General features: G+C 67.2%; 56 protein-coding genes, 1 tRNA gene and 1 pseudogene (1 of these 58 only partly in view). 19 read left to right on the top strand and 39 right to left on the bottom strand.

The window, feature by feature from the left end; genetic code table 11:
- The 4 genes from CJZ82_RS04845 to CJZ82_RS04830 all read left to right on the top strand — a co-directional run.
- A protein-coding gene (locus tag CJZ82_RS04845) for a J domain-containing protein (protein WP_094554675.1) crosses the window boundary here: on the top strand, positions 1–567 show its 3' portion. The gene continues 177 nt to the left of window position 1, outside the view; the window shows 567 of its 744 coding nt (coding positions 178–744); its start codon lies beyond the left edge, outside the window; the stop codon is at positions 565–567.
- A gap of 101 nt (positions 568–668) precedes the next feature.
- Entirely contained in the window at positions 669–2,210 is a 1,542-nt protein-coding gene (locus tag CJZ82_RS04840; protein WP_094554674.1) for an alpha-amylase family protein, read from the top strand.
- A 247-nt stretch (positions 2,211–2,457) separates the two neighbouring features.
- Positions 2,458–3,537 (top strand): calcium/proton exchanger, encoded by a 1,080-nt coding sequence (gene cax / locus CJZ82_RS04835; RefSeq protein WP_094554673.1) that lies wholly within the window; start codon positions 2,458–2,460, stop codon positions 3,535–3,537.
- A 5-nt stretch (positions 3,538–3,542) separates the two neighbouring features.
- Positions 3,543–4,709, top strand: a complete 1,167-nt coding sequence (locus tag CJZ82_RS04830; protein ID WP_094554672.1) for a pentapeptide repeat-containing protein — start codon at positions 3,543–3,545, stop codon at positions 4,707–4,709.
- 89 nt (positions 4,710–4,798) lie between these two features.
- Here the strand turns inward: CJZ82_RS04830 and CJZ82_RS04825 are convergent.
- The 4 genes from CJZ82_RS04825 to ftsH form a co-directional block, all read right to left on the bottom strand.
- Positions 4,799–4,871: transfer RNA gene (locus tag CJZ82_RS04825), tRNA-Ala, on the bottom strand.
- 103 nt (positions 4,872–4,974) lie between these two features.
- Entirely contained in the window at positions 4,975–5,631 is a 657-nt protein-coding gene (gene lexA / locus CJZ82_RS04820; protein WP_094554671.1) for a transcriptional repressor LexA, read from the bottom strand.
- Positions 5,632–5,713: 82 nt separating this feature from the next.
- Positions 5,714–6,685, bottom strand: a complete 972-nt coding sequence (gene argF, locus CJZ82_RS04815) for an ornithine carbamoyltransferase (RefSeq protein WP_094554670.1) — start codon at positions 6,683–6,685, stop codon at positions 5,714–5,716.
- Positions 6,686–6,742: 57 nt separating this feature from the next.
- Entirely contained in the window at positions 6,743–8,629 is a 1,887-nt protein-coding gene (gene ftsH, locus CJZ82_RS04810; RefSeq protein ID WP_094554669.1) for an ATP-dependent zinc metalloprotease FtsH, read from the bottom strand.
- Between the two features lie 278 nt (positions 8,630–8,907).
- Between ftsH and CJZ82_RS04805 the strand changes: the two genes are divergently transcribed.
- A complete protein-coding gene (locus CJZ82_RS04805) occupies positions 8,908–9,693 on the top strand; it encodes a potassium channel family protein (protein ID WP_094554668.1) in 786 nt (261 codons plus the stop codon).
- A 55-nt stretch (positions 9,694–9,748) separates the two neighbouring features.
- Positions 9,749–9,994: a Nif11-like leader peptide family RiPP precursor gene (locus CJZ82_RS04800; protein WP_094554667.1), complete on the top strand. Its 246-nt coding sequence runs from the start codon at positions 9,749–9,751 to the stop codon at positions 9,992–9,994.
- A gap of 29 nt (positions 9,995–10,023) precedes the next feature.
- Here CJZ82_RS04800 and CJZ82_RS04795 read toward each other — a convergent pair whose 3' ends face one another.
- Together CJZ82_RS04795 and CJZ82_RS04790 are read right to left on the bottom strand one after the other, a co-directional pair.
- Positions 10,024–10,308: a hypothetical protein gene (locus CJZ82_RS04795; protein ID WP_094554666.1), complete on the bottom strand. Its 285-nt coding sequence runs from the start codon at positions 10,306–10,308 to the stop codon at positions 10,024–10,026.
- A 7-nt stretch (positions 10,309–10,315) separates the two neighbouring features.
- The gene (locus CJZ82_RS04790; protein WP_094554665.1) at positions 10,316–10,942 is read right to left on the bottom strand and encodes a rhomboid family intramembrane serine protease; all 627 of its coding nucleotides are present in this window, start codon (positions 10,940–10,942) and stop codon (positions 10,316–10,318) included.
- A gap of 15 nt (positions 10,943–10,957) precedes the next feature.
- Between CJZ82_RS04790 and CJZ82_RS04785 the strand changes: the two genes are divergently transcribed.
- The gene (locus tag CJZ82_RS04785; RefSeq protein ID WP_094554664.1) at positions 10,958–11,455 is read left to right on the top strand and encodes a DUF427 domain-containing protein; all 498 of its coding nucleotides are present in this window, start codon (positions 10,958–10,960) and stop codon (positions 11,453–11,455) included.
- Positions 11,456–11,465: 10 nt separating this feature from the next.
- Here CJZ82_RS04785 and CJZ82_RS04780 read toward each other — a convergent pair whose 3' ends face one another.
- Positions 11,466–11,654, bottom strand: coding sequence for a hypothetical protein (locus CJZ82_RS04780; protein ID WP_094554663.1), 189 nt, complete (start codon positions 11,652–11,654; stop codon positions 11,466–11,468).
- Between the two features lie 133 nt (positions 11,655–11,787).
- Positions 11,788–12,747 carry a fatty acid desaturase gene (locus CJZ82_RS04775; protein WP_233130057.1) on the bottom strand — a complete coding sequence of 320 codons (960 nt, stop codon included), beginning with the start codon at positions 12,745–12,747 and terminating at the stop codon, positions 11,788–11,790.
- 351 nt (positions 12,748–13,098) lie between these two features.
- Here CJZ82_RS04775 and CJZ82_RS04770 point away from each other — a divergent pair, with 351 nt between their 5' ends.
- Entirely contained in the window at positions 13,099–14,142 is a 1,044-nt protein-coding gene (locus CJZ82_RS04770) for an AI-2E family transporter (protein WP_094554661.1), read from the top strand.
- Between the two features lie 45 nt (positions 14,143–14,187).
- Positions 14,188–14,811: a DUF3598 family protein gene (locus CJZ82_RS04765; protein ID WP_094554660.1), complete on the top strand. Its 624-nt coding sequence runs from the start codon at positions 14,188–14,190 to the stop codon at positions 14,809–14,811.
- Positions 14,812–14,819: 8 nt separating this feature from the next.
- Here CJZ82_RS04765 and CJZ82_RS04760 read toward each other — a convergent pair whose 3' ends face one another.
- The 7 genes from CJZ82_RS04760 to CJZ82_RS04730 form a co-directional block, all read right to left on the bottom strand.
- On the bottom strand, positions 14,820–15,098 hold the full coding sequence (locus tag CJZ82_RS04760; protein WP_094554659.1) for a DUF427 domain-containing protein: 279 nt from the start codon (positions 15,096–15,098) through the stop codon (positions 14,820–14,822).
- A gap of 71 nt (positions 15,099–15,169) precedes the next feature.
- Positions 15,170–16,693, bottom strand: coding sequence for a peptide ligase PGM1-related protein (locus CJZ82_RS04755; RefSeq protein ID WP_094554658.1), 1,524 nt, complete (start codon positions 16,691–16,693; stop codon positions 15,170–15,172).
- 7 nt (positions 16,694–16,700) lie between these two features.
- The gene (locus CJZ82_RS04750; protein ID WP_094554657.1) at positions 16,701–17,666 is read right to left on the bottom strand and encodes a mechanosensitive ion channel family protein; all 966 of its coding nucleotides are present in this window, start codon (positions 17,664–17,666) and stop codon (positions 16,701–16,703) included.
- A 32-nt stretch (positions 17,667–17,698) separates the two neighbouring features.
- Positions 17,699–18,763, bottom strand: coding sequence for a bifunctional diaminohydroxyphosphoribosylaminopyrimidine deaminase/5-amino-6-(5-phosphoribosylamino)uracil reductase RibD (gene ribD, locus CJZ82_RS04745; RefSeq protein ID WP_094554814.1), 1,065 nt, complete (start codon positions 18,761–18,763; stop codon positions 17,699–17,701).
- Between the two features lie 26 nt (positions 18,764–18,789).
- On the bottom strand, positions 18,790–19,296 hold the full coding sequence (locus CJZ82_RS04740) for a DUF3122 domain-containing protein (protein WP_094554656.1): 507 nt from the start codon (positions 19,294–19,296) through the stop codon (positions 18,790–18,792).
- Complete coding sequence (locus tag CJZ82_RS04735; RefSeq protein ID WP_094554813.1) at positions 19,293–21,815, bottom strand: GH116 family glycosyl hydrolase; 2,523 nt, start codon at positions 21,813–21,815, stop codon at positions 19,293–19,295. Before CJZ82_RS04735 ends, CJZ82_RS04740 begins: the two co-directional genes overlap by 4 nt.
- A 27-nt stretch (positions 21,816–21,842) precedes the next feature.
- Positions 21,843–22,088, bottom strand: coding sequence for a hypothetical protein (locus CJZ82_RS04730; RefSeq protein ID WP_094554655.1), 246 nt, complete (start codon positions 22,086–22,088; stop codon positions 21,843–21,845).
- Positions 22,089–22,150: 62 nt separating this feature from the next.
- On the opposite strand from CJZ82_RS04730, the gene cbiE reads away from it, so the two are divergent.
- Positions 22,151–23,431 carry a precorrin-6y C5,15-methyltransferase (decarboxylating) subunit CbiE gene (cbiE, locus tag CJZ82_RS04725; protein ID WP_094554654.1) on the top strand — a complete coding sequence of 427 codons (1,281 nt, stop codon included), beginning with the start codon at positions 22,151–22,153 and terminating at the stop codon, positions 23,429–23,431.
- 8 nt (positions 23,432–23,439) lie between these two features.
- Here cbiE and CJZ82_RS04720 read toward each other — a convergent pair whose 3' ends face one another.
- From CJZ82_RS04720 to pheS, 4 genes are all read right to left on the bottom strand, one after another.
- On the bottom strand, positions 23,440–23,895 hold the full coding sequence (locus tag CJZ82_RS04720) for a DUF192 domain-containing protein (protein WP_094554812.1): 456 nt from the start codon (positions 23,893–23,895) through the stop codon (positions 23,440–23,442).
- A gap of 124 nt (positions 23,896–24,019) precedes the next feature.
- Positions 24,020–24,688: a response regulator transcription factor gene (locus CJZ82_RS04715; RefSeq protein WP_094554653.1), complete on the bottom strand. Its 669-nt coding sequence runs from the start codon at positions 24,686–24,688 to the stop codon at positions 24,020–24,022.
- Entirely contained in the window at positions 24,685–25,641 is a 957-nt protein-coding gene (locus CJZ82_RS04710; protein WP_094554652.1) for an NAD(+) kinase, read from the bottom strand. The genes CJZ82_RS04715 and CJZ82_RS04710 overlap by 4 nt, the downstream gene beginning before the upstream one ends.
- Positions 25,642–25,702: 61 nt before the next feature.
- Entirely contained in the window at positions 25,703–26,710 is a 1,008-nt protein-coding gene (pheS, locus tag CJZ82_RS04705) for a phenylalanine--tRNA ligase subunit alpha (RefSeq protein ID WP_094554651.1), read from the bottom strand.
- An 80-nt stretch (positions 26,711–26,790) separates the two neighbouring features.
- Here pheS and surE point away from each other — a divergent pair, with 80 nt between their 5' ends.
- Positions 26,791–27,585 carry a 5'/3'-nucleotidase SurE gene (surE, locus tag CJZ82_RS04700; RefSeq protein WP_094554811.1) on the top strand — a complete coding sequence of 265 codons (795 nt, stop codon included), beginning with the start codon at positions 26,791–26,793 and terminating at the stop codon, positions 27,583–27,585.
- Here surE and CJZ82_RS04695 read toward each other — a convergent pair.
- A complete protein-coding gene (locus CJZ82_RS04695; protein WP_094554650.1) occupies positions 27,570–28,151 on the bottom strand; it encodes a DUF3611 family protein in 582 nt (193 codons plus the stop codon). The genes surE and CJZ82_RS04695 overlap by 16 nt on opposite strands.
- A gap of 121 nt (positions 28,152–28,272) precedes the next feature.
- On the opposite strand from CJZ82_RS04695, the gene CJZ82_RS04690 reads away from it, so the two are divergent.
- The 4 genes from CJZ82_RS04690 (at position 28,273) to CJZ82_RS04675 (ending at position 31,676) form a co-directional block, all read left to right on the top strand.
- Positions 28,273–29,298, top strand: a complete 1,026-nt coding sequence (locus CJZ82_RS04690) for a bifunctional riboflavin kinase/FAD synthetase (RefSeq protein WP_094554810.1) — start codon at positions 28,273–28,275, stop codon at positions 29,296–29,298.
- A gap of 88 nt (positions 29,299–29,386) precedes the next feature.
- Positions 29,387–30,439 carry a thiamine phosphate synthase gene (locus tag CJZ82_RS04685; RefSeq protein ID WP_233130056.1) on the top strand — a complete coding sequence of 351 codons (1,053 nt, stop codon included), beginning with the start codon at positions 29,387–29,389 and terminating at the stop codon, positions 30,437–30,439.
- Positions 30,436–30,669 (top strand): sulfur carrier protein ThiS, encoded by a 234-nt coding sequence (thiS, locus tag CJZ82_RS04680; RefSeq protein WP_094554649.1) that lies wholly within the window; start codon positions 30,436–30,438, stop codon positions 30,667–30,669. Before CJZ82_RS04685 ends, thiS begins: the two co-directional genes overlap by 4 nt.
- Before the next feature lie 92 nt (positions 30,670–30,761).
- Positions 30,762–31,676 carry a DUF1517 domain-containing protein gene (locus CJZ82_RS04675; RefSeq protein WP_143593538.1) on the top strand — a complete coding sequence of 305 codons (915 nt, stop codon included), beginning with the start codon at positions 30,762–30,764 and terminating at the stop codon, positions 31,674–31,676.
- Here the strand turns inward: CJZ82_RS04675 and larB are convergent.
- From larB to era, 5 genes are all read right to left on the bottom strand, one after another.
- Positions 31,645–32,358 (bottom strand): nickel pincer cofactor biosynthesis protein LarB, encoded by a 714-nt coding sequence (larB, locus tag CJZ82_RS04670; RefSeq protein WP_094554647.1) that lies wholly within the window; start codon positions 32,356–32,358, stop codon positions 31,645–31,647. The genes CJZ82_RS04675 and larB overlap by 32 nt on opposite strands.
- A complete protein-coding gene (locus CJZ82_RS04665; RefSeq protein WP_233130068.1) occupies positions 32,355–32,792 on the bottom strand; it encodes a TIGR03792 family protein in 438 nt (145 codons plus the stop codon). The genes larB and CJZ82_RS04665 overlap by 4 nt, the downstream gene beginning before the upstream one ends.
- A gap of 31 nt (positions 32,793–32,823) precedes the next feature.
- Positions 32,824–34,062, bottom strand: coding sequence for a tRNA (guanosine(37)-N1)-methyltransferase TrmD (gene trmD / locus CJZ82_RS04660; RefSeq protein ID WP_198949671.1), 1,239 nt, complete (start codon positions 34,060–34,062; stop codon positions 32,824–32,826).
- Entirely contained in the window at positions 34,059–34,547 is a 489-nt protein-coding gene (locus tag CJZ82_RS04655) for a phycobiliprotein lyase (RefSeq protein ID WP_233130055.1), read from the bottom strand. Before CJZ82_RS04655 ends, trmD begins: the two co-directional genes overlap by 4 nt.
- 62 nt (positions 34,548–34,609) lie before the next feature.
- Entirely contained in the window at positions 34,610–35,641 is a 1,032-nt protein-coding gene (gene era, locus CJZ82_RS04650) for a GTPase Era (RefSeq protein ID WP_233130054.1), read from the bottom strand.
- Positions 35,642–35,672: 31 nt separating this feature from the next.
- Between era and CJZ82_RS04645 the strand changes: the two genes are divergently transcribed.
- Positions 35,673–36,200, top strand: coding sequence for a hypothetical protein (locus CJZ82_RS04645; protein ID WP_094554644.1), 528 nt, complete (start codon positions 35,673–35,675; stop codon positions 36,198–36,200).
- A 22-nt stretch (positions 36,201–36,222) separates the two neighbouring features.
- Here CJZ82_RS04645 and CJZ82_RS04640 read toward each other — a convergent pair whose 3' ends face one another.
- The 5 genes from CJZ82_RS04640 to CJZ82_RS04620 form a co-directional block, all read right to left on the bottom strand.
- Positions 36,223–36,957 carry a Bax inhibitor-1 family protein gene (locus tag CJZ82_RS04640; protein WP_094554643.1) on the bottom strand — a complete coding sequence of 245 codons (735 nt, stop codon included), beginning with the start codon at positions 36,955–36,957 and terminating at the stop codon, positions 36,223–36,225.
- A 65-nt stretch (positions 36,958–37,022) separates the two neighbouring features.
- Complete coding sequence (locus CJZ82_RS04635; RefSeq protein WP_094554642.1) at positions 37,023–38,021, bottom strand: PhoH family protein; 999 nt, start codon at positions 38,019–38,021, stop codon at positions 37,023–37,025.
- An 11-nt stretch (positions 38,022–38,032) separates the two neighbouring features.
- A complete protein-coding gene (rpsP, locus tag CJZ82_RS04630) occupies positions 38,033–38,470 on the bottom strand; it encodes a 30S ribosomal protein S16 (protein WP_094554641.1) in 438 nt (145 codons plus the stop codon).
- A gap of 96 nt (positions 38,471–38,566) precedes the next feature.
- Positions 38,567–40,036 (bottom strand): signal recognition particle protein, encoded by a 1,470-nt coding sequence (gene ffh / locus CJZ82_RS04625; RefSeq protein ID WP_094554640.1) that lies wholly within the window; start codon positions 40,034–40,036, stop codon positions 38,567–38,569.
- A 92-nt stretch (positions 40,037–40,128) separates the two neighbouring features.
- Complete coding sequence (locus tag CJZ82_RS04620; protein WP_094554639.1) at positions 40,129–42,045, bottom strand: IMS domain-containing protein; 1,917 nt, start codon at positions 42,043–42,045, stop codon at positions 40,129–40,131.
- Positions 42,046–42,170: 125 nt separating this feature from the next.
- On the opposite strand from CJZ82_RS04620, the gene pdhA reads away from it, so the two are divergent.
- Positions 42,171–43,268, top strand: coding sequence for a pyruvate dehydrogenase (acetyl-transferring) E1 component subunit alpha (pdhA, locus tag CJZ82_RS04615; protein WP_094554638.1), 1,098 nt, complete (start codon positions 42,171–42,173; stop codon positions 43,266–43,268).
- A 13-nt stretch (positions 43,269–43,281) separates the two neighbouring features.
- Here the strand turns inward: pdhA and CJZ82_RS04610 are convergent, their stop codons facing one another.
- Positions 43,282–44,208, bottom strand: coding sequence for a sigma-70 family RNA polymerase sigma factor (locus CJZ82_RS04610; RefSeq protein WP_094554806.1), 927 nt, complete (start codon positions 44,206–44,208; stop codon positions 43,282–43,284).
- A 130-nt stretch (positions 44,209–44,338) separates the two neighbouring features.
- Positions 44,339–45,898: an NAD(P)H-hydrate epimerase gene (locus CJZ82_RS04605; protein ID WP_094554637.1), complete on the bottom strand. Its 1,560-nt coding sequence runs from the start codon at positions 45,896–45,898 to the stop codon at positions 44,339–44,341.
- Positions 45,899–46,114: 216 nt separating this feature from the next.
- On the opposite strand from CJZ82_RS04605, the gene mnmA reads away from it, so the two are divergent.
- The gene (gene mnmA / locus CJZ82_RS04600; protein ID WP_094554805.1) at positions 46,115–47,245 is read left to right on the top strand and encodes a tRNA 2-thiouridine(34) synthase MnmA; all 1,131 of its coding nucleotides are present in this window, start codon (positions 46,115–46,117) and stop codon (positions 47,243–47,245) included.
- Here mnmA and CJZ82_RS04595 read toward each other — a convergent pair.
- Genes CJZ82_RS04595 through CJZ82_RS04585 form a run of 3 tightly spaced genes read right to left on the bottom strand, consistent with a single transcriptional unit; the run spans position 47,236 to position 49,402 of the window.
- Entirely contained in the window at positions 47,236–47,487 is a 252-nt protein-coding gene (locus CJZ82_RS04595) for a 2Fe-2S iron-sulfur cluster-binding protein (protein ID WP_094554636.1), read from the bottom strand. The genes mnmA and CJZ82_RS04595 overlap by 10 nt on opposite strands.
- Positions 47,484–48,989 (bottom strand): cobyric acid synthase, encoded by a 1,506-nt coding sequence (locus tag CJZ82_RS04590; RefSeq protein WP_094554635.1) that lies wholly within the window; start codon positions 48,987–48,989, stop codon positions 47,484–47,486. Before CJZ82_RS04590 ends, CJZ82_RS04595 begins: the two co-directional genes overlap by 4 nt.
- A gap of 29 nt (positions 48,990–49,018) precedes the next feature.
- Positions 49,019–49,402, bottom strand: coding sequence for an Npun_F0494 family protein (locus CJZ82_RS04585; protein ID WP_094554634.1), 384 nt, complete (start codon positions 49,400–49,402; stop codon positions 49,019–49,021).
- A 109-nt stretch (positions 49,403–49,511) separates the two neighbouring features.
- On the opposite strand from CJZ82_RS04585, the gene CJZ82_RS04580 reads away from it, so the two are divergent.
- Positions 49,512–50,117 carry a nucleoside triphosphate pyrophosphatase gene (locus CJZ82_RS04580; protein WP_094554633.1) on the top strand — a complete coding sequence of 202 codons (606 nt, stop codon included), beginning with the start codon at positions 49,512–49,514 and terminating at the stop codon, positions 50,115–50,117.
- On the opposite strand, the gene CJZ82_RS04575 is transcribed toward CJZ82_RS04580, so the two are convergent.
- The 4 genes and pseudogenes from CJZ82_RS04575 to CJZ82_RS04560 form a co-directional block, all read right to left on the bottom strand.
- The gene (locus CJZ82_RS04575) at positions 50,118–50,975 is read right to left on the bottom strand and encodes a YcgJ family protein (protein WP_094554632.1); all 858 of its coding nucleotides are present in this window, start codon (positions 50,973–50,975) and stop codon (positions 50,118–50,120) included.
- A 224-nt stretch (positions 50,976–51,199) separates the two neighbouring features.
- Positions 51,200–51,994 carry a YcgJ family protein gene (locus tag CJZ82_RS04570; RefSeq protein WP_094554631.1) on the bottom strand — a complete coding sequence of 265 codons (795 nt, stop codon included), beginning with the start codon at positions 51,992–51,994 and terminating at the stop codon, positions 51,200–51,202.
- 173 nt (positions 51,995–52,167) lie between these two features.
- Positions 52,168–53,532: a photosystem II reaction center protein CP43 gene (psbC, locus tag CJZ82_RS04565; RefSeq protein ID WP_198949663.1), complete on the bottom strand. Its 1,365-nt coding sequence runs from the start codon at positions 53,530–53,532 to the stop codon at positions 52,168–52,170.
- Between the two features lie 7 nt (positions 53,533–53,539).
- A pseudogene (locus CJZ82_RS04560) lies at positions 53,540–53,655 on the bottom strand (photosystem II D2 protein (photosystem q(a) protein)); the annotation flags it as partial.

Below are 53,655 nucleotides of genomic sequence, written 5' to 3'. Positions count from 1 at the left end.
GAGCGGGTGGAGGCCTGGGGTCAGGCTCTCGCCCGTCATCCCCGCTGGCGTGAGCTTCGGGTGGGCGCCTCGGCTCGGGTGGGGGAGACGCTGGTCTTCAGCGGCCTGCGTGGCCTGCTTGAGCATCTGAGCAGCCAGTGGAGCGATAGCGATCCCCGCGCCCAGCTGGAGGAGGAGCTTGATCGCCGCCTGCCAGGCCTCGGCAGCGCTCTGCGGCAGGCGCTGCGCGGCCCGCAGACCAAGGCTCGCCTGGCGGTACGGGTTGCCTTTGCGGTGTATGGCGTGCGGGCAACTGAATGGCTCTCGGAATCGCCCTTGCGTGTGGTCGACGAGCTGCTGGAGCGGATTGCGGCCCTGGAGCAGGCGGCCCGCCCGGCTCCGGCCGAGGACAGCACCGATCCAGTGCGGGCGGCCGCCTTTGCGGCGCTTGGTCTGCGCTGGGGTGCCTCGAGCGAGGCCATCAAGCGGGCCCACCGCCGCCTGGTGAAGACCCACCATCCCGACCAGGGTGGAGCCGTTGATGACTTCCGCCGTATCCATGCGGCTTATCAGCTGCTGATGGCCTGAGACCATGGCCAATCTCCCTGCTGGAGCGGATCGCCGCCTTAGCCTGGAGACCTAAGGCTGCTGCTGGCATGCCAGCGCCGAAGTGTTGATCTGGTGATCTGATGAAGCGCCGCTCCCTGGCAGGTTCGATCACCGGGCTGATGCTCTCGCTCGGGGGATTCGGGGGATGGCTCGTTGGCTCCCTGGAAGTGAAGGCGGATGTGATCCTGCATGCCTTTGACTGGTCGTATGCGGATATTGCCGATAAGGCCGAGGCGATTTCGGCAGCCGGCTACAAAGCGGTGCTGGTGACACCCCCATTGAAATCACCGAAATCAGCGAGTTGTGAGTGGTGGCTGCGTTATCAGCCCCAGGATTTCCGGGTGATCGACCATTGCGATGGCAATAAGGAATCCCTGGTGCTGGCGATTCAGGCGCTCAAGGCCAGGGGCGTGAAGACCTACGCCGACGTGGTGTTCAACCATATGGCCAATGAGAGAAACGGCGCAACGACCTTTCCTGGCGATCTCAGTCTGCGCCAGTATCAGGATGATTCACAGTATTGGAGCAGGCAAATTCTTTATGGAGATCGCAATGGCAATGGGGTCCTCGATAACGGAGTGCTGCCTGATGATGGCAAGCCCGATGGGCTGTTCGGAACCCAGGACTTTCACTCTGCAGCCTGCATCCGCGACTACAGCAATTCAAGATCGGTAGTTCGTGATCGCATCTGCGGTCCTGACCCTGATCCCGGTCTGCCCGACCTCGTTGATACCGACCCAGGCAAGCGCTGGGTGAATGATCAGCGCAAGCAGTATGTGCAGGCACTCTATGACCTTGGCATCCGCGGTTTTCGTATTGATGCCGCCAAGCACATGCCGAACAGCGCCATCAGCTCGTTCATCCCTGACGAGGTGACCAGAAACTCCCATCTCTTTGCTGAGATCATCACCTCCGGTGGGGCCACCTCGGATGATTATCAGCAGTTTCTCGAGCCCTACCTACGGGAACTGCCGCCGCAGTTTGGCGCTTATGATTTTCCCCTGTTCAATGCTCTAAAGCAGGCCTTCTCGTTTGGCCGCCCCCTCTCGGATGTGGCCTTTCCCTATGCCACCGGCAATGCCCTGGAGAACAGCCGTGCCATAACCATGGTGGTCACGCACGATATTCCCTACAACGATGTGTTCCGGTCGCTGATCTTCGATCAAGATGCGCCGTCGTCGGTGGATGAGGGGCTGGCTTATGCGTACATCATGGGCCGTGATGGTGGAACGCCCCTGGTATTTGATGACCAGTCGGATGGCGGATCCAACAATGGCCGCTGGCGCGATGTGTGGAGCAGTGATCGCATGCGCCGCATGATTTCCTTCCACAACCGCATGCAGGGCAAGCCTATGGAGGTGCTTGCCGCTGATGCCTGCACCCTGCTGTGGCGCCGGCAGGAAGACGGCATCGTGGCCATCAACAAATGTGATCAGCAGCGCTCAATCACAGTGGATACGCGCTCTAAATTCAAGTGGAATCACCCCTATCGCGACATGCTGACGGACACGCAATTGCCGGAGATCATGGGGCCCAGCTACACCTTCAACCTGCCTCCGCGCACCGCCCGGATGTGGTCTGCGGCCGGCTCCAGCCCTTCAAGTGATCCACTCAACCGCTGAAGCCATTGGCTTTGCCTCCCGCAGACGGACAAACGGCTCGGCTCGATTCAGGGCTTGAAGCACAACAGTGATGAACGGGGCGGTGAACCACACGGAAGCTCGCGGTTAGGCGGGATGGGCTCGGGTTCCCTGTGTTGGAGTAAGTGTCTGGGGAGCTCAGGGGTTCCGCTCAGCGGCCAGCATTTCAGGTTTGATCGATTGGATCGGGCCTAGGGCCAGCAGAATGCGGGCCATTCGCTGCCGGTTTATGTCGTTGCGCCGGACCGCTTCCATCGGCCTGCTGGCGATGGTGCCGGTGTCGATCGCCGCTCAGGCCCTGCACTGGGGCGACGGCGTGGTGTTCGTCACCTCGGCGATCGCGATCATCCCCCTGGCCATCTGGCTGAGCACCGCCACCGAGGAGCTCTCGATCACCCTGGGGCCCTCGATCGGCGCCCTGCTTAACGCCGTGTTCGGCAACGCCACCGAGCTGATCATCGCCCTGGTGGCCCTCAAGGCCGGCCTGGTGGAGATCGTCAAAGCGAGCATCACCGGCACAGTGATGGCCAACCTGCTGCTGGCCCTGGGGCTTTCGATGCTGGTGGGGGGCATCGGCCGTAAGGAACAGACGTTCCAGCCGGTGGTGGCACGGGTCAACGGCTCGGCCATGACCCTGGCTGTACTGGCGATCCTGATCCCCAGCCTGTCCGTGCTCTCGGGTGGCCATACGGCGGAGAGCACCCAGGGTTTCTCCACCTTCGTGGCCTGGGTGCTGCTGGCGGTCTATGGCCTCACGTTGCTGTTCTCCCTTGGCACTCATCGAAGCCTCTACGAGGTGGCCGCCGCCGATCTGGAGGCCCAGGAGGAGGGCTCAAGTGCCCACAAGCCGCCGCTGCTGCCCTGGTTGGGGGTGCTGCTGGGGGCCACGGCGGTGCTGGCCTACGAATCGGAACTTTTCGTTGGTGTGGTCGAGAGCGTGACCGAGGGTCTGGGGCTGACCGCCCTGTTCACGGGTGTGGTGCTGCTGCCCCTGCTGGGGGGCACGGCCGAATACCTCACCGCCGTGACCATGGCGCGCAAGAACAAGATGGATCTCTCGGTGTCGGTGTCGCTGGGCTCCACCCTGCTGGTGGCCCTGCTGGTGGTGCCGGTGCTGGTGCTGATCGGGCCGTTGCTGGGCCATCCCCTCGATCTGAGCTTTGATGTCTTCGAACTCGTGACGGTGATCACAGCGGTGCTGGTCAGCAATCTGGTGAGTGTCGATGGCCGCTCCGACTGGCTGGAGGGGGCGCTGCTGCTGGCGGCCTACCTGATCCTGGCGGCCGGGTTCTACTTCCAGGCGGGCTGAGCGCGATGGCCGCCACCCCCGAGGAGCGACCGGTGCTGCCGTTCCGCAGCCGGGCGGCCCTTGCCCGGCTCAAGGAGCTTCCGGCCCTGCAACTGCTGCTGGCCGCCTCCGCCACCCTGGCGGCCCTGGTGCTGGGTTGGAGCTGGCTGGCGCTGCTCGGTGGCCTGCTGACCCTGGCCCTTTCCTTGTGGCAGTTGCTGCCGCCTCTGTGGGTGATGCTTCGTTCGCGGCTTGAGGAGCCCGCCACGGTGCAGACCCTGGCCCTTTTGGGCCTGGTCCTGGGGGTGGTGGCGATCACGATTGCCCTTGGCTGGTGGCAGCCCCTGGTGGCGGTCTATCGCAGCGGCGACTGGAACGCGATCGGGGCGTTGGGTGAGGGGGTGATCGGGGCCTTCGGCCAGATCCTGGTGGCCTTCGTGGCCCTGGTGATCGCCTGGCGCCAGTTCGTGGTTGACCAGCGGCTGACCACCCAGCAGAACCGCATCACCCAGGCCCAGACCATCGACAGCTTCATGCAGGGTCTCTCCGAGCTGATCAGCGATGAGGACGGCTTGCTGGAGGACTGGCCCCTGGAGCGCATGCTGGCCGAAGGCCGCTTGGCGGCGGTGTTCGGCAGTATCGACGGCGAGGGCAAGGCCAAGATCCTGCGCTTCCTTGCCCACGCCCGCCTGCTCACGCCCCTGCGCCGGGACCAGCGCCTGGGAAGGGCGATTCTCGATGGCGATGGCAACTATGAGGTAGATCGCCTCGATGGCGTGCCCGTGATCCACCTGCACCAGATGCTGCGGGGGGTGGATCTCTCGGGTGTGGACCTGCGCGGGGTGGATTTCAACGCCGCCGACCTGGGTGGGGTCAACCTTCGCGGTGCAGATCTGGCGGACGCCAACCTGGCGGGGGTCAACCTCAGTGGTGCCGATCTCGATGGTGCCCGACTGGAGCGGACCCGTTTCTTCTACGGCACGGCCGAGGCGGCTTCACCCGCGGATCCGCGTACCCAAGCGGATTTCGCAGTGGGAGCCGGCACGGGGGCGATTGTCGAGAACGCCAACCTCTCCGACCTGCGCCAGCTCGACGCCGAGACACGCCTTTACCTGGCCTCCTGGGGCGGCAGCCGCACGCGCCAGAGCCTTTCCGGCAGCCTCAAGGCCATTCCCAGCAAGCTGGAGCGCTAAGGGGCCGGGTGACCCACTGGTGATATCGGCGATTGCATCACGCAGCTCAAGCTGCTGCAAAACCCAGGTTCTTGCGCGGAATTTTTGAATGGAGCCAAGCGGATTCGAACCGCTGACCCCCTGCATGCCATGCAGGTGCTCTACCAGCTGAGCTATGGCCCCATGATTAGCCTTGCGAACCGAACGCTGGACGATCGGCTGAACCCTTGGGCCCTCGCTTTGGCACTCGAAAGCTTACAACGCAGGGGTTCACCCGCTCCGTGATTCACGGTCTGGACGTCGCCGCCACCTGGCGCCAGACCGCCACCATGCGGCCCTGGACGGTGACCTGCTCAGCCTCCAGCTCGATCGGGGCGTAGGCCGGGTTGGCCGCTTCCAGCCGTACCTTGCCGCCCTTGCAGCTGAAGTGCTTCAAGGTGGTGCCGCTGCCGGCCACGTGGGCGGCAACGATCGTGCCGGGCCGGAGCCGGGCCGGATCGCTCACAGGCTCCATCAGGACGATGTCGCCATCGTCGATGTGGGCATCCACCATGCTGTCGCCGTTCACGGTGAGGGCGAACAGGCCACGGGTGTCCAGCAGCGGTGTGAGATCGAGTCGCTCGTGCACGTCGTCGAAGGTTTCGATCAGGCCGCCGGCGGCTACGGAGCCCAGCACGGGAATCCCCCCGGCGCTGGCGGGACCAAGCAGCTGCAGGGTGCGGGCCTGGCCTTCCTGCCAGGTGATCCAGCCCTTCTGCTGCAGGTGCCGCAGCCGGCTCTGGATCGGCGCCGGCGAGCGCAGCCCCATCGCCTCCATCATCTGGCGGATCGAGGGGCTGTGGCGGTGCTGCTGGATGAACTGCGCCAGCCAGTCGTAGAGCTGCTGCTGGGCGCTGGTGAGGTCCTGCCCGCTGGGAGCGGTTGGCCTGGAGGAGACGATCACCGGCAGTACGCATGAACCATGACACCAGTGTTCCCCCGGGCGTGCCAGTTGTCCAGCCCCGGGCTACATACAGGTTGGATCTTCAGAGGCAGGGCGTTTCGGGATCGGCCAGCAGGGCCGCCAGCAAGGCCTGCTGCACGTGCAGACGGTTCTCCGCCTGATCGAACACCCGGCTGGCGCTGCCTTCAATCACGCCGGCGCTGATCTCCTCGCCGCGGTGGGCCGGCAGGCAATGGAGAACGATGGCGCGGGGGTCGGCTTCTGCCAGCAGAGCCTCATCGACGCAGAAGCCCGCGAAGGCCTGCAGCCGCTGCTGCTGCTCCTGCTCCTGGCCCATCGAAGCCCACACATCGGTGTAGAGCACCTCGGCGCCTCGCACCGCCGGCAGCGGCTGATGCAGCACCGAAATCGTGGCTGCGCTGCCTGCCAGTGCCTGCGCCTGTGAAAGCACGGCGGGATCGGGAGCAAAACCCTCCGGGCAGGCCAGCCGCACATTCATCCCGACCAGGGCGCCGGTGAGCATCAGCGAGTGGGCCATGTTGTTGCCATCTCCCACGTAGGCCAGGGTGAGGCCTGCAAGGGAGCCGAAGCTTTCGCGGATGGTGAGGACATCAGCCAGTGCCTGGCAGGGGTGCTCCAGGTCGGTGAGGGCATTGATCACCGGAATCGAGGCCCAGTGGGCGTAGTCGGCAAGCTCCTTCTGCTCGAAAGTGCGGATTGCCAGGGCGTCGACGTAGCGGCTGAGCACCCGGGCGGTGTCGGCCACAGGCTCGCCGCGGCCCACCTGGGTGACGGAGGGGTTGAGGTCGAGCACCTGGCCCCCGAGGCGGCCCATGGCCACGGAAAAGCTGACGCGCGTTCGGGTGGAGGCCTTGGTGAAGATCAGGCCCAGCGCCTTGCCATTCAGGTCAAGGCGAGCGGAGCCTCGTTTGAAGTCTGCCGCGAGCTCCAGCAGCGCCAGGGTCTCATCGGTTGCGAGATCCGCTGAAGACAGCAGATCCCGGCCGCGCAGACCAGCGAGACCGGGATACCGCTGAGTGAAGTGCGGGCCCATGACCCCATTTCAAAGAACCCTTATCGGGGAGAACGTGCCCCCCCGTCAAGGGGCGGATCAGACAGGAGCCAGGACGGCTTCGCTTGGAAGGGTGCTGGAGGCCAGCAGATCCTTGAGCTCATCGCCCTCGATCACTTCCTTCTCGAGAATCTTGTGGGAGATGGCCTCGAGTAGATCACGGTTGTGGTGCAGGATCGCCAGGGCCCGATCGTGGGCCCGGTCCACCAGACCGCGCACTTCCTTGTCGATCTCCAGGGCGGTTGCATCACTCACGGCGCGGCGGGGGTTGGATCCCCCACCCAGGAAGCGGCTGCCGCCCTGCTTGTCGTAGGCAAGGGGGCCGAGGGTCTCGCTCATGCCGTAGGTGCCGATCATCTGCTCGGCGATGTCAGTGGCCCGCTGCAGGTCGTTGGCGGCGCCGGTGGTGACCTCACCGAAAACCACCTCCTCGGCGGAACGGCCGCCCAGCAGGGTGGCGATCTGGCCTTCGAGATCTTCCTTGGAATTCAGGAAGCGCTCTTCTGTGGGCAGTTGCAGCGTGTAGCCCAGAGCCGCCATGCCGCGGGGAACGATCGAGATCTTGGCCACCTTGCTGCCGCCGGGCATCAGGTGTCCCACGATCGCGTGGCCCACTTCGTGGTACGCCACCACTTTCTTTTCATCGGGCTGGAGCACCCGGCTCTTCTTCTCGAGGCCCGCCACCACCCGTTCGATCGCTTCGTTGAGGTCGGCCTGTTCCACCTCCTTGCGGTAGGCACGGGCTGCAAGCAGGGCCGCCTCATTGACGAGGTTGGCCAGGTCCGCGCCGGCGAAGCCGCTGGTGGCCTGGGCGATCTTGTCGATATCGATGCTGGGAGCCAGCTTCACTTTCTTGGCGTAGATATCCAGGATCTTCTTGCGGCCTGAGAGGTCGGGGCGATCCACCAGCACCTGGCGGTCGAACCGGCCCGGGCGCAGCAGGGCGGCATCGAGGGTTTCCGGCTGGTTGGTGGCCGCCAGCACGATCACCGGCTTGTCCTGGCCGGTGAATCCGTCCATCTCAGTAAGCAGCTGGTTGAGGGTCTGCTCCCGTTCGTCGTTACCGCCCACAACGCCCATCGAGCCGGATCGGCTCTTGCCGATGGCGTCGAGTTCGTCGATGAAGATGATGCACGGTGCCTTTTTCTTGGCCTCATCGAACAGGTCGCGGACGCGTGCGGCGCCGGCTCCCACGAAGAGCTCAACAAACTCGGAGCCAGAGATGATGAAGAAGGGCACACTGGCCTCACCGGCCACCGCCTTGGAGAGCAGGGTCTTGCCGGTGCCGGGAGGACCAACCAGCAGAACTCCCTTCGGGATGCGGGCGCCGATGGCGGCGTAGCGCTCTGGGGTTTTGAGAAAGTCAACGATTTCGTTGAGCTCGGTCTTCGCCTCATCCACTCCGGCCACATCAGCGAAGGTGACTCGTGACTCTTCATCAGGCACGTAGACCTTGGCCTTCGATTTGGTGAAGCTCAGAGCCCCCTGGGCACCACCACCACCCATGCCGCTGCGGCGGGCGAAGAACTGGAGCACCAGGATGAAGATCAAGGGCGGCACCACCCAGCTCAGCAACGTAGTGAAGAAGTTGGGGCGCTTCGGCGGGGCTGCGGCGAACTCAACCCCCTTCTGCTCCAGGCGTTGGGGTAGATCCATGTCGAAGATCGGCGTGGTGGCGAGCACCGAAGGGGCGCCTTCCTCAGCGTCGGTGATCTCGTAGCGGATCTGGTCCTGGGTGATGTAGGCCCGCTTCACATGGCCATCATTCACCTGATCGATGAACAGGGAGTAAGGCACCCTGGGCACCTGTGAGCCCTGATTGGGAAGGAAGTTACTGAGCAGTAGCAGGACCCCGAAGCCGATCAGCACCAGGTTGATGATCCCGAAACGCCGGCTCGGGGAATTGTCGTCCTGGCGGATAGCCATGGTGGCGGAGCACGTTGATGAGGCCAAACTAAGCGCAGGGGTTGGGGCGCCGGCCCGGCTGGCGGGGGTGAGAACCGAACGTCACGTCGGCCTTGATGTGTGTTTCAGCCGCAGTGGGCGAGAGATCCCCTCATCGCGCCCAGGTTCGCCGATGGCCTCGAGCCAGGGAGCAGCGCTCTCTTTTCGCCTGAGCTGCTGGCTCAGCGCCTCGCCTTCGTCACAATGCGATTCAGGCCCGCCGGCCTGCCGGACCGTCCACTGGAGCTCCGCTGATCCCTTTGCGCTTCCCACTTCGCGCCAGCCTCTCCAGCGAGGCACGACTCAGGCGGCGTCACCGCTTCTATGTCCGCCTGCTGCTGATCACCCTGTTCGTGATGACCTGCCTGGCGCTGCCCAGGAACCTGGTAAGCCTCGCCGGGTTTGGCTACAGCCTGACTACCGCATTGTTGGTGGTGGAGCTGGAAGGCTCGATCCGTCATGACGGCACGGGCAATCCCAGGGATCTGCCCTACCGCCTGCTCGGTCTGCTCACTCTGTTGGCCCAGTGGTTCTGGTACTTCACGCCCTTGTCGCATCGCGAAAGCGGCTGGCCCCTGCTCGTGCTCACCACCTTGTTCGTGGGCTGGAGTGTGCTGCGTCTGGTGGGATTTCTGGCGGAGGAACCGCAGGTGAACGGCAGCGTTCTGATGGGGGCTGTTTCGGGATACCTGCTGCTGGGCCTGACCGCCGGCCTGTTGTTCACGGGTCTGGAGACGATCCAGCCCGGCAGTTATTCGAACCTGCACGAACCGGGTTCGTCGTTGTTAGCCCCTGGCTCCATCAGCCAGGCCAGTCCGCATTTACAGCTGGTGGATTTTGCCCGGCTCAACTACTTCGCCTTTGTCTGCCTGAGCACGGTGGGCTTCGGTGACGTGCTCCCGACCACTCCCCTCTCCCAGATGAGTGCCGTGGCCTTCACCGTGATCGGGCCGATCTACATGGCCATCGTGATGGGGTTGCTGATCGGACGCTATGCCTCCGGCAGGGTGGTCAGGACTGACCGGGACGAACCCCCTGGCGAGTGAAGTCGCCGTCTGGCCGCCGTCTGGGCTAGTAAAGGGAAGTCATGGATCTTTTGCCGTGAGCCTTGAGCAACTTGACGCCTTCCTGCTCCACGCCCGCAGCTCAGCATCTCTGCAGGAGCAGCTGCAGCAACAGCTCGACCTTGAGGCCTTCCTGAAGCTGGCCCGGCAGGAAGGTTTCCCAATCGAAGAACGTGATGTGCTGGCAGCCCAGCAGCGGGAGGAAGCCCAGCTGAGCGACGAGGAACTGCAACATCGCGCCGGCATGGAAGCTCGCCGGCTGCGCACTTTCATTCCCGGCTGAGAGATTCATCCCCGGCTGAGACGTCGTGATCAGCGAATACGGTCCTGCCCCTGGCCAAACGGGATCTGCCTGTGCTGCGGTTGCTCGCTGAGCCAGGCCAGCAGGGCACTGAGTACCAGCAGCAACACCACCGGCAACAGCCAGTTCAGGCGGTTACCCCGGCCACCGCTTCCCACGAGCGTCAGGCGCCGCAGACCACTGGAGGCCTGCTGGGCGCCTGGCCCGAGCGGCAGGCTGCAGCGGCCGCACACCATCCGGCCCGCCAGGCTGCGGTCGCGGCGAACTTCCCAGCTACCGCAGCGGGGGCAGGACATCAGCGCCTCATCTCCCCGCGAAGCGGGAGGGTTCCCTGTAAACGGCGAAGGCGGCGAGCACTCCACCCACGAAGCCGCTCAGGTGGCCGATCCAGCTCACCCCCGCCGGGGTGAAGAAGGGCAGCAGGCCTGGGAGGAAACCGCCATAGCTCACGAGGCTGAACAGCGAGAGCAGCAGGGGCAGTGGGCGCCGCTCCAGGAAGCCGATCACGATCAGGTAGCCCACCAACGCAAATACCACGCCGGAGAGCCCGTGGTTGCCATTGCTGGAGAACAGCCACACCGGGATCGCCATCACATACACCCCCACCCAGACCGCCAGGTAGTCGTGCCAGCTCTTGAGCAGCACCAGCCAGGAGAGGGGCAGGAACCAGAGGCTGTTGCCCAGCAGGTGGCCCAGATCGCCGTGGCTGAACGGGGCGGTGAGCACCCCCAGGAACGAGCCTCCGGGCAGCATCGGCAGGTTCCAGCGCCCACCGAACACGATCTGATCGATCAGTTCCTGTCCCCAGGCCACCGAGAGGATCAGCAGGGGGATCATGGCGGTGCCGCCGAGCCGGTTCAGGAGGCGATCCAGACCCTGGCGCGGGCGTTGGCGAATGGGTGTGGGGTTAGCCATGCTGACTATTGTCATGGCCAGGACCAGTGAATGGGGAGCAGCGAGCCGCTGGAGGGCCAAGAACGGGAGCGCGTCTGTGACTATCCGCGTCCACCGGCGCTGGTGCCCAGCGGGGCTTTGGTTGAGGTGCGGGCTCTGGGGAAGCTGCTGGCGGAAACCCGCCGCTCGCTGAAGGTGCTCGAGACCTTCCATCCCCCCACCTATTACCTGCCGCCAGAAGACGTGCGCCTGGAGCTGCTTGAGCCCGCGGCAGGACGCAGCTTCTGTGAATGGAAAGGCCTGGCCCGCTACTACGACGTGGTGGTGGGTGAGCGCCGGCTGGAGCGGGCGGTGTGGTCGTATCCGCAGCCGACAGCAGCTTTTGCGGCTCTCGCCGGTTGGTTCGCGCTTTACCCGGCCCTGATGGATGGCTGCTGGCTGGACGGCGAGAGGGTGATTCCCCAGCCCGGAGGCTTTTACGGGGGTTGGATCACATCCAGTGTGGAGGGGCCGTTCAAGGGGGATCCGGCCCATCCAGAGCTGATCTGAGACAGGTAGCTCAAGCGGCGGCTGGAGGGACGCGGCAACCGATCTGGATGCGGCCGGAGTCGAGAAGACGTCCGAGCTTGAGAGCCACAGCCTCCTCCTGGCGGTTGAAGCCACTCTGCTGAGCCGCCACCCAGTTGATCTCCGCTTCCGTGATCACTCCGCTCGAAAGACTCTCGAGAAAGAGTTCGCCCATGCCCATGGCGTCTCGTGTGCGGGGAATCTGCAGAACTTATCTCTGGGGTCAGCTGAAGGCCAGGGATGCCACAGCTTTTTTAAGAGCCGAACCAAGTCAGTCGGTCTGGTGCTGCGTTCTGCGTTGTGCGGTGCTCCGCTCAGTTCGAGCCGCTGGGGACGGGCTGCAGCGTTTCGCCGTCCCGATCCCAGAGCACATACTTGAAGCAGCGCCGGATGTCGGCGATGGTCAGGCGCGTTGCCCCAGTCAGCAGGGAAGCATTGCGCTCCTGGCAGGCCCGCAGGTGGTAGTTCGGAATGCGCTCGCAGAGGTGATGGATGTTGTGGCAGCCGATGTCAGCTGTGAACCAGTTCAGGATCCCGGGGAGCACCAGCAGGCTGGTACCGGCGATCGCGCCCTCGATAGGGTCCCACCCCTCGCTGCGGTGGGCGTAGGACCCCTCGAAGTTGTGCTGAACGAAGAAGATGCAGATGAACAGCGCTGCTGATGCGGCCATCACCAGCGAGTAGAGGCTCCAGAACAGGCCGGCCCCGATCCAGTGGCACAGCAGCACCCAGCTGACGATCACGCAGATGTTGTTGAGCAGCAGATCGATGAATTCGGCTCTGCTGTACCAATGGCGGGATTTGAACGAGAGGATGAGTTCGGACCATGGTGTGGGCCAGTCGGCGCGGAGCCTGGTGCTGACATGGCCTAGGAACTGGGCTGTTCCCAGGAGCAGGGCCAGCCTGGGCTTGATCACCAGGTAGAAGAAGCCGCCGGGGAAGAGCATCAACGGGTGGCGCAGCAGCCGGTACACCCATTGACTGCGCGGGCTGAGCTGCTCGTACTGCTCCAGGCTGATCAGGGCTGAGGGTCCCCGGTAGAGGTCCCAGTTGCCGTTGTGCTTGTGGTGGTAGGCGTGTCCCTGCGACCAGGGGTACTGGGGGATGGCGTTGATGACGCCCAGCAGGAATCCCGCCGCCCTGTTCAGCCGTTTCGTGCTGAACAGGGAGTAGTGACCGCAGTCGTGCATCAGCGAGAAGCAGCGCCCTGAGAGCAGTACCAGCACCAGCAGCAGCGGTGGCGTGAGCCAGAGCCAGAGCCGAGCCACGACCACGGTGATGGCCCAGAGCAGCAGGTAAGCCCCGACCGTGCTCAGGATCTGCCAGGTGGCGAGGCGATCGTCGCTGGCGATGAAGGGCTTGAGAACGAAATCTCCATACCGGACGCCGCTGGCAGACGGGCTGGAGCGGGACTCGGGGGGAGAAGTCTCGAGCAGAGGGGAGGCGCGCAGAACCCTGAATTTGTAAGGATTAACACCTTAGGCAGCCGCTCCGGGCCTGGCGGGCCTCCGCCTTAAGCCAATCCGCTCATTTGTGTCCGGATTCGTCTGTGCTCAGGGAATCTTTGGGCCGATGGCTCTGTTCGGGAGCATGGTTGGCACCAGCGCCGCTCTCTTTCGAGCTCCATGAACGACCCCAACGGCCCGGCCTGGCAGCGGCTGAGCCATTCCGCCCTGCTGCGTTTCCTGTTGCTGCTGGCCTCTGGCTGGGCGGTGGTGCAGCTGATCGACTATTTCCGTGTGGTGTTGTCCCTGTTCACCGCGGCGGCGGTGCTGGCGGTGGTGCTGGACTACCCGGTGCGGCGGCTGGTGCGACTGGGGTGCAGCCGTGGGCTGGCGATCCTGCTCACCTTGTTGGCCGGCATCGGGGTGGCCAGCTTTTTCGTGGCGGTGCTCGGCTTCCAACTGATCAACCAGGGCAGCAGCCTGATCAACGATCTGATGCTGGGTCTGCAACGCCCCGATCTTCCCTTTCACGGGTTCCTGAAAACGATCAACCTCCAGCAAGTGCTGGAGCTGCTGCGCGCCAGCCTCGGCACGGGCCTGGGGGTGATCGGCGGCGCTTTCTCCAACGTCTTCGGCGGAGTGTTTCTGCTGGTGATCGTGGCTTACATGCTGATCGACAACGGGGCCACCTGGAGCCAGGCCTTGCGCCTGCTTCCGGAGGATGTGCGCGAGCGCTTCGACCGCAGCGTGCAGAAGAACGTGCTGGGGTTCCTCAGAGGTCAGATCACGCTGATGATCTTTCTCAGCCTCGCCAGTTTCCTGGTGTTCGCCGTGCTGGGGGTGAAGTTCTCCCTGATCCTGGCGATCCTGGTGGGAGTGCTGGATGCCATCCCCGGCATCGGCGCCACTCTCGGGGTGATCGTGGCCTCCAGCCTGGTGTTCCTGACCCAGGGGCAGTGGCTGGCCCTGCAGGTGGTGATCGCCTCGGTGGTGCTGCAGCAGGTCCAGGACAACTTCATCCATCCCCGGGTGATGGGCCGTGCCCTGGAGATCAGGCCAGTGGTGCTGTTCTTTGCCCTGTTCATCGGCGAGCGGCTGGCGGGTCTGCTGGGGGTGTTCCTGGCGATTCCCGTCACAGGCATGATCCTGGGCTGGGGCAAGGAGAGCGGGGAGGCCGGCTCGCCGGTCCAGGCGGATACCACCCAGCAGGAGGCCAATCCTTAACCCATCAACCTGCCAGCATCGGGCCCTTCCGCTTTTGGCCCGCCCGTGCCCAGCTTCGATCGCCGCACCACCCTGCTGGCGCACAATGCCGGCCACTGGGAGGGCAGCTTCATTCGCCTGGACGGCCAGGGCCTTGAGAGCGAGCGCTTCGGCACACGCCTGCATGTGCACGAGACAGGCGGCCAGATCGAAGCGGCCCTCACCTACCTGAACACCGGCAAGGTGGCGACGATGCGCTTTGCCGAGCCGCCGGACTTGATGGCGATCAGCCCTGACGGTCACTGGAGCCTCGGCCCCGACAAGACGGGACCCTGGCCGGCGGTGATGGAGCTGTGCCTCGTGGATGGCCAGCGGCGGCGGCGGCTGGTTGTGCGTCACGGCGCCGAGCGGCTCGAGAGCGTGGTGGTGGTGGTGGAGGCCCGCCCCGGGGTGGTGGATCCGGCTCCGGCGGCGCCCCTGCGGGCCACGGTTCTGCCGGATGGCGATGGTTCGGGCCGTGGCTGCTGGCAGCTCACGGACGACCTCAGCCTCACCACAGCCCTGGAGCGCCGCTTTGGAGACCCCCTGGCGGTGAGGCTGTGCTGGCGGCCCCAACCGGGACGGGAGCTGGTGCTGGAGCGTGCCTATGGCGCGAACGGCCTGCCCCAGCCGGAGCTGCTGCTGATCTGAGAGCGGATTCAGCTCACGCGCACGCCTTTCCAGAAGGCCACCCGGCCCTTGATCTCACTGGCGGCCTGTTTGGGCTCGGGGTAGAACCAGGCCGCATTCGCGTTCACCTGATCCCCCACCACCACGTCGTAGTAGTGGGCTTCGCCCTTCCAGCCACAGACGCTGCGGTGTGATGACGGCCGTAAGTGCTCGCTGACCAACGCCTCGGAGGGGAAGTAGGCGTTGCCTTCGAGTTTCACGATGTCGTCACTGCTGGCGATCACGGCGTCGTTCCAGCGGGCTTCCATGGCAGTGCAGCAAGGGTCTTTCATCCTGGAGCCCAGGTGAGCCGGTTGTGGCGGCCAGCTTGCGGATCTGCTCAGGCCTGCTTCAGCTCCTCGGCCCCCGCGATCAGTCGCTCCCTGGTGGCCGCGTAGATGCGTTCAGCTTCCTCGGGACTGCGGCCGATGCAGGTCATGCCCAGCTTGCCGAATTCCGAGAGGCAGCCCAGCAGGTGGAACACGCTGCCGTGCAGTGCGGCCGGGTCGAAGTGCAGTCCGGCGGCGGCCACGATGTCGATCAGGTCCACCGGCAGCAGCCCCTGCAGCCTCGGGTCGCAGAGGTTATCGGTGGCGGCATAGAACAGCGACTGGCCGGTGGGGGAGCGGAACAGGCCGCTGGCGCCATCGATGCGGCCGTTGGTGGCATAGCGCAGGGCCATATAGGGGTGGGTGGTGCCGCCCTTGCGCAGGTTCACCTCGATCGCCTGCAGATCCCAGTGCTCGCCGAAGCGGCGCGCCACGAAATCCACCGCGTAGCGCTCCAGGGCGCCCTCTGCCGCCAGGGCCTGGCCCACCGCCAGCCCGTGACGCATCAGCTCGGCCCGGTACTGCGTCTGGGCGGGAAAGGTACAACCCAGGTAGGTCTGTCCGCTCACTCCGCCGAGCACCTGCTCATGGGTGGAGAGCACCTCCACCGCGCCGCCCGGGTGGATCATCCCCTGCACGCTCGGTGAGGCCAGCTCGTCGCCTCCCAGCAGCCAGGCCTCCACCAGGGCCCCCTGCTCCTGCAGCAACTGGCGCCACTGGGGTGGTGGCATCGCCAGGGTCTCGAGGGCCTCACGCAGGCGAGCTCGGCGCTCCCGGCCGCTCAGCTCCGCCAGTTGCAGGGGCTCCAGCTCCAGGGGGGCATTGCCTTCGCCGCTGAATCCCTGGTCCAGTTTCACAACCACCCGGCTCAGCTCGGGGTGGGCTTCCCACAGCTCAGCCGTGACTTCGGCGAGGGCCTCGAGGTCATGGACCAGGGCGCTGCCGGGCGGATGGGGCACAGCGCAGTGGCGGAACAGCTCGCGGCTGCCGGCCTTGCCGCCCCAGTGACTCAGGGCTGGATCGGTGCCCAGCAGCGGCACCTGCAGGCGCTCGGAGAGTTGCTTCTCCTGCTCGGTCACGTTGAAGCAGGTCATGAAGCTGCGCCCCGGCCGCAGGCGCTCGCGGATGCGCCCCAGCAGCGCCGGCCGCTCCAGCAGCTTCTCGGTGAGGGGCCGACTTGAAGCATCGTCCGTGTCGAACAGGTGCAGTCGCCGGCGGGCGTGGGAGGCGGGCACCCCTGGCAGCAGCTCCAGCACGGCATCCACCACCAGTTCAGGCAGCAGCTTGCTGGTGATGTACACCGCCCGCACGCCGGGGTCGCGCAGGCGGATCAGCGAGAACAGCTGCCGTTCCTCGTAGTGGTGGGCACCGGTTACCAGCGCCATCTGATGGTGATCGAGGCTGAGTGAGGGCACCACCAGCAGATCCCAGCCCTCGTTGCCCCCCTCGCTACCACCGTTCTGGTCGCTGCCTGGATGGAACTCGCCCCATTCCGGTCGCAACTGTCGCTGGAGTTCGCTGAAACTCAGAGCCATCGTGAGATCAGCCCCTGATCAGGCTGTGCGTGGGGAAGGGCATTCCCGCCTGATGCTTCTCCACCACTTCACCGATGCGCAACAACAGCTCCTGCTGCAGATCCCAGGCGGCCTGGATGTCGCCACTGGCCACATAGCAGAGCAGGCGCAGGTTGAGACTGGATTCCCCATAGCCAACGAAATGCACTGCCGCTGCCTTGTCGTGATCGATCCTCGTGTTCGAATCCAGCTGCTGGCGCAGCTCGGCGATGATGGGCTCGATCGCGGCACGGTCGTCGTAGCGCAGCCCGAAGTCGATCCAGACCCGCCGGCTGTCGATCCGGGCGACGTTGATGATCGGCTTCACGGTGAAGATCGAATTTGGGATGAAGACCGGCTGTCGTTCCGGATCACGCAACTCCGTGTAGAACCAGCTGATTGTTTGCACGGTGCCGTTGACATCTTCTGCGGGGATTCGGATGAGATCCCCCACCACGAAGGGTCTGTTGATGTAGAGGCTGATGCCGCTCAGACCATTCTCCACGATCGTGCGGGCGCCGAAACCCAGGGCCGCGGCACCGAAGCCACCGGCGGTGGCCAGAAGGGCGGTGGGGGTGCCAAGCCGCCGCAGCAGCTCCAGGCTGATGATCACAGCCACCAGCACCGTGAGCAGCTTGTCGCTGAGATCGAAGAGGTACAGGCGCTCCCGCTGGGGAAGATGTGGGAACACCTGCTGGGAGTAGGCGTCGGCCTTGCGCCAGATCTCGCCCTTCCAGCGCAGCAGCTCGGGGCCCAGCAGGGTCAGCAGCCACCAGGCGGTGGAACTGACCAGGATCATGAGCGTGAGGCTGAGGCGGCTGCGCAGCACCAGAGCGCGGCCCAGCGATCCACTGGGAAGCCGCTGGCCAACCAGTTGCAGGCTCAGCCAAACCCCAGCCGCCAGCAGGATCCCCAGCAGGGGAATCGGCAGGCTCAGCTGGAGGGGATTGAGCATGGCTGGCCTCTAAGGACGGTCGTCCAGCGCCTTCAGCCCTCGGGTCCGTTCAGCTCCCAGATCAGATCGGCTCCCGAGCGGCTCAGCCCCAGCTCCCGCCAGGAGGGCGCCATCGCCATCGAGCTCAGCTGCAGATCCCCCAGCGGTGTGCGGGCGGCGATGCCACCCAGCAACTTCGGGGCCACCACCGCCACCAGCCGCTGCACGCAACCCTGGCGCAGCGCCGCCGCCGCCAGGGTCGGGCCGCACTCCCACAGCACCTGGTTGCAGCCCCTCCGGGCCAGGGCCTGCATCAACTCCAGCGGTTCGCAGCAGGCAAGCTCCAGCCGCTCCACCCCCAGCCCATCCAGCCGCAGTCGTGCTGGCTCGGGGGCCTCGGGCCCATGGGCCACCAGGGTGGGAGCCGCGCGCTGGTCCCACAGCTGGGCCCGCTCCGGCAGCTCCAGGCCGCGGCTGATCACCACTCGCAGCGGCTCGATCGCGCGCCGCCCCCGGCTGGTGAGCAGGGGATTATCCGAGCGCAGTGTGCCGCCACCCACGATCACCGCATCGCAATCGGCCCGCAGCTCGTGCACCCTCTGCCGCGACGCTGGCCCGCTGATCCACTGGCTGGCTCCGTTGGACAGGGCCGTGCGTCCGTCCACGCTCATCGCCCACTTGAGGACCCCCAGGGGCCGGCTGGTGCGCAGCCGGTGGCAGAAGGCGGCATTCAGGTTCTGGGCCTCGGCCTGGCGCACCCCCACCAGCACGTCCGTCCCGGCCTGGCGCAATGCCTTGATGCCTTCGCCCGCCACCCGCGGATCAGGGTCCTCCATGGCCACGATCACCCGCCGGATCCCTGCTGCGATCACGGCCTCGCTGCAGGGGGGCGTGCGGCCCTGGTGACAGCAGGGCTCCAGGGTCACCACCAAGGTGCCCCCTCGAGCCCGATCTCCCGCCTGGGCCAGGGCTCCCACCTCCGCGTGGGGCCTTCCGGCAGCGGCGTGGAAGCCCTCCCCCACCAGCAGGCCGCTGGCATCGACCACCAGGGCGCCCACCAGGGGGTTGGGGCTGGTGCGACCCCGCGCCAGGGCGGCCAGGCCGAGGGCGCGCTCCATCCAGGTGCTCCAGGGGCTCCCCCTGGTCACGCCGGAGTTCTCACCAGGCTGCGCCACTCGGCCACCACGAACGGAGGTACCGGCAGCTCCGTGAACACCCCCGGCAGCCGCAGCCGCAGCGGGCGATTCTGGCTCAGTTCGGCCAACAAAGGGCTCAGATCGAATTCGGCGGCGGCGGCGCGGCCGTCGTTGCTCAATGCCTGGTTCTCGAGGGTCAGATCTTCCAGCTGCCACTGGAATGGGCCCGAGCGCACCTGCAGCGCAGTGGGGTGATCGAGCCGCACCTTGCCGGGATAGCCCACCACCCGCAGGCGCAGGGGAGCTCCGGGCGGTCCATCGCGAAAGGCCACCAGCTGCCAGGCCTGATCATCGAGATCCCGCACGCTCACCAGGCTGCGCAGCACCGGGCTGCCGGTTTCGCTGGGGTGTGCGTGCAGCTGGGCCGCCGCTGGCTTCACCAGAGCAAACAGGCAGGCCAGCACCAGGCCCAGCGACAGCAGCAACCGACCTGCTTGCCGGATCACCCCGCTCATGGTTCGCGCTCGGCTCCAGGGATCGGCTGCCACTGGGTGTGGGTGGCCCAGAGCGCCCAGATCGCCATCGCCCGCAGGTAGTGGCAGGCCCGGAACGTGCCCACCGCCGTGATCGCCTCGGGCGTGCGGAACTGCAACCCTCCCGCATACACCTGGCCCACCACGGCGCCGCTGATCGCCATGGCCGTGTCGGTCTGACCCATCAGGCGGTAATAGGCCGCCAGGCCGAAATTGATGCCGGTCCATATCTCCAGCGGGTGGGTGCCGTTGGGATCAAGCGGCGTGCCGTCGCGGCGCAGGCCGTTGGCCACCCCCAGCCTCCCCCCCTCGAAGCGCTCGAAGCAGGCCTCACGAATCGCCGTCAAGGCCGAGAGGGCCCGCTCATCGCTCACCACCGGCGGCAGCCCCAGCAGGCGGGCGTAGAAATCGCCGCAGAGCTGGTCGGCCATCACCACCGGTGTGCCGCTGCCGGCATCGATCCGGTAGTACTCCCCGTTCCAGAGCAGCCGATCGAAGTTGGCCCGTGACGGCTCCAGCCAGCTGCCGAATTCCCGCTGCTCGGCGCCGGTGTCGAGGCCAAGATCGAGCTGCAGCCGCTGGGCCATTGCCAGGGCCGCTTCCAGGGCCGCGATCCAGAGGGCACCGCAGTAGGCGCTCACTCCCTGCAGTGGCCAGTCGTCAAAGGTCTGATCAGGCGCGCCGCCGTTGTCGGGCAGGCCGTCGTCGTTGATGTCGAACTGCTTGAGATAGCGAAGCGACTCCACCACCGCCGGCCAGCAGTCGGCCAGGAAGCGCAGGTCTTCCCCCGATGGGGAGAGACGGAACAGCCGCCAGACCTGCAGCACGAAGTCGGAGGCCAGGTCCTTCCAGAGGTTGCAGTCTTGATAGGCGGTGTAGTTGGTGGCATCGAAGGGCCGCTCGTTGGGGGCGCCCAGGTCGTGGGGGGTGGCGCCGGCCAGCTTGCGGGCCGCTTCCACCCGGCCCCGCCCCTGGGTGAAATACCAGCCGATCGGCCGGGGGGTGGCATCGGCGGCGGGAATGGCCCGCGCGAAGCTTCTCAGCACCGCCTTGTCGAGTTCGGGCCAGAGCTGCAGCAGGGCGAAGGAGCCGTAGAGCCGCACATCCAGGCTTTCGTACCAGGCGTAGTCGAGGCACTCCAGCACCCCGAAACGGCCCACCGGATCGGTGGAGCTGGCGGCGGTCCAGAGGCTGCCGCCGCTGGCGAGGTCGTAGAGCTCATTGAGCAGGGCCATGCGCAGGGGCTCGGGCAGGTCGCTGCGCTCCAGCACCGGTTTCTGCCAGGCCTCGATGGCATCGCGCCACTGACGCCATGCGCCCAGGGCCTCGGCAGCGATGGCGACCGCGTTGTCGCCCGTGGCCCCGAAGAAATCCGTGTATCGACGCAGGGCGGACGTGCCCGTGGCGAAGGCGGTCACGGGCAGATCCCAGCTGATCACCACCGGCAGCTCGATTTCAGCCCCCGGCTCCAACCTCAGCCGCAGGGCGATCGCGGCGCTGGCCTGCTCGCTGCCGGTGCTGCGGCGGTCGTTGTTGCTGTTGGGGATCGAGCCGTCGCGGGAAAACGCCTCCCAGATCTCGCCGCCATCTCCGCTGGGATCCCAGCGGCTGCAGCGCATCACCTCCACCCCCTCCAGCTGGTCGGGCACCGCCAGGCACCACTGACCCTGCCCCTCGGCGATCGGCTGGCTGGGCGCTCCTTCCAGCAGCACACCCGTCAGGCCCGGTGTGTCGATCCAGCGGTTGCGCTGGCCTACCCCCGCTCCGATGGCGGGCAGGTAGTTGTGCTCAGGGCTGCCGTCGTCGCGGAACGTCACGGCGGCGCTGGGATCGGTGTTGGTGAACCAGCCCACCGTGTTGCGCCAGCTCAGCAGCAACGAGAGATCCAGGGGGGCCTTGGTGGGGTTGGCCAGCCGCCAGCGGAATACCGCCACCGGATAGCTGGTGCGTTGATAGTCGCCGGGGAGGATGGGGCTGAAGGCCTCGCAGCTGGCCTCGGCGCGGAAGTCGGCCTGGTAATCGAACCAGTGCAGCGGATAGCGGGCGGCGTAGGTGCCGGCCTTGGCGCTGGTTTCGCTGCCGTCGCTGGTCTCGCCTCCAAGCCACTGCCAGCGGCCCAGGGGACGCTCGCTGGCCTCCGGCCGGGAGTCGTCGTGGTCAGGGGTCATGGCCAGGGCCCGGGCCCTGCTCGCTGTGCCGTCGTGCTCGAACAGGGCGAACTGGCAGTCGGGCAACACCCCGAACCAGTGCTCACCCCCATCGAGGTGCCAGAGGTTGAAGTTGCCGTCGGGTCCGCGGCCGATGCAGCCCGCACCGAAGCCCCCGAGTGGGGCGCCGTGGTTGGGACCGTCGTCGAGATTGCTGGCGTAGCGCACCGTGTAGGGGGCCTCCCAGCCCTGGCCGATCGGCCGCTGCCAGCTGGCGGGGGGGGCCTGGGCGGGCCGACCGGCGCCGGACCCGCGCAACAGCGTGGAGAGGGCTGACAGGCCGAACGGAGCCATGGTGCTCATCGAGGTGGCGTCAGCTTGTCAGAGCTGGCCGGCCCCGGCGGCCACTTCCTGCTCGATCAGGGCATCAAGGGTGATCGCCGAGCGCACCACAGCCTGGTAGCGCTGCACCACCCGCCGGTTCCGCTCCAGCCAGAGGCAGGCCTCCTCACCGCCGCCGCCGGTGGCTTCGGGGCTGAGCAGCTCGATCTCGGCTTGCCGCGCCAGCAGGGCCAGGGCCAGTTCATGCACGCGCTGGCGGCGGGAGGGGGGCTCAGGTGCGGCCATGGGCGCTTCAACTCGCGGGCATCATGGCGGGGCCCGGCCAGCCGCCGCACCGGAGTCCCCACGTGGATCAACCGCTCCAGCAGCATCGTCTCGAGGTGATCGGCAGCGACGCCGGCGGGCTGGCCTCCCTGCCAGCGGCAGCGGCGGCCCTGGTGCGCCAGGCCGATCTGCTGGCGGCGCCCGCCAGGCTGCTGCCTGGACTGCGCCAGGCCCTGGCGGAGGAGCTCAAGCCGCCGGAGTTGGTGGCCAGTGATCGCCCAGAGCAGCTCTTTCCCCAGCTGGAGCGAGCCCTGGCCGCCGGTCGGGCGGTGGTGCTGCTCGCCAGCGGTGATCCCCTCTGGTTCGGCATCGGCCGCCTGCTGCTGGGTCGCTTTCCCCCCGAGTGCCTCCGCTTTCATCCCGCCCCCTCCAGCCTGCAGCTGGCCTTCGCCCGCCTCGGCCGCCCCTGGCAGGACGCGGAGTGGCTGAGCCTGCACGGCCGCGACCCCGAACCGCTGGCGAGCCGTCTGCAGCAACGTCCGGCGGCCCTGGCGGTGCTCACCGATCCCGGCCGCGGCGGCGTCGAGGAGGTGCGGCGGATCCTGGCCGCCTCCGGTCTGGAGGCGGCTTATGCCGTCTGGCTGTGTGAACGGCTCGGCCACCCCGAGGAGAGGGTGCTCCGGCTCGCCCCCCGGGCGGCGCTGCCGGCCGATCTCGATCCGCTGCACATGGTGCTGCTGATTGCAGAGCCGCCTCCGCCCCCCAATCCCGCCAGCCTGCCGCTGTTCGGCCTCGACGATGGCCTCTGGCTGCAGCACCCCGATCGTCCCGGCCTGATGACCAAGCGTGAGGTACGCATCCAGTTGCTCGCTGACCTGGAGCTGCCCGGCAGCGGTGTGCTCTGGGATGTGGGGGCCGGGGTGGGCTCGGTGGGCCTGGAGGCCCTGCGGCTGCGTCCGGGCCTGGAACTCTGGGCCCTTGAGCGGCGAGGCGGTTCAGCGGCCCTGATCCGGGCCAATGCTGAGCGGCTCGACGTTGAGCCAGTGGGGGTGCTTGAAGGCGATGCCCTCACCGTGCTGCAGCAGGGCGGCCCCCCCGATCCCGACCGGGTGCTGCTTGGTGGCGGCGGCCGCCAGCGCCTGGCCCTGCTCGAGATCGTGCTGCGGCGCCTGCGTCCCCTCGGACAGGTGGTGATTCCCCTGGCCACCCTCGAAGCCCTCGCGGAGTTGAGGCCGCCGCTGGAGCGGGCCGGGCTGAGGGTGCAGGTGAGTCAGTTGCAGGCCTGGCGGGGCTCCCCCCTGGCCGATGGCACCCGCCTGGCCCCGCTCAATCCGGTGCTGGTGCTCAAGGGCCGCAAAGACTGAGCCCGAACCTAAGGAGCTTCCGGCTCCCGGAGCCGGATCACGGCAACGCTGCCCTCGCTGATGCCCAGGGCCGCCGCCTCGCCCGCGTCGAGCTCCACCACCCCATCGGCCGGTTCGCCGGGGCCGTAACTGGGGCAGGGCAGCCGCGGGCAGGGCTGCACGTTGGCCTGGATGGCGATCACCCGCCCCTCGCGGATGAACAACATGTCGAGCGGGGTGAGGGTGCGGTGCATCCAGAAGCTCACGGCCTGGGCCGGCTCAAAGCGGAACCACATCCCCCGCAACCGTCCAAGCGCCGGCCGCTGCATCAGGCCCCAGGCGTACTGACGGGGGGTGCGGGGCACCTCCAGCTGGATACAGGTCGGTGGCAGCGTGCTCGCCGCGGTCTCGGCACGCTCCAGGCACCATTCCGCCTCAATCGGCAGGAACTGGGGGGGAGCGGCTGGCGAACGGCTGTCCGCCATGGCGGGCCGAGGGTCCGTGTGAAACCCCGCCGCCAGCAGCCCGGTCGTCAGCAACCCAGTCGTCAAACTGAGGGCGAGCAGGGAACCAGCTCTCAACGGGCTTCCCATCAGGCTGCAGGACGTCTCATGTCGCCGGCCGCTCCGGCTTCGGCGGCCTTTCACACAGGCAGTAGCCCCGGCCGCGCACGGTGTGGATCAGGCGCTGCTCACCCTGTTCCTCCAGCTTCTGGCGCAGGTATCGGACATACACCTCCACCACGTTGCTGGCGGCTCCCCCCTGGTCGTTCCACACCTCGGCGAGGATCTGCTCGCGGCTGAGCACCATCCCAGGCTGTCGCATCAGGGCGAGCAGCAACTGGTACTCGCGGGCGGTGAGCGCGAGCAGACGCCGCCCCCGCCGCACCTGCCTGCTGGCGGGATCCAGGTGCAGATCAGCGAGTTGCAGGGGCGGCACCTGGCCGCGGTTGTCGCCGCGGATCTGCAGGTGCAGGCGCAGTCGCATCAGCAGGTCACTGCCGCCGGCGCTGGAGAGCCAGAAGTCGTCGGCGCCGGAGCTGAAGCAGCGGGAGCGAGCCTCGACGCTGTCGCTGACCAGATCCAGCAGGATCGGCACATCCTCCAGAATCATGCGCAGGGTTGGAATCGTGGCCACCCCATCCGCTCCCGACACCAGCACCGCCGCCGGCGGATCGGGCAGGGCACCCACCGGCGCGGTGCGGTAACCGGATGCCTCCAGGCGCGGCGCCAGCGCTTCGGCCTCCTCCCCCACCAGCAGGATCAGGGGTCCGTTCACAGGCGTGCACCGGCGCCGGGGCCGGGGCCGTCACGGCCGCCGAACTCCCCATTGTCGGGCTTGGCCACATGGGGCAGGCCCCAGCCCAGCTTGTTGCGCAGCACCTGGAAGAACTCGTGGTCCTGCAGGCGCACGAACCGGGCTGGATGGGGGCTGCGGCGGATCAGCACTCGGTCTTCCGGCCACACGTAGCAGCCGGCGCTGCCATCCACCACCATCATCAGCCGCTCGGGGGTGGCGGGAAACACCGTCACCGGTTCCTGGTCGCTGAACACCAGGGCGCGGGAGGCGAGGGAATGGGGTGCGATCGGTGTGAGCTGCAGCACCGGGCAGTCGGGGGTGATCACCGGTCCGCCGGCGCTGAGGGCATAGGCGGTGGATCCGGTGGGGGTCGAGAGGATCACCCCATCGGCGGAGATGTCCACCGGCACGTGGCGACCGATGGCGATCTCGAAATGGCACATGCTGGTGAGCGGTTCCCGGTGCAGGGCCATCTCGTTGAGGCAGAGCACTTCCCAGCGACGCTGGTCGCCTCGCATGACGCTCACAATCAGCATCGTGCGTTCCTCCACGGTCCAGCGGCCGGTGAGGAGCTGCTCCATCGCCCCATCCAGCTCGCTGAGGTAGGCCTCGGCCAGAAAGCCCAGGTGGCCGGTGTTGACCGTAAGGATCGGCACGCCGATCGGAGCGGTCTGGCGCGCGGCGGAGAGCACGGTACCGTCGCCCCCCAGCACCACCGCCAGGCTCATGTCGGGGTGAAAGCTCGCCGGCACGCAGGCGCTGAAACCACGGCTGCGCAACTGGTGGTCGGGATTGGCGAAACCCACCATCCCGCCGGAGCTGCTCACTCGCAGCACGCTTGTGCCGGCCGCCTCCAGGCGGCTCTGGATGACATCGGCCGTCTTGACGGCCAGATCCTTGCCGTCGTTGACGATCAGTCCGACGCAGAGCACCGGTCGGAGGCGAGAACGTGTCGAGTTTATGGGGAGCCTTCCGGCCGCGGCCCGATTGCCATCAGAACTGCTCCAGAAAGCGCAGGTCGCTGGTGAACAGCCGGCGGATGTCGTCGATGCCGTGGCGCACCATGCAGAACCTCTCCACCCCCAGGCCAGCGGCGAAACCGCTCCAGCGCTCGGGATCCAGCCCAAGGCCCTCGAGCACCGCCGGATCCACCATCCCGCAGCCCATCACCTCCAGCCAGCGCCCCCGCCATTGCACGTCCACTTCCGCCGAAGGCTCGGTGAAGGGAAAGTAGCTGGCGCGGAAGCGCACCGGCAGATCGCCGAAAAACTGCTGCAGAAAGGTGGTGACGGTGCCGCGCAGGTGGCTGAAATCAAGCCCTTCATCGATTGCCAGCACTTCAACCTGGTGGAACACGGGCGAGTGGGTGGCATCCACCGCATCGCGCCGGTACACCCGGCCGGGCGCCACGATCCGCACCGGTGGCGGGTTGCTCTCCAGATGGCGGATCTGCACCGGCGAGGTATGGGTGCGCAGCAGCCGGTCACCGGGGAGATAAAAGGTGTCCTGCATGTCCCGGGCCGGATGGTGCGGCGGGATGTTCAGGGCCGTGAAGTTGTAGTAGTCGGTTTCCGCCTCGGGCCCCTCTTCCACCCGATAACCGAGCCCGGCGAAGATGTCGACGATCTCCTCGATCGTGCGGATCAGTGGGTGGCGGTGCCCCACCGGCACGTAGCGGCTCGGGGCGGTCACATCGAGCCGTTCCCCCGCCAGCTTTTCAGCCATGGCGGTGCCCCGCAGCCCCTCCAGCCGCTGCCCCATCAGCGTCTGCACCTGCTCCTTGAGCACGTTGGCCCGCTGGCCCACCAGGGGCCGCTCGGAGGCATCGAGCTTGCCCATGGCACCCAGCACTGCTGAGAGGCGACCCTTCTTGCCCAGCAGTCCCACCCGCAGCCCTTCCAGCTCAGCGGTGTCTGCGGCTGCGGCGATCGAGGCCGCCGCTTCGGCTTCGAGAGCATCGAGCTGGTCGGTGAGCTGCTGCAGGCTGATCGTGGCGCTCACGAATCGGGGGCGGTAACGGTCGACTGTACGGAGCGAGCCTGCCTAAGTTGCCGCCTGCGCCCCTGCCCCTGCCGGTCCCGATGTCCAGCCTGCGGATCCTGATCAGCAACGACGACGGGGTGTTCGCCGAGGGGATTCAGACCCTGGCGGCTGAAGCGGTGGGGCGTGGCCATGTGGTCACGGTGGTCTGCCCCGACCAGGAGCGTTCCGCCACAGGCCATGGCCTCACCATGCAGACACCGCTGCGGGCGGAGCGGGCCGACCGGCTCTTCGCCGATGGCGTCACTGCCTGGGCCTGCAGCGGCACCCCCTCCGACTGCGTCAAGCTCGCCCTCGGCCGGCTGCTGAGCGCCCCGCCCGACCTGGTGCTCTCCGGCATCAACCACGGCCCCAACCTGGGCAGTGACGTCTTCTATTCCGGCACGGTTTCAGCAGCGATGGAGGGCACCCTCGAAGGGCTGCCGGCCCTGGCGGTCAGCAGCGCGTGCTTCGACTGGCGCCAGTTCGCTCCGGCCGCCGTGCTCGCTCTCGATGTGGCGGAAGCGGCCCTGGCCGGGGCCTGGCCGGAGGGGCTGCTGCTCAACCTCAACGTGCCGGCCCTGCCGATCGAGCGGATCGGTTCCCTGCGCTGGTGCCGCCCGGCGGTGCGCCGGTACCGCGACCAGTTCGATCAGCGCACCGATCCGCGCGGGCGTACCTACTACTGGCTGGCCGGTGAGGTGGTCGATGACCTAGAGACCGCCACCGCCGGCCCCCGCGACTGGCCCACGGACGTGGCCCAGATCCATGCCGGCGGCGCAGCCCTCACCCCGCTGCAGCCTGAGCTGTTCTGGCGGGGTGGTCTGGAGGAGCTTCCGGTTCAGCTGGGGCGGTGAACGCGCTGCAGCAGCCAGAGGCTCATCCACAGGCCGATCAGGTGGGCGAACAGCACCTGGGTGTTGCTCAGCACCGAGAGCATCTCGAGAGAGGTGATCGGCAGTCCCATCAGGCCGCCGCGGGTGCCGGGCGGTACGGCCAGCTGCGCTCCGAAGAAGCCGGGGACCTGCATGGAGGCCTGCACGAACAGGCTGCCGGCCAGGGCCTGGTAACCAACCGCTGCCAGGGTGAGCCCGGCCAGATCGGCGAGGGCGCCCCGTTTGATCAGGCGGCTGGTTTCGCCGCGGCTGGGGCGGGCGGGGCTGGCCAGGGCCCGGCCGCAGCGCACCACCAGCCAGCTCTGCCAGAGGCACCAGAGCAGCACGAAAAACGACAGGGTGGTCAGCGACAGGCCGGGACCGAGCCCTAGGGAGCGGGCGCTGTTGGCCGCCAGGCGGCCGCCGATGTTGTTGAACAACAGCACCCCCACCACCACGACCCCGAGGGCCAACTGGGTCCAGAAGCGGATCCAGCCCATCCGGCGCAGGGCAGCCGAGACCAGCTGAAGATCGAGGCGATCAACCATCGGAGCGCGGAACCGGGGGGCGGAGCGTCACAAACTTGCCATGGCCAGCAGCAGCGGCGGCTCCCCCACGGCTGGAACCCCCATGGAAGGATGGTTTCCAAGCCGGGCCCCGTCCGATTCCTTGATTCCCCTGCGCTCCCCCCAGGACGCGATGCGGCCAACCGCCGTCGCCCTGGGCAGTTTCGATGGCCTGCACCAGGGGCACCGCCGGGTGATCGCCGCCATCGCCGCCGCCCCCACCCCAGGGCTGATCCCCACGGTGGTGAGTTTCTGGCCCCATCCGCGCGAGCTGCTCTACGGCGAACCGCGCCTGCGCCTCGATCTCCCCGGCGAGAAGCTGACCCTGCTCGAGCCCTACGGCATCCGCCAGCTGGTGCTGGTGCCCTTCACCCGCGCCCTCTCCCTGCTCAGTCCGGAGGCCTTCGTGGAACAGGTGCTGGTGGGGGAGCTCCAGGCCAGGGAGGTGGCCGTGGGCGAGAACTTCCGTTTCGGCCATGACCGGGCCGGTGATACCGCCAGCCTGCGGGAGATCGGCGGGCGCCATGGCCTGCGGGTGCTGGTCTCCTCGATGCTTTGGGACGGGGCCGAGCGGATCAGCAGCAGCCGCATCCGCCGGGCCCTGGCCGCCGGTGCCATCGACGAGGCCAACCGCCTGTTGGAGCGTCCCTACCGCTTCAGCGGCCGGGTCGTGCGCGGGCGGGGGCTGGGCAGGCAGCTCAGTTGGCCCACGGCCAATCTTCAGGTGGACGGACGCAAGTTCCTTCCCCAGGAGGGGGTCTATGCCGCCTGGGTGCGCAACCTCGGGCCCGTCGAGGCAGGCGAGGCGCTGCTGCCCTGTGGCGCTCCCATGGCGGCAGTGATGAACCTGGGTCCCCAGCCCACGGTGGACCCCCTGGCCCCTTCGGCGGTGGAGGTGCACCTGCTGGACCGTGATCTGGAGCTGGTGGGCCGTGATCTGGAGGTGGAGCCGGTGCAGTTGCTGCGCCGCCAGCAACGTTTTGCCGGCCTGGAGGAACTCAGCCACCAGATCGGCCTGGACGCTGCCCTGGCCCGTAACCTGCTGCTCCCTGGAGACTCAGGGGGCGTAAGCGTTGCTCAGACCCCAGCCGATGAAGGCGGCGATGCCTCCGAGCAGCAGAATTCCTGAGATCAGCACCAGCATCGGACTGTCACCACCGCCGAAATCCATGGCCACCGAGCTGGAGTCGCCATCACCTTACGCAGGTTCCGCTCCCGTGACTGCCGCCCCGACATCGCCTGAGCCGGCCGTGCTGCGCCTGCTCGATGCCAACCTCGACCGTGCCCGCGAAGGCCTGCGGGTGCTGGAAGACTGGTGCCGCTTCGGCCTCGACCGGCAGGATCTGGTGGCTCGGCTCAAGGACCTGCGCCAGCGCCTGGGCCGCTGCCACCTCCCCGCCTACAAGGCGGCCCGCCACACCGCGAGCGATGGGGGAGCGGGCCTGGCCCATCCAGCCCAGGCCGAGCGAACGCAGCCCGCCCAGGTAGTGGCCGCCAATGCCGGCCGTGCCCAGGAGGCCCTGAGGGTGCTGGAGGAGTTCGGCCGCGCCAGTGATCCGCTCCTTGCCGCCGAGGCTGCCGCCATCCGCTACGCCCTCTACGACCTGGAGGTGGATCTGATGCGGGCCTGTGGAGCTGCCGCGGGCCGCCGTGAGCAGCTGCTTCGCTGCCATCTGTATCTGATCACCAGCCCATCGACCCACCTGCTCGAAACCGTGGCCGCGGCCCTTGAGGCTGGGGTGCGCCTGGTCCAGTACCGCGCCAAGGAGGGAGACGACCTGGAGCGCTGGCAGGAGGCCCGTGGCCTGCGTCAGCTCTGCTCAAGCCATGGCGCCCTTTTCATCATCAACGACCGGGTGGATCTGGCCCTGGCGGTGGAGGCCGATGGGGTGCACCTGGGCCAGGGGGATCTGCCCCCCGCCGAGGCGCGCCGCCTGCTGGGCCCGGACCGCCTGATCGGCCGCAGCACCCACCGGATCGAGCAGTTGCGTCAGGCGGTGGCCGATGGCTGCGATTACGTGGGCGTTGGCCCGATCAACGCCACCCCGACCAAGCCCGGCCGTGAACCCGTGGGTCTGGCCTACGTGCGTCAGGCCGCGGCTGAAAGTCCGATTCCGTTCTTCGCCATCGGCGGGATCGAGGCCACCACAGTGGCGCCGGTCCAGGCGGCTGGTGGCTGCCGGGTGGCGGTGGTGCGGGCGATCATCGAGGCGAGCGATCCGGGCGCGGCCAGCCTCCAGTTGCTCAAGAGCCTGGGGGAAGAGGCATGAGCGAGGAGCACGGGGCCAGCGGCAGCCACAGGATCCAGCTCAACGGGGAAGCGCGGACCTGCCCGGCTCATCTCCCTCTGCTGGAGGTGTTGCGTCACTTCGGCTACGAACCGCGGCTGGTGGTGGTGGAGTTCAACGGCGACATCCTGCCCCGCACGGCCTGGGCCCAGCAGGCCGTTGGTGAGGACGCCGTACTGGAGGTGGTCACCATCGTGGGGGGTGGTTCCTAGATTCAGCGCACTCGCTTCGGGTGACACCTGTGTCCCCTCGTCCTTTTCCGTTCGCTTTTGTCAGGCTGCGCCGGCTTTCCTTGTTGGTGCTGATGCCGCTCCTGACCAGTGGCCTGCTGCTGCTGTCATCGCCGGCCCCCAGCTGGGCAGCCCGCGGTGGGCGCATCGGCGGCGGCAGTTTCCGCTCGGCTCCCTCCATGCCTCGCAGTTACAGCGGCGGTGGCGGCGGCTACCAGGGTGGCTACGGCGGTGGCGGTTACCGCGGTGGCTATGGGGGCGGGATCGGCTTCCCCTTCCTGATCCCCATTTTCGGTTTTGGTGGCGGGGGCCTGTTCGGCTTCCTGATCCTGATGGCGATCGCTGGTTTTCTCGTCAACACCCTGCGCGGTGCCGGCGGCGGCATGACCAGCGGCGGCGGTGGTTCCCTGGCTGCGGCTCCCCGCGCCGATGGACCGGTCACCATCGCCCAGTTGCAGGTGGGTCTGCTGGCTTCGGCCCGTGAACTTCAGGATGAACTGCGCCGCCTGGCCGCCACAGCCGACACCACCGGCAGCATCGGTCTCCAGCGCCTGCTCCAGGAAACCAGCCTCTCCCTGCTGCGCCAGCCCGACCTCTGGGTGTATGCCAACAGCGAACTGGGTCAGGTGCCCTTCGCCAGTGCTGAATCCACCTTCAATCGCCTCTCGATGACCGAGCGCAGCAAGTTGCGCAGTGAGGTCACCTCCAACGTCGGCGGTCGGCGCTTCCAGGATGAAGCCGCCGCCAGTGGCCCCACGGATGCCACCAGCGATTTCATCGCCGTCACCCTGCTGGTGGCCAGCCGGGGACGCATCCCCATCAAGACCATCAGCAGCGCCGATGATCTGCGCGACGCCCTCGGCGTGATCGGCGCTGTTTCAGTTGGCGATCTGATTGCCCTGGAGGTGATCTGGCAGCCGGAGGGCAAGGGAGAAGTCCTCAGCACAGAGGAGCTGCTTACGGCCTACCCGCACCTGCAACACCTCTGAGGGCCAGCAGGATGCGCAGGGCCGCCATGGCGGCCCCGTAGCCGTTGTCGATGTTCACCACACTCAGCCCAGGGGCGCAGCTGGCCAGCATCCCGTTGAGGGCGGCCACCCCGCCGGCACTCACGCCGTAGCCCACCGACACTGGAACGCCGATCACCGGCTGGGACAGCAGCCCCGCCAGCACGGTGGGCAGGGCTCCTTCCATGCCGGCACAGGCGATCAGCACCTGAGCTCCCCGCAGCCGCGGCAGCTCCTCCAGCAACCGGTGCAGACCGGCCACACCCACATCCACCACAAGTTCGGTGCGCACACCATGGCAGCGCAGAGCTAACTGGGCTTCGTGAGCCACGGGCAGATCACTGGTGCCGCCGCAGAGCACCTGCACCAGCCCCAGAGCTGGATCCTCGCTGGGCAGGGCGCCGCTGGTCAGGCAGCGGGCCTGCCTGTGGTGATCCAGGTCGGCCGCGATCTGGGGCCGTTCGCGCTGGAGCCAGTCCTCGATCGCCGCGGCTTTCTCGGCGGTCACCCGGGTGACCAGGGCGAGCTCGCCGGCCTTGTGCAGCCGCTCGAGGATCACCTTGATCTGATCGACGTCCTTGTTCTCGCCCCAGACCGCCTCCAGCATCCCCAGCCGCTCGCGCCGCCCCAGATCCAGCCGTGCCAGGGGCTCGAGCGGGTTCATTGGGGGATCAGCTCACCGCTGAAGAGCAGGGGGAAGGGATGGGGATCGCTGCGGCCGGTTCCATGGCGCGCCAGCTGATCGAAGCGCTCCTGCACCTGCTCCACCTCGGCGCCGGCGATGCCCTGCCACTGCTGGCGGCTGGCCCAGTGGATCAGCAGCACTCCCTCTTCGCTGGCGGCATCCCAGTAGACCCGCCGCTCAAGGAAGCCGCTCTGCTTCTCCAACCAGGGCTCCCAGCTCTGCCGCTCCGCCTGCAGCCAGGCCTCCCGATCGGCGGCGGGCACCTTGAGGCGCAGGATTTCCACCACCACCGGCAGCTCAACAACGTCGCCGGCAGCTGTGGAGCTGGTGCTCACGCTGGATGGGGCCACGCTGGATGGGTTCACGGAGGCGCCGGCCGCTGAGACGTTGGTGGGTGTCACACCCAGAAGCATGGTCAACACCAACAGGGCCAGTACCCAGAACCTACCCATTCCCACCTCCTGAGCGCTCCAGCAGCGCCACGGCGTGGCAGGCGATTCCCTCCTCACGTCCAGTGGGACCAAGGGTCTCGTTGGTGGTGGCCTTGATACCTACCTGGTCGGGATTGAGTCCCATGCGCTGGGAGAGCGCGGCGCGCATGGCGGCGACGTGGGGCCGCAGCTTCGGGCGCTCGGCCACCACCACCGTATCCACGTTCACCACCTGCCAGCCGCGCTCGCGCACCAGGGCCACCACCTGCTCCAGCAGCACCAGGCTGTCGGCCCCGCGCCAGCGCTCGTCGTCCGGGGGGAAGTGCTGGCCGATGTCCCCCAGGCTGAGGGCACCCAGCAGGGCATCCATCAGGGCGTGCACCAGCACGTCGGCGTCGCTGTGACCATCGAGGCCCAGCCCGGCGGGGTGTTCCAGAGTCTGGCCTCCCAGGATCAGCGGGCGGCCCGGCACCAGCCGGTGGATGTCGTAGCCGTTGCCGATCCGCATCTGCATGGCCCCATCCTGAAGGTTGGCGCCCTCCAGCTCTGCCGCGCTCTGATGCTCCCGCCAGCGGCGGTGCAGGTCGGGGCGCCGCTGCTTCGTGCGCTCCTGTTGCTGCTGGGCCCGCCAGCGGGCGATGGCGCCGTGGTCGCCGCTGCGCAGCACCTGCGGCACCTCCAGGCCCCGGAACTCGGCCGGACGGGTGTAGTGGGGGTGCTCCAGCAACAGGGCGCTGTGGCTTTCCTCCAGCAGCGACTCGGGGCTGCCCACCGTGCCCGGCAGCAGTCGCACAACGCCGTTGATCACCACCATGGCGGCCAGCTCGCCGCCGGTGAGCACGAAATCCCCCAGTGACACCTCCTCGTCAGCGAGGTTGCGGATGCGCTCGTCGAAGCCCTCGTAGTGGCCGCACAGCAGCACGAGTTGGTCATGCTCCCTGGCCCAGCGCTGCAGATCGGCCTGACGCAGGGGCTGACCCTGGGGACTGAGCAGCAGCACCCGGCGCCGCTCCAGGGCGGGGATCGACTCGAAGGCAGCGAACACCGGCTCCGGCTTGAGCACCATGCCGGCCCCGCCGCCGTAGGGCTGGTCGTCGACCTTGCGGTAGCGATCGCTGGCGTGATCGCGGGGGTTGTGGGTATGCAGTTCGGCGATGCCGGCGTTGAAGGCCCGCCCGATCACCCCGAGGCTGGTGAGCGGCGCAAACGACTCGGGAGCCAGGCTCACCACATCCAGCCGCATCGCGTTCAGCTCTCCGCAGGGGCCGGGCGGCTGACGCGGCGGATCTCCGAGCAGAAACTGGCCTGCTCCGGCTGGCCATCGGCGCCGTTGATGATCACGCTGCGCAGGCGCAGGTTCGGTTTGGTGAACCAGATCCGCTCGCGCTGCTCCTGACTACCGCTGGCGATCACCAGCTCCAGGCTGCCGTCGGGCCACAGCTGCCAGTGGCCGATGCTGCCCTCGGCGCCGAGCAGGATTCCGCCGGCCTCGAAGTCGAGTTGTCGTGCCTGGCCATCTGGAGCCGTCACCTCCAGTCCGCCCAGGGAGCGGCCCGGTGCGCCCGGGCGCAGGCTCACTCCCAGGTCGCCGCGGTTGCTGTCATGCCAGGCGTCATCGTCCCCGCTGGCGGCCGTGGTGGCCTCCATCCGGCTGCGCAGCACCATCCACTGCCCGGCGCAGAGGTCGAGAAAAGCTGGCAGATCCTCGGGGGGGAAGGCGGGGCTGGTGCCGTTCACGGCTGGGGCGCGCTCTGGCCCTCCATCCTCTCAGTCGCCGTAGCAGGCCGCAGAGGCGGCCCTCAGTCGCCGCGGTAGCCGAGTTCTGCCAGCCGCGCCGGGTTGCGCCGCCAGTTGGGCACCACTTTCACGAACAGCTCCAGGTACACCGGTCCGTCGAACACTTTCTGCATCTGGGCCCTGGCTCCGCTGCCGATCTCCTTGAGCATTTGGCCGCGCTTGCCGATCAGGATTCCCTTCTGGCTGGAGCGCTCCACCAGCACCGTTGCCAGCACGGCGATGCGCTTGCCGTCTTCGACGATCCGCTCCACCTGCACGGCCACCGAGTGGGGCACCTCCTCCCGGGTGAGAGTCAGCACCTGTTCGCGGATCAGCTCCGCCAGCAGCAGTTGCTCGGGTTGATCGCTGACCGCATCCGGCGGATAGAGATGGGGGCCGAGGGGCAGGCGAGCAGCCAGGGCCTCCACCAGTTCAGCGCTGCCCTCACCGGTGCTGGCGCTGCAGGCCAACAACGGCCAGTCGCTGCGGCGCTGACCGGGATCGGCCGGATCTGCGCGTTGATCTGAGAGCACCAGCAGCTCCCGGTAGCTGGCTTCCAGTTCGGCCGCTCTGGCGGGGTCCACTAGATCGCTTTTGTTGAGAGCCACCAGCACTGGCGCACGGCTGAAGCGCAGCAGCTCCACGATGAAGCCATCGCCGCGTCCTGCCGGCTCGCTGCCATCCACCAGCAGCAACACCACGTCTACGTCGCCGATCGCGGCGCGAGCGGTTTTGACCAGACGCTCCCCCAGCAGGTGATGGGGCTTGTGGATGCCGGGGGTATCGAGCAGCACCAGCTGGGCGCTGGGGGTGGTCAGGATGGCCCGCAGCCGGTTACGGGTGGTCTGGGCAACGGGGGAGGTGATAGCCACCTTCTCGCCCACCAGGCGGTTGAGCAGGGTCGACTTGCCGACATTCGGGCGGCCGATCAGGGCAACGAAGCCGGAGCGAAAGCCTTCGGGAGCTTGCTGCGGCAGCGGCAAAGTCGGCGGCAGAGGCAGCGCCGCGCCCAGCTGCTGCTCCGTTTCGGTCTCGCTGAGGCCAGGCTTGTCCATAACCTCAAGACTGCCAGCCCAACGATCCGCGATGACGGCTTCCACCCCAGCGACCCCCACCTTTCCCCAGGCGATGGAGATAGCGGCGGCCTGGCTGGGCCACTGGGAGAACGGCGAGCTCAGTGATGAGGTGCTTGCGGATCGGGTGGGAGAGCTGGTGGCCAGCCTCGATGGCGCTCGCGGCTTCTTCGTGGTGGCCCTAACCCATGACGCCCCGCTGATGGACCGGCTGCCGGAGGCCCTGGTGCAGAGCCTGCGCCAGGCCGGTGATGGGGTGGTGGATCTCAGTGCCCGCAACCTGGCCATGAGCACCGCGATGGCCCTGCATCACCAGCGAGCCGGTGATGATGGCCAGCGGGCTGGATCCATGCGCGTTGGCCGCCGTTGCACCGAACTGCTGCGGCTGCTTGAGCCAGTGGCGGTCAAGCGGCGGTTGGAGGTGCTGCTGGCCGGCGCCGAGGGATCCGGGGATGATCTGGCATTCCTGGATCGCTGGGGCTACGACCAGGACCAGCGGCAGGCCATCCGAGCAGCGGTGCTGGCGGTGGCCGACGACTGAGGAGAGCCGAGAGCCTGGTGGCTCAGTCGCGGCGACTACCGCCGTTGAGGGCGATGATCAGCCGCAGGATGAAGATAAACAGGTTGATGTAAGTGAGGTACATGCCCAGGGCGCCGGCCAGATACTGGTCGTCGCTGTAGGTGCGGGGCATGGTGTAGAAGTCGAGGAAGGCGGCTCCCACGAACAACACGGTGCCGAAGCCGGCGATCAGCAGCTCAAAGCCGCTGCCACCAAAGCCCGGAATGAAGATGCCGCCCACGATCTGGATGACCATGGCGATGATCAAGCCGAGGATGCCCAGGCCCACCACACCGGCCAGGGCCTGACCGATGGAGTCGCTCATGCGACGCCCCACCACGGAGGCGATCAGGAAGGTGATGCCAGTGGCCAGGGTGGCGGTGCCGATGGCGCCGACCCCAGCGACGCTGAGGGCGTAGGCCACGATCCCGCTGAGGGTGAAGCCGGTGATCAGGCTGTAGGCCGTGAGGATCGGCAGGGCCGTGCCGTTGTTCCCCTTGGTGGCAGCGTTCTGGGCCACGAAGAAGAGGATGAAGTTGCCGATCAGGGCCACCCAGAACAGGGGCATGAACAGCCCCGGGCTGCTTGCCATAAGGGTGAGGCCCCCCATCACGCCGGCGGCGGTGAGCACCATGCCACCACCCACGTAGGGCAGTGCCTTGTTGACGACGTTGGGACCGACCAGCGCGCCCTGCTGGGCCTCGCGGATCGCTTCCTGGAAATTGCTGCTGGCTGGCATGGGACCAGGGAACTCAGTTGTCACCATCCTGCCAGTGCCGGCGGGGTGAGAGTGTGCGGATCTCCCTATCCCCGTTGGGCACTCCGGGCCGGTGCAGCCGCATCGCGGCGGGCGTAGGCGTGCACCATGCGCTGGACCAGCGGGTGACGCACCACATCGGCAGCTGTGAGGTGGCAGATCGCCACGCCCTCCACATCCGCCAGTACGCCGGCGGCTTCCACCAGGCCACTGAGCTGGTCGCGGGGCAGATCCGACTGGGTGGGATCCCCGGTGACCACCATCCGCGAGTTCTCCCCCAGCCGGGTGAGCACCATGCGCATCTGGGCGGTGGTGGTGTTCTGGGCCTCATCGAGGATCACGAAGGCATCGGCCAGGGTGCGGCCGCGCATGTAAGCCAGCGGCGCCACCTCAATCACCCCTTTCTCCAGCAGAGCTGTGGTGCGCTCCGCCCCCAGCAGCCCGTGCAGTGCGTCGTAGAGCGGCCTGAGGTAGGGGTCGACCTTCTGCTGCAGATCCCCGGGCAGGAAGCCCAATCGCTCGCCGGCCTCAACCGCGGGCCGGGTGAGGATCAATCGCTCCACCCGCCGCTCCTGGAGCATGCGTACAGCCTGAATCGTGGCCAGAAATGTCTTGCCGGTGCCGGCTGGTCCCAGGGCGAGCGTGAGATCGTGGCGCTCCATCGCCTCCACGTAGGCCTTCTGGCGCACCGTGCGGGCGCGCAGCAGCTTGCCGCTCTGACTGCGGGCCAGCACCTGCTGAGAGAGTTCGCGATGCTCGCTGCTGCGGCCGGTGTCGAGGGCGGTTAGGGCGGTCTGCAGATCCACAGCCCCGATCGCCTGACCCTCCGCCCAGAGGGGCCGCAACAACTCCACCAGGGCCGAGGCCCGCTCCAGCTGAGGGGCCTTGGCCTGTATCACCAGTTGCAGCCCCCTCAATACCAATGAGGCCCCGGTGAGGGCCTCAAGGCGATGCAGGGTCGCTTCGGCCTCCCCTGCCAGGGCAAGGGCGGCTTCCTGGTGGGGAAGATCGATCGAAAAGCAGGGAAGCGTTTCAGCCCCGGCCATGGGCCGTCCGCTCAGGCATCGGCGCTGACGGCCTCGGTTTCAGACTCGGCGGCAGCAGCTGCTGCGGCTTCAGCAACCTTGGCGGCTTCGGCAGCAGCAGCCTCGGCTGCAGCGGCAGATTCAGCAGCAGCGGCCTTGGCGGCTTCCTTCACCGCTGACTCGCGGGCGGCGGCCTGCTTGGCCTTGCCGACGGTTTCACCGGGACGGATGGTTTTCTCGATCAGGCCGCCCTTCTCGAGCAGGGAGCGGACGGTGTCGGTGGGTTGGGCGCCTTGGCTCAGGCGCACCCGGATGGCTTCGGCGTCCAGGCGGGTTTCCTTCGTGCGGGGGTTGTAGAAGCCCAGCTCCTCAAGCGGCAGACCGTCCCGCCGGGACGTGCTGTTGGTGGCTACCAGACGGAAACTCGCTTCCCGCTTCTTGCCGAACCGCTTCAGGCGGAGCTTGATCATCGTTGCCTTGCCTTGCTGACTTGGTGAATGGGGTCGACGGAAATTCCGCCTGGCGGTTGGTTCAGCCGCCAATTGACGACCATACCTTGCCGCCCATCAGAGCTGGCCGAATCCCTTGCGCTTCTTGGCTGGACGACTTGCCTTGCGGGAGCCACCGCCCCGCCCTGCCGCGGCCGGCATTCCAGGCATTCCTGGCATCCCCGGCATACCGGGCATGCCACCGCCCATGCCGGGGAACCCTCCGCCCATTCCCGGCATTCCCGGCATGCCGCCGCGGGTCATCTGCTGCATGAAGCCGCGCATTTTCTGGAAGTCGGCGAGCACCTTGTCGACATCGGCGGGGCTGTGGCCGCTGCCTGCCGCGATCCGCCGCCGCCGTGAGGGCTGGGCCGCCAGCAGTTGGGGCTGCTCCCGTTCAGCTGCCGTCATCGAGCCGATCATCGCCTCGATCTTCCTGAGCTGCTCTTCCCCCTGCTTGAGCATGCCGTCGTCGATCTTGTTCATGCCCGGGATCAGCTTCATCAGGCCGCCAAGGGAGCCCATGCGCTTGATCAGGCGCATCTGCTGCAGGAAATCAGAGAAGTCGAACGAGGCTTCCTGCAGCTTCTGCTGCATCCGCTCCACATCGGCCAGCTCCACCTCCTTGGAGGCCTTCTCCACCAGGGTGAGCACGTCGCCCATGCCCAGGATGCGGCTGGCCATCCGCTCGGGGTGAAAGGGCTGCAGCGCCTCCACCTTCTCGCCGGTGCCGATGAACTTGATCGGAGCACCGCTCACTTTGCGGATCGAAAGGGCAGCTCCACCGCGGGAGTCGCCGTCGAGCTTGGTGAGCACTGCCCCGGTGAGGCCCACCTGCTCGTGGAAGGCGCGGGTGAGCTCAGCCGCCTCCTGGCCGATCATCGAATCCACCACCAGCAGCACCTCATCGGGCTGGCAGGCAGCGCGGATGCGCACCATCTCCTTCATCATCGATTCATCGATCTGGAGCCGGCCGGCTGTGTCCACCAGCACCGTGTCGAAGCCCTCCTCCTTCGCTTTGGCGATTCCGGCGGCGGCGATGTCTTCGGGCCTGACGTCAGCTCCAAGGCTGAAGACCTCCACCCCGATCTGCTTCCCCAGCGTCTGCAGCTGGTCGATGGCGGCGGGCCGGTAGACGTCGGCGGCCACCAGCAGCGCCCGTTTTCCCTGTTCCTTGAGGTGCAGCCCGAGCTTGGCGGTGGCGGTGGTCTTGCCGGCCCCTTGCAGGCCTGCCATCAGGATCACCGTGGGGGCCTGATCCGCCACAGCCAGCGGGGCGTTCTCGCCGCCCATCACCTCCACCAGAGCCTGATGCACCAGCTGGATGAACTGCTGGTCGGGGCTGACGCCACGCACCACCTCGGCGCCCACCGCCTTGGCGCGCACCTCTTCGATGAACCCCTTGACAACCTCCAGGCTCACATCGGCCTCGAGCAGGGCACGGCGCACCTGTTTGAGAGCCCCCTCCACGTTGCTTTCCGTGATCCGGTCCTGGCCCTTCAGGCTCTTGACCGCATCCTCAAAACGCTGGGAAAGCTCGTCGAACATGGCGTAGTTGAAGGGGTGAGCCCAGGCGGCTGGATCGTTGAACCAGACCCTGACACAGCGGCAGGGGACCCTGCCGATCAGGGCATGAACCCTCAGCGGCGACTGCGGAAATCAGCCAGTTTCCAGGTGCCGCCATCGCGGGCGAACACATAGATATTTTTCAGTTCGGCTTTGGTTCTGGGCTGGATAACCTTGCCGCCTGCACGGCGCTCCTCGCTGTAGTCGAGCTGCACATCGGCTTCGATGCGCCGTGGACTCTGGTTGATGACCTTGAACTGCTGGATCCTTGCCTGCACCTGTTGCTGCTCCCCCCTGGCTTTGAGTGTTCGGGCCTGGGAGCGCAGATCGGCCACCAGGGCCGGGCGGGCGAGCTGATCGAGGTTGGCCTGGCTGTTGCCTCCGTCCAGAATGGCTGCCTTGGCCGCTAACCAGTCCTCCAGCAGCCGGCGCACCTCTTCCTGGCTGGGGGCGGCACTGGTGAGAGGGGCTGGGGTGGTGAGTGCCGGTTGTGGCGGTCTGGGGCTGGTGGGGGCCTGGCCACTGACGGGGGGAGAAGCCAGCGGCGGTGCTGCCGGCCGGGGACGCATCACCAGCCAGAGGCCGGCGATCAGAGCTGCCCCAGCGGCCAGGGTGATCCCGGCCAGGGCCAGAGGCCTGGTGGTCCGTGGTCGTTGCTCACTGCCCACCGCTTCAGGGGGCGGCTCCAGGGCTGGGGGGCTTAGTCCCTCGGGTCTGCCAGGGCCGCCAGGCTCAAGCTCGGGCATGGCCCAGCCCGCAGCGGTCGCCGCGATTGGATCCGCTGCTTTGGTCACAACAGCCTGACCGCGGGCCTGACGGCGATCCTGCTGATCCACAAAGGCCTGCACATCGCGGTCGGCGAAGTAGGCCTCGAGATCGGCATCCACCTCGATGTCCCGGTAGCCGGGGAGGACGTCCCGCCCCAGCCAGTCGCGGCAGTAAGCGCAGAGCTGGGCGAGGGGGGCATCGGCCTGTTCTTCTGCCCAGGCCTTGAGCTCGGGCCCCGCTCCGGAACTGAAATGCTGCACGGCCGGCTCGATCTGGCCGAGCAGCAGATGCAGGCAGGCCAGCAGGGGCTGGATGCCTGGCTGGGCGGAGGCCTCCAGACGGCCCTGGGCGGCAGCGATGCGCTCGGGCTTGCGCTGGGCGAAGCCTGAGGCGGTGAGGGCGTAGCAGGCCAGGAACTCCGCCGTCGCCGAGCCGCCCCGGGCCCAGCGGTCGAAGAGATCCACCTGTTCTTGGACGGTGAGGAAGAGCCGGATCTGCTTGATGAAGGCCTGGAAGTCGTCGCGGGGCAGGGTGGGATCGTCTTCGCCCTCCAGACCTCCGCGGCGGCTCACCAGGCTCTCGAGGAGCTCCAGACCTTCGCCCCGCTCCTGGGTGGCTGTGAGAGGCCGGCTGACCAGACCCAGCACCCGGAAGGGCAGCAACGCATGCAGGTCATGGGAGAGCTGCAGCCGCTGATCAGGCAACTGGCCCATGCGTTGCAGTTGCTGGAGGCCTTGCTGCAGGAGCTTGGCCGCGGCCTCGTAGTGGCGCTGGTCACGCATCTCCGCGGCGGCGGCGCGGCAGGCCAGGGCCGCCAGCAGGCAGAGGTCGGCTTCGCGGCCGCTGCCCAGGGCCGGAGCCTGGGGAGGCTGCAGGCAAGCGATGGTGGCCTCGAAGGCCTCAAGCGGCATCCCCGCCTCCAGCAGCAGCATCAGGCCACCGAGTTCCTTGGATGGCGCCACGTCGAGGCCAGCTGCCAGCCCTTCCCCTTCGCTGCCCTGCTCGATCTCCATCAGCTGGGCCTCGTAGGCCTGGCGGCGCTGGGTATCGGAGAGCACGTCGGCACTGGCTTCGAGCAGATCGGCCCGGGCCCGGATCGCCTCCAGGGTGAAGCCCTGATCAGGCACCTTCTCCAGGCGGTGCTGAAGGGTGTGCAGCACGTTCTGGGCATCGCTCGCCGGGCTCACGCCGAGCAGACGGAAGTGGTCGATCGGCAGTTCCAACCCCGGCAGCTCGCGGGCCCTTGATCCTGGGCGTTGGGGCGAGTGTAGGCAGCGGCATCGATTTTGACCTTTCCTGCTCAGGCCTCCCCCTACAGTTGGCTTCAACAGCCTCGACTCCCTTTGCCATGACTCAGGAGATCGCCGCCACACTCCAGAGCGCCGTCGATGGGGCTGCCGCAGCAGCAGCCGGCAGCCACGCCGAACGCCTGGCGGCGCTCTACCCGGCGTGTCCGGCCACGGTGAGCCGTGAGGAGGGCCTCACCCTCTACCGCGACATGACCCTCGGTCGCCGCTTCGAGGACAAGTGCGCCGAGATGTACTACCGGGGCAAGATGTTTGGCTTCGTTCACCTCTACAACGGCCAGGAGGCCGTTTCCACCGGGGTGATCAAGGCGATGCGCGCCCAGCACGACTGGTTCTGCAGCACCTACCGCGACCACGTCCATGCCCTCAGTGCCGGGGTGCCCGCCCGCGAGGTGATGAGTGAGCTGTTCGGCAAGGCCACTGGCTGCAGTAAGGGCCGGGGCGGCTCGATGCACCTGTTTTCCAAGGAGCATCACCTCCTCGGGGGTTATGCCTTCATCGGTGAAGGCATTCCGGTGGCTCTCGGCGCCGCCTTCACCAGCCGCTACAAGCGCGATGCCCTCGGTCAGACCGACAGCGACTCTGTCACTGCCGCATTCTTTGGCGATGGCACCTGTAACAACGGTCAGTTCTTCGAGTGCCTGAACATGGCTGCGCTGTGGAAGTTACCGATCCTGTTTGTCGTTGAGAACAACAAATGGGCGATCGGTATGGCCCACGACCGCGCCACCAGTGATCCGGAGATCTGGCGCAAGGCCGCCTCCTTCGGCATGGCGGGTGAAGAGGTGGATGGTATGGATGTGCTGGCAGTGCGCGCCGCAGCCCAGCGGGCCGTGGAGCGTGCCCGGGCCGGCGAGGGTCCCACCTTGCTGGAGTGCCTCACCTACCGCTTCCGCGGCCATTCCCTGGCCGACCCCGACGAGCTGCGCAGTGAAGTGGAGAAGGACTTCTGGGCCAAGCGGGATCCTCTCAAGGCCCTGGCTACCCATCTCACCAGTCACGGTCTGGCCAGCTCCGAGGACCTCAAGGCGATCGAGAAGGTGATCGACGCTGAAGTGGCCGATGCTGTTGAATTCGCCGTCGCCGCACCCGAGCCCGACCCCAGTGAGCTCACCCGCTACATCTGGGCCGAAGACTGACTTCAGGTCTGATTCAGAGCTGGCTGGGCAGCCTGCTCGTGAGGCCGCGCAGTTTGCGCAGTGCCTTCAATTCCACTTGCCGCACCCTCTCCCGTGACACCTCGAGCAGGCGCCCGATCTCAGCAAGGGTGTGACGATCATGCCCATCCAGGCCAAAGCGCAGGTCAAGCACCTGCCGTTCCTGCTCGGTTAGGTAACTGAGCCAGCGCTCCAGCTGTTCGTGGTGCATGCCCCGCTCAACCTGGTCGAGTGGTTCGTCGTGGCTGGAGTCGGCGATCAGATCACCAAGGAAACTGCGCCCCTCCTCTCCATTCACAGGAGCATCCAGGCTGGAGGTGGTCAACGACTGGCGCAGCAGCCCATCGAGTTCCTCGATCGGGATCGCCATCGCTTCAGCGATCTCGCTGCGACTGGGCATGGCCCCGAGTTTGTGGGCCAGCTCCAGACTGACGCGGCGCACGGCGCTGAGTCGTTCGCTCAGGTGCACCGGCAGCCGGATCGTGCGCGACTGGCAGGCGATCGCGCGGGTCATGCTCTGGCGGATCCACCAGAAGGCGTAAGTGGAGAATTTGTAGCCGCGGGTGGGATCGAACTTTTCCACGGCCCGCTCCAGGCCCAGCGAGCCTTCCTGGATCAGATCGAGAAGCTCCAGTCCCTTGCCCTGGTACTTCTTGGCGACACTGACCACCAGACGCAGGTTGGCCTTCATCATGCGCTCTTTGGCGCGACGACCCACGCGCAGGAGCTGCTTGTGGCGAACGCTGGGCGGATCCTCCACACCCGAATCGATCAGCTGCATCATGGCCTGCACCTGGTTGCCCAGTTCAATCTCCTCGGCTGGAGTGAGCAGGGGCACCCGTCCGATCGTGCCCAGATACCAGCTGATTGGATCGCTCCCCCGCCGCCGCTGCTCGCGGGGCTGAAGGGTGGAGGCTGTCATGAGCCGATCCGGAAAGTCCATTCAATGTCTGATGAACTGAATAGCAAGTGATGTGATTTCAACAACCTTTCAAGGTTGTGCAAGTAAAACGACACAATGAATCCCCGGCAGGACTGTTCCCGGCTGAACATCACTGGCCCAGGGTTGCGGCCAGAGCCTGGGGCGTCACCTGGCCTGGCCCGAGCCGCTCCCGGGCCGCCAGCCCCGCCTGGGCGTGGGCCAGCACAGCCACGGCCAGGCTGGAGGCCAGGGCGGAGGTCTCTCCTGCTGAGACCCCGGCCGCGATCGCCACGGCCCCTCGCCCCGCTGCGAATCCAGCCAGGACGTCACCGGCGCCGGCCCGGGCCGCCTCAGGCGCCGCCTCCAGCAGTTGCCAGCGCCTGCCGTCAGGCGCGGCGATCACGCTGCGGGCGCCCTTGAGCACCAGGGCCGCACCGCTGCGCGCGGCGGCGGCGGCGGCGGCCTCCAGGGGGGGCTCCCCGGCCAGATCGGGGAACAGGCGAACGAATTCACCCCCATGGGGGGTCAGCCAGGTGGCGCCCTGCCGCGCCTGCAGCCAGGCCATCGCCTCGCCGGCCTCACCGGCGGCCAGTCGGTTGAGGCCATCGGCATCGATCACCACCAGACCGGCAAAGGCCTGCAAGGCCTCCCAGAACGGTTGGGTGGCAGCAGGCCGCTCCGCTGAGCCGGCTGGCACCAGGCCCGGGCCGATCAGCACGGCATCAAAGCGAGCGAGGGCGCCCGGTTCTCCCGGATCTGGCCCCAGAACCACATGGGGCAGCAGGCTCCAGAGCTGCTGGGCCACCGGCTCGGGCACGGCCGCCCGCAGACTGCCGCAGCCGCTGGCGCTCGCCCCCAGCAGGCTGAGCAGGGCTGCACCAGGATAGGCGGCGCTGCCGCTCACCACCAGCAGGCGCCCACGGCCGTACTTGTCGGCCTCCGGTGCCGGCTGCGGGGAGGGGGCGCTGCTCTGATCCAGGCCGCTCAGGCCGAGGGGCTGAGTTGGCGGCAGTTGTTCCAGCAGAGCCGCCGGCAGGCCCAGGTCGAGCCGCACCAACTGCCCCACCCAGGCCAGGGCACGGTCCTGGACCAGTCCCTGTTTGATCAGGCCCAGGCAGTAGGTGCGGCGGGCCCGGGCGGCCCAGCTCCCCAGCAGCCTGCCGCTGTCGGCGCAGAGGCCCGTGGGTGTGTCGATGGCCACCAGCTGATCGGGCCTCAGCCGCGCCCGATCGCCCAGCAGTGTCTCGATTTCCTCTCCAGGAGAGCGCCGCTGGCCGATGCCGAACAGACCATCGATCCAGAGGGTGTTCTCGGCTGGGTCGGGGCTGGAGCTCAGTCGCTCGATCCCCAGCCAGCGGGCATGGCGCCAATGGGAGTCTGTGAGCGGCTTATGGCGCTCGAACGGGCTCCAGAGCCGGACCCGCACCCCCGCCAGGTGCAGCTCCCGGGCCACCACCAGGGCATCCCCGCCGTTGTGCCCCGGGCCCACCAGCAGCAGCACCCCCTGACGCAGGGCTTCGGGCTCACGCAGCAGCCGGGCACTGATGGCCAGGGCGGCTTTCTCCATCAGGGCTTCCACCGGCAGTCCGCTGTCGAACAGCTGCTGCTCCAGCTGCGCCATCTGCTCGGAGCTCACCAGTAGATGGGCGGCATCCCGGCGGGGCCAGGCGATCGAGGGGCTGCTGCTCAAGGGGCTCCAGGGCGAGGAGATGGGGGCGCCCGCCGCCGGGGCCCTGGCTCCATGATGGGAAGTACGTCCTGTCGTGCTTCTCCCCCGCTCCGGAGGGTTCAGGTTTTGACCACCACCGCCCCTGCTGCCGGCCCAGGTTCCGCCGGTTGCGCCCATCCTCCTCTCGTTGCTGCAAGCGGCGCCGTCACCGCCGCCGGGGCAGAGGCACTCGAGCGCTTGCGCGCCTGGCCCGGAGAGCATCGGCTGGCCGTGGGGCTTTCCGGAGGGGTGGACAGCTCCCTGACCGCCGCGCTGCTGGTGGCGGCCGGTTGGCAGGTGGAGGGTCTCACCCTCTGGCTGATGAGCGGCAAGGGGGCCTGCTGCGCTGAGGGCTTGGTGGATGCGGCCGGCATCTGTGAGCAGCTCGGGGTGCCGCACCATGTGGTCGACAGCCGCGAGCGCTTTCAGCAGCAGATCGTCGACTTTCTGGTGGAGGGCTACGGGGGCGGGGTCACCCCACTGCCCTGCTCCCGCTGCAATCGGGAGGTGAAGTTCACGCCGATGCTGGAGTGGGCCGAGGCTGAACTCGGTATCGGCCGCCTCGCCACCGGTCACTACGCCAGGGTCCGTCTGGCCGACCCAGTCGTGCCGGCAGGCCGCCACCAGTTGCTGCGGGGTCTTGATGGCCACAAGGACCAGAGCTATTTCCTCTACGATCTTCCCCAGGAGGTGCTCTCCAGGCTGGTGTTTCCCCTCGGTGAACTCACCAAGGCCGACACCCGCCTCGAGGCTGAGGCCCTCGGCCTGCGCACCGCCCGCAAGCCCGAAAGTCAGGATCTCTGCCTGGCCGACCACCACGGCTCGATGAAGGCCTTTCTCGATGCCTACTTGCCGCCCCGCCAGGGTCAGATCGTTCTGGTCGACGGCACGGTGGTGGGTGACCACGACGGCATCGAGCACTTCACGATCGGCCAGCGCAAGGGGCTCGGGGTGGCCTGGAGCGAGCCCCTGCATGTGGTGCGCCTCGATGGGGCGATGAACAGGGTGGTGGTGGCCCCCCGCTCCGAGGCAGCCCGCAGCAGCTGTGTGGTGGGCGCGATCAACTGGATCTCGATCCCGCCGCCAGAGGCACCCATCGAGCTGGAGGTGCAGGTGCGCTACCGCAGCGCACCGGTCGCAGCCCAGCTCATCCCCCTTGAGCACACGGCGTCCGATTGGGCTGCGGGCCGTCCCCACCGCGCTCGGCTGGTCTTCCTCGAGGAGCAGTTCTCAATCACCCCTGGCCAGGCGGCGGTTTTCTATGCCGGCGAGGTGGTTCTGGGCGGGGGTCTGATCCAGGGACACCCGAGCGATCCGGTTCACCAGTAGGGATCGGTGGCCAGCTCCACCGTCAGTTCACCGCTGCGGCTGGGGGGCACGGTGGCGATACAGGCGCGCACGACGCGGCCGTTCACCTCGATTTCGCAGGCGCCGCAACTGCCGCCCAGGCAGCCGGTGGGAATCCGCAGTCCCGCCTCGGCGGCTGCCTGCAGCCAGTCGGTTCCTGGGAGCACCAAGCTGAGGCGACCATCGGGCCAGTGCACTTGAACTGGTGGAGCAGCGGACGTCATTCCGGCTTCAGCAGGGGGGCAAGGTTCACGTGGGTCTCGAAGGCTTCGGCGAGGCGATCGAGCAGTGCCTCCCGCTGCTGGCCATGGTGGGGTGGCTGCTCCCCCAGGGGAGGCAGGCCGCGGCGGCGGCGCAGCTGGTTCAGCCAGCGCCGCCGCCAGGGGCCCGAGTCGAACACCCCGTGCAGGTAGGTGCCTGCCACCACAGCACCGTTCTCCTCAGCCCTCCACCAGCCAAGGCCTTCGCGCTCGGCGATGGGCCGGCACTGGTCAGGCTCCTGGCACTCGCTCTGACCCCGGTGCAACTCGAATCCCTCCAGAGCCAGGCTGCTGCCCGGCGGCCAGAGGGCAGGGGCACAGACCTGCCGGGTTGATTTGTCGTGGCCGTACCGGGTGATCAGGGGCAGCAGAGCGAGCCCGGCGTGATCGCCGCTGCCACCGCCTTTGCCGTCGCTTTCGCCGACGCCTTCGAGGCCGTGGGGGTCCAGCAGACTCCGGCCCAGCATCTGCAGGCCGCCGCAGAGACCGAAGAGATGGCCGCCGCCGGCCAGGTAGCGGTGCAGCTCGCCCTCCAGGCCGGCGCGGCGCAGGGCGGCCAGGTCGCGCAGGGTCTGCTTGCTGCCGGGGATCACCACTGCATCGGGGCTGCCGAGCGCTTCGCCGGGGCGGACCCAGCGCAGCCGCACGCTTGGTTCCGCTTCGAGCGGATCGAGATCGGAGAAATTGCTGATCGAGGGCAGGCGCAGCACCGCGATCTCCAGCTCCGCATCGGATTTGCGTGGCTTGCGCTCCAGCAGGTCAAGCGAATCTTCGGGAGGGAAGAGTTCATCGAGCCAGGGCATCACCCCCAGCACCGGGATCCCCGTTTCCCGCTCCAGCCAGCTGCGGCCCTCATCGAAGAGCTCCCGTCGGCCGCGGAAGCGGTTGATCAGGATGCCGCGGATCAGGGGCCGCTCCACCGGTCGCAGCAGGGCCAGTGTGCCCACGATCTGAGCGAAGACTCCACCCCGCTCGATGTCGGCCACCAGCAGGCAGCGGGCATGCAGGAACTGGGCCAGGCGCAGGTTGGTGAGATCCCGGGCCTGCAGATTCACCTCCACGGGGCTGCCGGCCCCTTCCAGCACCAGACGACCGTTGGGATGGCGGGCCTGCAGATCGTCCAGACCCTGGCGGATCGCGGCCCAGCCCGGACGGAACCAGTCGCGGTAGTAGTGCTCGGCGCGGCACACCCCCACGGAGCGCCCCAGGTGGATCACCTCGCTGGTGCTGTCGCCCTGGGGCTTGAGCAGCACGGGATTCATCGCCACCGCCGGCTCCAGCCCCGCCGCCCAGGCCTGCAGGGCCTGGCTGTAGGCCATCTCGCCGCCATCGGCATCCACCCAGGCATTGAGACTCATGTTCTGGCCCTTGAAGGGCAGGGGCGTCTCGCCCCGGCGCAGCAGCACCCGGCAGAGGGCAGCGGCCATCAGCGATTTGCCCGCGCCACTGCTGGTTCCGAGCACCATCAGTGCCGGGTGTTCAAGGCGGTCGGGGCTCACAGGCGCGGCCAGCGACGGCGCAGGCCATGGCGGATCCGCTCCAGCAGAGTGGCCCTGGGAATCTCCCCGCTCCAGCGGCACAGCAGTTCCCGGCCCATTGGTGTCAGCCGCACTCGCTCCGTCAGCCCCTGACCATCCACCTCCCGACGCAGCACCCCCACCCGGATCAGCCAGATGAAATGGTCTTCGGCCCGGTCACTGGCCAGGGGGACGAAGCTGAGCTGCGCCTGGTCGTCCCGTCGGTGGAGCTCCTCGCTGCTGATCGCCTCGCCGCTGAGCAGCCCGTAGAAGGCCCGCCGGAACGGCAGGCAGCGCAGGGCACTGGCCGCTCGCTCCAGGGAGCGGGGATCGTTGAGTGCGCTGGTGAAGGAGCCGTCCATGGCTCGATTCTCACGGATCAGTGAGCCCCCTTGTGGGGCCCCACCAGGCGGGTACCGCCTCTGTGGAGGAGGATCCAGACGTTCACCCAGGCTCAGGAGTTCAGGGTCCATGCGGCATGCCCCACTGGTGCTGGCCTCTGCCTCGCCGGCGCGCCGGCGGCTGCTGGAGCAGGCCTGCATCCCCCACCGGGTGCAGGTGAGCGGTGTCGACGAGGACGCCTGGCGAGATCCGGATCCGCTCCAGCTGGTTCTGGCGCTGGCGCGGGCCAAGGCCGAGGCGGTCGAGCGCGATCTTGTGCTGCCCGAAAGGGAGCAGGCGTGCGGAGTGCTCGGTTGCGACTCCCTGTTCGTGCTGGATGGCGCCGCGTACGGCAAGCCTCGTGATGCTGAGGAAGCCATCAGTCGCTGGCGGCGTATGGCCGGATCCTGGGGGGAACTGCATACCGGCCATTGCCTGCTGCTCGTTGTGGCCGAAGCAGCAGAGCCAGGCTCCAAGACTCCCCTTCCTCTGCTGGCCACGGTCACCACCCGCGTGAAGTTCGCGGAGCTCAGCGATGCGGAGATCGCCGCCTATGTGGCCACCGGTGAACCGCTGGCTTGTGCTGGCGGCTTTGCCCTCGAAGGCCGCGCTGGCCCTCTGGTGGAACGCATCGAAGGCTGCTTCAGCAACGTGATCGGCCTGAGCCTGCCCCTGCTGCGTCGCTGGCTGGCCTGATCAGCGGAAGAGGCTGTTGATCAGATCCTGCAGAACACTGTTGGATGTACCGATTCCATACCTGGGATCAACTGCTCGCTCCTGGCGCGCCACCAACTGCAGGTCTCCCCAGCGGAACTCGCCCCCATTGCCTCTGCGGCTGTAGGCCACGGGCCAGGTTCCGTTGCCGTCGACCATGATCAGCTGGCCCCGCTGGTCGTAGAAGCTGTACTCGCGCCCATTGCCGAGGTTGACGAGATAGGCCGTGCCATTCGAGGTGGAGCGTGGTTGCAGGCCGCAGTTGCCCGAGTAGATCCGCCTGCCGCGTTGGTTGAGTTCACAGAAACCGGAGTCCAGAGCGGTGGGTTGACCCCAGCTGTTGTTGTCCCAATTGTTGGTTCCCCAACCGTTCTTGCCACGGCCATTGTTCTCCCAGCCGTTGTTTCCCCAGCCATTGCTTCCTTTGCCGTTGGCTCTCGCCCAGTCGCCGTCGTCGCCGAACAGCTGGCGGCTGAGGCGCTTGCTGATGTTGGTGCGGTTCCGGCCGTCATCCCAGCAGATCTCCCGCCGCAGATCGCAAACCTCTCCACTGCTGAAACGCACATCCCAGGCGTATGGGCGGCCTGAAATCTGACGACGCAGATTCTGCTCGGAACGTTGCCCGAATTCACGCCGCGTCATCTCCAGCGAGGGACCCTGGCGGTCGTAGCAGATCCTGCTGCCGCGGTCGCAGACGACTCCGTTGCCTGTGAGCTTCAGGCTGTTGCTCTGAGTCCAGCCAGGCTGGGGGACCACCGTGGTGAAAAGGGCCAGCCATCCGGCCGCCAGCGCCAGAGAGGCATGGGCAGGTCTGGATGTGAGCAGGGGGTTGGTAGTCATCGGGCAGCGTTCAGCGGTCACCCCGCAACCTATGGGCCATGGGCGCTGAAGGTGCAACCAGAGTCTGTCTGGGGTCGTCCCAGCGGTGACAAGATTCATGCGCCCAGTGTTGAACGACTTCCTGAGCGTTCAAGCGATCGAAAAAACCGCGTGAGATTCACGCAACTCAGCGACGCGGAGATCGCCAACTTCGTGCCCACTGGTGACCCCCTGCCAGCGGAGCATCAGCGGAACATGGTGTTGATCAGGTCCTGGAGGAAGTTGCCCGTCGGGTTGAAATCGCTGCTTCCCCCCTGCGGGGCCTGGTTGGTCCAGCGGCGGTCACTTGTCACCAGTTGCAGGTCGGCCCAGCGGAAGTTCACGTCGCCGTTGCGGTTGCTGATCTGGACTGGCCACAAGCCAGATGAATCCTGGAGCACGAGCCTGCCTTGACGGTTGTAGAAGCTGTATCGCTGGCCATCAGCGAGCTCGACGTTGTAAGCCACGCCGTTGGACGACTCGCGTCGATTGAGCAGGCAATTGCCCTCGAAAAGACGACGGTTCCCCTGGCGAAGTTCACAGGAGCTGGTGGCTTGCTCGGGTTGCTGCCAGTTGTTGTTGTTTCCCCAGCCGCTGCTGCCGGATCCGTTGTTGGCCCAGGCGCCCCTGTTGCCGAACAGCTGTGTGCTCAGCGACCTGCTCACGTTCTTGCCACCCTGGCCGTCATCCCAGCAGGCTTGCCGCCGCACGTCGCAGGCTTTCCCATCGCTCAATGTGAACTGGGTGGGTCGTCTGTTGCCCGACAGCGTGGGAACCAGCTCGCGCTCGCCGTAGCTGCCGAAAAATTCGCGGGTGAGCGGGACGGAAACTCCTTCGGAGTTGAAGCATCTCCTGTTGGTCAGGTCGCAGACCACGCCTTGGCGAGGAAAGTCGACCGTTCTGCTTTGGGCGGCCACAGGCATTGCCCCGACCAGGGGCAGTAAAGCCAGGGGAAGAACCGCACGGGAAAGAGCGCGGCCGGCGAATGTTTGGAGATTCAAGAGATGACCTCGTCGATCTCTCAAACGTAGGAACGATCCATTGCCCCAACATGTCTCAACTGTTTCTCTCCGGCCTGAAGAGATGACAAGGCTGGTCTGGCCTGTATCGCCAATAAAAACCCCCGCGATCGCGGGGGTTCAGCGGTGATGCCCGGTGAAGCGGCATCGAAGGATCAGTCGAGATCCGGCATGGCCAGTGTGGGCTCGGCCTGACGGTCGATACCCTTCTCGAAACCGGCTGCAGCAGCGCGTGCGCGACCGGCGTGCCAGAGGTGACCAACCAGGAAGAAGAAGGCCAGCACGAACTGGGTGGCGGAGAGCCACTGACGCACGTTCACGAAGTTCACCGAGTTGGGCTCAGTGATGATGCCGCCCACGGAATTGAGGGAGGCGTTTGGAGCGTGGGTCATGTATTCAGCCGCGCGGCGGACTTGCCAGGGCTGAATGTCGTTCTGGAGCTTGTCGAGGCTGAGGCCGTTGGGACCGCGCAGGGGTTCGAGCCAGGGGCCTCGGAAGTCCCAGAAGCGCATGGTTTCACCGCCGAAGATGATTTCTCCGGTGGGGGAGCGCATCAGGTACTTCCCCAGGCCGGTGGGGCCCATGGCGGAACCGATGTTGGCGCCCATGCGCTGGTCACGCACCAGGAAGGTGAAGCTCTGTGCCTGGGAGGATTCGGCGTTGGTGGGGCCGTAGAACTCCGAGGGATAGGCTGTGTTGTTGAACCAGATGTAGGCCGAGGCGATGAAGCTCATGAAGCTCAGGGCGCCGAGGCTGTAGCTCAGGTAGGCCTCACCATTCCAGATGAAGGCGCGACGCACCCAGCCGAAGGGCTTGGTGATCACGTGCCAGATGCCACCGAAGATGCAGATCAGGCCGAGCCAGATGTGGCCGCCGATGATGTCTTCCATCGAGTTGACCCCGATGATCCAGCCCTCGCCACCGAAGGGTGCGCGGAACAGGTACCCGAAGATCACCGCCGGGCTCAGAGTTGGGTTGGTGATGATGCGCACATCCCCACCACCTGGCGCCCAGGTGTCATAGACACCGCCGAAGAACATGGCCTTGAACACCAGCAGCAGGCAGCCCACACCCAGAAGGATGAGGTGGTAGCCGATGATGTTGGTCATCTGGTTCTTGTCGCGCCAGTCCTGGGAGAAGAACGAGGAGTAGTTCTCAAGAATTTCAGGACCGCGCAGGGCGTGGTACAGGCCGCCGAGGCCAAGAACGGCTGAGCTGATCAGGTGCAGCACACCGACCACGAAGAACGGATAGAGGCTGGTGACCTCGCCGCCGGGGCCAACGCCGTAGCCGAGGGTGGCCACGTGTGGGAACAGGATCAGACCCTGCTCGTACATCGGCTTGTCGAAGCTGAAGTGACTCACTTCGAACAGCATCATCGCTCCGGCCCAGAAGACCATCAGACCCGCGTGAGCGACGTGGGCCCCGAGCAGGCGACCGGAGAGATTGATCAGGCGAGCGTTACCCGCCCACCAGGCGTAACCGGTGGAGTCGAGGTCTTTGCCCCCGACGGCCACCATGGACGAATTAAAGGGCGTTTCCACGTGGCAGAACCTCTTCAGGGAAGACGAAGTTTTCGTGCGGCTGGTCGGCCGGTGCCATCCAGGCACGCAGACCTTCGTTCAGAAGAATGTTCTTCGTGT

Origin of the sequence: Synechococcus sp. 1G10 (assembly GCF_002252625.1) — a bacterium.
Lineage (GTDB): Bacteria > Cyanobacteriota > Cyanobacteriia > PCC-6307 > Cyanobiaceae > Regnicoccus_A.
Note: the sequence above shows the minus strand (reverse complement) of the source record. Positions and strands in the feature narration are given on the sequence as shown.

Excerpts from the sequence above, each read along its gene's own strand:
- CJZ82_RS04840 (WP_094554674.1), top strand. The coding sequence starts at position 669 with ATGAAGCGCCGCTCCCTGGCAGGTTCGATCACCGGGCTGATGCTCTCG.
- cax (WP_094554673.1), top strand. The coding sequence starts at position 2,458 with ATGTCGTTGCGCCGGACCGCTTCCATCGGCCTGCTGGCGATGGTGCCG.
- CJZ82_RS04830 (WP_094554672.1), top strand. The coding sequence starts at position 3,543 with ATGGCCGCCACCCCCGAGGAGCGACCGGTGCTGCCGTTCCGCAGCCGG.
- argF (WP_094554670.1), bottom strand. The coding sequence starts at position 6,685 with ATGGGCCCGCACTTCACTCAGCGGTATCCCGGTCTCGCTGGTCTGCGC.
- ftsH (WP_094554669.1), bottom strand. The coding sequence starts at position 8,629 with ATGGCTATCCGCCAGGACGACAATTCCCCGAGCCGGCGTTTCGGGATC.
- CJZ82_RS04795 (WP_094554666.1), bottom strand. The coding sequence starts at position 10,308 with ATGTCCTGCCCCCGCTGCGGTAGCTGGGAAGTTCGCCGCGACCGCAGC.
- CJZ82_RS04790 (WP_094554665.1), bottom strand. The coding sequence starts at position 10,942 with ATGACAATAGTCAGCATGGCTAACCCCACACCCATTCGCCAACGCCCG.
- CJZ82_RS04785 (WP_094554664.1), top strand. The coding sequence starts at position 10,958 with ATGGGGAGCAGCGAGCCGCTGGAGGGCCAAGAACGGGAGCGCGTCTGT.
- CJZ82_RS04780 (WP_094554663.1), bottom strand. The coding sequence starts at position 11,654 with ATGGGCATGGGCGAACTCTTTCTCGAGAGTCTTTCGAGCGGAGTGATC.
- CJZ82_RS04770 (WP_094554661.1), top strand. The coding sequence starts at position 13,099 with ATGAACGACCCCAACGGCCCGGCCTGGCAGCGGCTGAGCCATTCCGCC.
- CJZ82_RS04760 (WP_094554659.1), bottom strand. The coding sequence starts at position 15,098 with ATGGAAGCCCGCTGGAACGACGCCGTGATCGCCAGCAGTGACGACATC.
- CJZ82_RS04755 (WP_094554658.1), bottom strand. The coding sequence starts at position 16,693 with ATGGCTCTGAGTTTCAGCGAACTCCAGCGACAGTTGCGACCGGAATGG.
- CJZ82_RS04750 (WP_094554657.1), bottom strand. The coding sequence starts at position 17,666 with ATGCTCAATCCCCTCCAGCTGAGCCTGCCGATTCCCCTGCTGGGGATC.
- ribD (WP_094554814.1), bottom strand. The coding sequence starts at position 18,763 with ATGGAGCGCGCCCTCGGCCTGGCCGCCCTGGCGCGGGGTCGCACCAGC.
- CJZ82_RS04740 (WP_094554656.1), bottom strand. The coding sequence starts at position 19,296 with ATGAGCGGGGTGATCCGGCAAGCAGGTCGGTTGCTGCTGTCGCTGGGC.
- CJZ82_RS04735 (WP_094554813.1), bottom strand. The coding sequence starts at position 21,815 with ATGGCTCCGTTCGGCCTGTCAGCCCTCTCCACGCTGTTGCGCGGGTCC.
- CJZ82_RS04730 (WP_094554655.1), bottom strand. The coding sequence starts at position 22,088 with ATGGCCGCACCTGAGCCCCCCTCCCGCCGCCAGCGCGTGCATGAACTG.
- CJZ82_RS04720 (WP_094554812.1), bottom strand. The coding sequence starts at position 23,895 with ATGGCGGACAGCCGTTCGCCAGCCGCTCCCCCCCAGTTCCTGCCGATT.
- surE (WP_094554811.1), top strand. The coding sequence starts at position 26,791 with ATGTCCAGCCTGCGGATCCTGATCAGCAACGACGACGGGGTGTTCGCC.
- CJZ82_RS04695 (WP_094554650.1), bottom strand. The coding sequence starts at position 28,151 with ATGGTTGATCGCCTCGATCTTCAGCTGGTCTCGGCTGCCCTGCGCCGG.
- thiS (WP_094554649.1), top strand. The coding sequence starts at position 30,436 with ATGAGCGAGGAGCACGGGGCCAGCGGCAGCCACAGGATCCAGCTCAAC.
- CJZ82_RS04675 (WP_143593538.1), top strand. The coding sequence starts at position 30,762 with ATGCCGCTCCTGACCAGTGGCCTGCTGCTGCTGTCATCGCCGGCCCCC.
- larB (WP_094554647.1), bottom strand. The coding sequence starts at position 32,358 with ATGAACCCGCTCGAGCCCCTGGCACGGCTGGATCTGGGGCGGCGCGAG.
- CJZ82_RS04665 (WP_233130068.1), bottom strand. The coding sequence starts at position 32,792 with ATGCTTCTGGGTGTGACACCCACCAACGTCTCAGCGGCCGGCGCCTCC.
- era (WP_233130054.1), bottom strand. The coding sequence starts at position 35,641 with ATGGACAAGCCTGGCCTCAGCGAGACCGAAACGGAGCAGCAGCTGGGC.
- CJZ82_RS04645 (WP_094554644.1), top strand. The coding sequence starts at position 35,673 with ATGACGGCTTCCACCCCAGCGACCCCCACCTTTCCCCAGGCGATGGAG.
- CJZ82_RS04640 (WP_094554643.1), bottom strand. The coding sequence starts at position 36,957 with ATGCCAGCCAGCAGCAATTTCCAGGAAGCGATCCGCGAGGCCCAGCAG.
- CJZ82_RS04635 (WP_094554642.1), bottom strand. The coding sequence starts at position 38,021 with ATGGCCGGGGCTGAAACGCTTCCCTGCTTTTCGATCGATCTTCCCCAC.
- rpsP (WP_094554641.1), bottom strand. The coding sequence starts at position 38,470 with ATGATCAAGCTCCGCCTGAAGCGGTTCGGCAAGAAGCGGGAAGCGAGT.
- ffh (WP_094554640.1), bottom strand. The coding sequence starts at position 40,036 with ATGTTCGACGAGCTTTCCCAGCGTTTTGAGGATGCGGTCAAGAGCCTG.
- pdhA (WP_094554638.1), top strand. The coding sequence starts at position 42,171 with ATGACTCAGGAGATCGCCGCCACACTCCAGAGCGCCGTCGATGGGGCT.
- CJZ82_RS04610 (WP_094554806.1), bottom strand. The coding sequence starts at position 44,208 with ATGACAGCCTCCACCCTTCAGCCCCGCGAGCAGCGGCGGCGGGGGAGC.
- CJZ82_RS04595 (WP_094554636.1), bottom strand. The coding sequence starts at position 47,487 with ATGACGTCCGCTGCTCCACCAGTTCAAGTGCACTGGCCCGATGGTCGC.
- CJZ82_RS04590 (WP_094554635.1), bottom strand. The coding sequence starts at position 48,989 with ATGGTGCTCGGAACCAGCAGTGGCGCGGGCAAATCGCTGATGGCCGCT.
- CJZ82_RS04585 (WP_094554634.1), bottom strand. The coding sequence starts at position 49,402 with ATGGACGGCTCCTTCACCAGCGCACTCAACGATCCCCGCTCCCTGGAG.
- CJZ82_RS04580 (WP_094554633.1), top strand. The coding sequence starts at position 49,512 with ATGCGGCATGCCCCACTGGTGCTGGCCTCTGCCTCGCCGGCGCGCCGG.
- CJZ82_RS04575 (WP_094554632.1), bottom strand. The coding sequence starts at position 50,975 with ATGACTACCAACCCCCTGCTCACATCCAGACCTGCCCATGCCTCTCTG.
- psbC (WP_198949663.1), bottom strand. The coding sequence starts at position 53,532 with ATGGTGGCCGTCGGGGGCAAAGACCTCGACTCCACCGGTTACGCCTGG.